This is a genomic window from Geminocystis sp. CENA526, from assembly GCF_050753365.1.
GTDB lineage: Bacteria > Cyanobacteriota > Cyanobacteriia > Cyanobacteriales > Cyanobacteriaceae > Geminocystis.
In genome coordinates this window covers 1-57,671 of record NZ_JBLZFY010000008.1, presented here as the reverse complement: position 1 = coordinate 57,671, position 57,671 = coordinate 1, and the positions used below count along the sequence as shown (strand labels likewise).

58 protein-coding genes and 1 pseudogene (1 of these 59 running past the window's edge) are annotated in these 57,671 nt (G+C 34.1%); 30 read left to right on the top strand and 29 right to left on the bottom strand.

Annotated features, from left to right (window positions below; all coding sequences use genetic code 11):
- The 8 genes from ACN4EE_RS04250 to ACN4EE_RS04215 form a co-directional block, all read left to right on the top strand.
- Window positions 1-602: the 3' portion of a COP23 domain-containing protein gene (locus ACN4EE_RS04250; protein WP_431705155.1), read on the top strand. 391 nt of this gene lie to the left of the window's left edge; 602 of the gene's 993 nt are visible here — the last part of the coding sequence; its start codon lies off the left edge, out of view; its stop codon occupies window positions 600-602.
- A gap of 210 nt (window positions 603-812) precedes the next feature.
- Window positions 813-1,745, top strand: a complete 933-nt coding sequence (locus ACN4EE_RS04245; RefSeq protein WP_431705154.1) for a GumC domain-containing protein — start codon at window positions 813-815, stop codon at window positions 1,743-1,745.
- Between the two features lie 258 nt (window positions 1,746-2,003).
- The gene (locus ACN4EE_RS04240) at window positions 2,004-2,912 is read left to right on the top strand and encodes an apolipoprotein acyltransferase (RefSeq protein ID WP_431705153.1); all 909 of its coding nucleotides are present in this window, start codon (window positions 2,004-2,006) and stop codon (window positions 2,910-2,912) included.
- A gap of 97 nt (window positions 2,913-3,009) precedes the next feature.
- Window positions 3,010-3,264 carry a hypothetical protein gene (locus tag ACN4EE_RS04235; protein ID WP_431705152.1) on the top strand — a complete coding sequence of 85 codons (255 nt, stop codon included), beginning with the start codon at window positions 3,010-3,012 and terminating at the stop codon, window positions 3,262-3,264.
- Window positions 3,265-3,299: 35 nt separating this feature from the next.
- On the top strand, window positions 3,300-4,202 hold the full coding sequence (locus ACN4EE_RS04230) for a hypothetical protein (protein WP_431705151.1): 903 nt from the start codon (window positions 3,300-3,302) through the stop codon (window positions 4,200-4,202).
- Window positions 4,203-4,372: 170 nt separating this feature from the next.
- Entirely contained in the window at window positions 4,373-6,016 is a 1,644-nt protein-coding gene (locus ACN4EE_RS04225; RefSeq protein WP_431705150.1) for a coiled-coil domain-containing protein, read from the top strand.
- Window positions 6,017-6,030: 14 nt separating this feature from the next.
- On the top strand, window positions 6,031-6,957 hold the full coding sequence (locus tag ACN4EE_RS04220) for a hypothetical protein (protein WP_431705149.1): 927 nt from the start codon (window positions 6,031-6,033) through the stop codon (window positions 6,955-6,957).
- A gap of 28 nt (window positions 6,958-6,985) precedes the next feature.
- The gene (locus ACN4EE_RS04215; RefSeq protein WP_431705148.1) at window positions 6,986-7,885 is read left to right on the top strand and encodes a hypothetical protein; all 900 of its coding nucleotides are present in this window, start codon (window positions 6,986-6,988) and stop codon (window positions 7,883-7,885) included.
- Between the two features lie 577 nt (window positions 7,886-8,462).
- Here the strand turns inward: ACN4EE_RS04215 and rplT are convergent.
- On the bottom strand, window positions 8,463-8,813 hold the full coding sequence (rplT, locus tag ACN4EE_RS04210; protein ID WP_431705147.1) for a 50S ribosomal protein L20: 351 nt from the start codon (window positions 8,811-8,813) through the stop codon (window positions 8,463-8,465).
- A gap of 106 nt (window positions 8,814-8,919) precedes the next feature.
- Window positions 8,920-9,120 carry a 50S ribosomal protein L35 gene (gene rpmI / locus ACN4EE_RS04205; RefSeq protein ID WP_431705180.1) on the bottom strand — a complete coding sequence of 67 codons (201 nt, stop codon included), beginning with the start codon at window positions 9,118-9,120 and terminating at the stop codon, window positions 8,920-8,922.
- A 223-nt stretch (window positions 9,121-9,343) separates the two neighbouring features.
- Between rpmI and lepB the strand changes: the two genes are divergently transcribed.
- Both lepB and adhE read left to right on the top strand, forming a co-directional pair.
- The gene (gene lepB / locus ACN4EE_RS04200; RefSeq protein WP_431705146.1) at window positions 9,344-9,934 is read left to right on the top strand and encodes a signal peptidase I; all 591 of its coding nucleotides are present in this window, start codon (window positions 9,344-9,346) and stop codon (window positions 9,932-9,934) included.
- 115 nt (window positions 9,935-10,049) lie between these two features.
- On the top strand, window positions 10,050-12,683 hold the full coding sequence (gene adhE, locus ACN4EE_RS04195; protein ID WP_431705179.1) for a bifunctional acetaldehyde-CoA/alcohol dehydrogenase: 2,634 nt from the start codon (window positions 10,050-10,052) through the stop codon (window positions 12,681-12,683).
- A 44-nt stretch (window positions 12,684-12,727) separates the two neighbouring features.
- Here adhE and ACN4EE_RS04190 read toward each other — a convergent pair whose 3' ends face one another.
- The gene (locus tag ACN4EE_RS04190; protein ID WP_431705145.1) at window positions 12,728-13,273 is read right to left on the bottom strand and encodes an NUDIX hydrolase; all 546 of its coding nucleotides are present in this window, start codon (window positions 13,271-13,273) and stop codon (window positions 12,728-12,730) included.
- Window positions 13,274-13,425: 152 nt separating this feature from the next.
- Between ACN4EE_RS04190 and ACN4EE_RS04185 the strand changes: the two genes are divergently transcribed.
- Together ACN4EE_RS04185 and ACN4EE_RS04180 are read left to right on the top strand one after the other, a co-directional pair.
- Entirely contained in the window at window positions 13,426-13,923 is a 498-nt protein-coding gene (locus ACN4EE_RS04185) for an HNH endonuclease (protein ID WP_431705178.1), read from the top strand.
- Window positions 13,924-14,027: 104 nt separating this feature from the next.
- Window positions 14,028-14,864 (top strand): alpha/beta fold hydrolase, encoded by an 837-nt coding sequence (locus ACN4EE_RS04180; protein WP_431705144.1) that lies wholly within the window; start codon window positions 14,028-14,030, stop codon window positions 14,862-14,864.
- A gap of 6 nt (window positions 14,865-14,870) precedes the next feature.
- Here ACN4EE_RS04180 and ACN4EE_RS04175 read toward each other — a convergent pair whose 3' ends face one another.
- The 3 genes from ACN4EE_RS04175 to ACN4EE_RS04165 form a co-directional block, all read right to left on the bottom strand.
- Window positions 14,871-15,290 (bottom strand): hypothetical protein, encoded by a 420-nt coding sequence (locus ACN4EE_RS04175; protein WP_431705143.1) that lies wholly within the window; start codon window positions 15,288-15,290, stop codon window positions 14,871-14,873.
- Window positions 15,291-15,468: 178 nt separating this feature from the next.
- Entirely contained in the window at window positions 15,469-16,023 is a 555-nt protein-coding gene (locus ACN4EE_RS04170; RefSeq protein ID WP_431705142.1) for a DUF922 domain-containing Zn-dependent protease, read from the bottom strand.
- 190 nt (window positions 16,024-16,213) lie between these two features.
- The gene (locus tag ACN4EE_RS04165; RefSeq protein ID WP_431705141.1) at window positions 16,214-16,726 is read right to left on the bottom strand and encodes a pentapeptide repeat-containing protein; all 513 of its coding nucleotides are present in this window, start codon (window positions 16,724-16,726) and stop codon (window positions 16,214-16,216) included.
- 24 nt (window positions 16,727-16,750) lie between these two features.
- Between ACN4EE_RS04165 and ACN4EE_RS04160 the strand changes: the two genes are divergently transcribed.
- On the top strand, window positions 16,751-18,259 hold the full coding sequence (locus ACN4EE_RS04160) for a bifunctional pantoate--beta-alanine ligase/(d)CMP kinase (protein WP_431705140.1): 1,509 nt from the start codon (window positions 16,751-16,753) through the stop codon (window positions 18,257-18,259).
- Window positions 18,260-18,334: 75 nt separating this feature from the next.
- Here the strand turns inward: ACN4EE_RS04160 and ACN4EE_RS04155 are convergent, their stop codons facing one another.
- Complete coding sequence (locus tag ACN4EE_RS04155; RefSeq protein ID WP_431705139.1) at window positions 18,335-19,186, bottom strand: YaaW family protein; 852 nt, start codon at window positions 19,184-19,186, stop codon at window positions 18,335-18,337.
- Window positions 19,187-19,389: 203 nt separating this feature from the next.
- On the opposite strand from ACN4EE_RS04155, the gene ACN4EE_RS04150 reads away from it, so the two are divergent.
- Window positions 19,390-20,082, top strand: a complete 693-nt coding sequence (locus tag ACN4EE_RS04150; RefSeq protein WP_431705138.1) for a GDSL-type esterase/lipase family protein — start codon at window positions 19,390-19,392, stop codon at window positions 20,080-20,082.
- Window positions 20,083-20,220: 138 nt separating this feature from the next.
- Here ACN4EE_RS04150 and ACN4EE_RS04145 read toward each other — a convergent pair whose 3' ends face one another.
- Both ACN4EE_RS04145 and ACN4EE_RS04140 read right to left on the bottom strand, forming a co-directional pair.
- Complete coding sequence (locus tag ACN4EE_RS04145) at window positions 20,221-21,564, bottom strand: (Fe-S)-binding protein (RefSeq protein ID WP_431705137.1); 1,344 nt, start codon at window positions 21,562-21,564, stop codon at window positions 20,221-20,223.
- A 199-nt stretch (window positions 21,565-21,763) separates the two neighbouring features.
- A pseudogene (locus ACN4EE_RS04140) lies at window positions 21,764-22,117 on the bottom strand (IS630 family transposase); the annotation flags it as partial.
- Window positions 22,118-22,521: 404 nt separating this feature from the next.
- On the opposite strand from ACN4EE_RS04140, the gene ACN4EE_RS04135 reads away from it, so the two are divergent.
- Complete coding sequence (locus ACN4EE_RS04135) at window positions 22,522-22,740, top strand: hypothetical protein (protein ID WP_431705136.1); 219 nt, start codon at window positions 22,522-22,524, stop codon at window positions 22,738-22,740.
- A gap of 33 nt (window positions 22,741-22,773) precedes the next feature.
- On the opposite strand, the gene ACN4EE_RS04130 is transcribed toward ACN4EE_RS04135, so the two are convergent.
- From ACN4EE_RS04130 to ACN4EE_RS04105, 6 genes are all read right to left on the bottom strand, one after another.
- Complete coding sequence (locus tag ACN4EE_RS04130) at window positions 22,774-23,148, bottom strand: type II toxin-antitoxin system VapC family toxin (protein WP_431705135.1); 375 nt, start codon at window positions 23,146-23,148, stop codon at window positions 22,774-22,776.
- A 3-nt stretch (window positions 23,149-23,151) separates the two neighbouring features.
- Window positions 23,152-23,412, bottom strand: coding sequence for a hypothetical protein (locus ACN4EE_RS04125; protein ID WP_431705134.1), 261 nt, complete (start codon window positions 23,410-23,412; stop codon window positions 23,152-23,154).
- 218 nt (window positions 23,413-23,630) lie between these two features.
- Window positions 23,631-24,176 (bottom strand): hypothetical protein, encoded by a 546-nt coding sequence (locus ACN4EE_RS04120; protein WP_431705133.1) that lies wholly within the window; start codon window positions 24,174-24,176, stop codon window positions 23,631-23,633.
- Window positions 24,125-24,904, bottom strand: coding sequence for a hypothetical protein (locus tag ACN4EE_RS04115; protein ID WP_431705132.1), 780 nt, complete (start codon window positions 24,902-24,904; stop codon window positions 24,125-24,127). Before ACN4EE_RS04115 ends, ACN4EE_RS04120 begins: the two co-directional genes overlap by 52 nt.
- 9 nt (window positions 24,905-24,913) lie before the next feature.
- Window positions 24,914-25,885 (bottom strand): TRAFAC clade GTPase domain-containing protein, encoded by a 972-nt coding sequence (locus tag ACN4EE_RS04110; protein ID WP_431705131.1) that lies wholly within the window; start codon window positions 25,883-25,885, stop codon window positions 24,914-24,916.
- A gap of 252 nt (window positions 25,886-26,137) precedes the next feature.
- Window positions 26,138-28,315 carry a dynamin family protein gene (locus ACN4EE_RS04105; protein ID WP_431705130.1) on the bottom strand — a complete coding sequence of 726 codons (2,178 nt, stop codon included), beginning with the start codon at window positions 28,313-28,315 and terminating at the stop codon, window positions 26,138-26,140.
- 355 nt (window positions 28,316-28,670) lie between these two features.
- Here ACN4EE_RS04105 and ACN4EE_RS04100 point away from each other — a divergent pair, with 355 nt between their 5' ends.
- Together ACN4EE_RS04100 and ACN4EE_RS04095 are read left to right on the top strand one after the other, a co-directional pair.
- On the top strand, window positions 28,671-28,859 hold the full coding sequence (locus ACN4EE_RS04100; RefSeq protein ID WP_431705129.1) for a DUF6888 family protein: 189 nt from the start codon (window positions 28,671-28,673) through the stop codon (window positions 28,857-28,859).
- Window positions 28,852-29,046: a DUF6887 family protein gene (locus ACN4EE_RS04095; protein WP_431705128.1), complete on the top strand. Its 195-nt coding sequence runs from the start codon at window positions 28,852-28,854 to the stop codon at window positions 29,044-29,046. Before ACN4EE_RS04100 ends, ACN4EE_RS04095 begins: the two co-directional genes overlap by 8 nt.
- A gap of 98 nt (window positions 29,047-29,144) precedes the next feature.
- On the opposite strand, the gene ACN4EE_RS04090 is transcribed toward ACN4EE_RS04095, so the two are convergent.
- Entirely contained in the window at window positions 29,145-30,242 is a 1,098-nt protein-coding gene (locus ACN4EE_RS04090; protein WP_431705127.1) for a peptidylprolyl isomerase, read from the bottom strand.
- A gap of 180 nt (window positions 30,243-30,422) precedes the next feature.
- Here ACN4EE_RS04090 and ACN4EE_RS04085 point away from each other — a divergent pair, with 180 nt between their 5' ends.
- Together ACN4EE_RS04085 and ACN4EE_RS04080 are read left to right on the top strand one after the other, a co-directional pair.
- On the top strand, window positions 30,423-30,641 hold the full coding sequence (locus ACN4EE_RS04085; RefSeq protein WP_431705126.1) for a 2-oxoisovalerate dehydrogenase: 219 nt from the start codon (window positions 30,423-30,425) through the stop codon (window positions 30,639-30,641).
- Window positions 30,638-30,880, top strand: a complete 243-nt coding sequence (locus tag ACN4EE_RS04080; protein ID WP_431705125.1) for a type II toxin-antitoxin system HicA family toxin — start codon at window positions 30,638-30,640, stop codon at window positions 30,878-30,880. The genes ACN4EE_RS04085 and ACN4EE_RS04080 overlap by 4 nt, the downstream gene beginning before the upstream one ends.
- Window positions 30,881-31,286: 406 nt before the next feature.
- On the opposite strand, the gene ACN4EE_RS04075 is transcribed toward ACN4EE_RS04080, so the two are convergent.
- The 3 genes from ACN4EE_RS04075 to ACN4EE_RS04065 all read right to left on the bottom strand — a co-directional run bounded on the left by ACN4EE_RS04075 (window position 31,287) and on the right by ACN4EE_RS04065 (window position 33,369).
- Window positions 31,287-32,465 carry a hypothetical protein gene (locus ACN4EE_RS04075; RefSeq protein WP_431705124.1) on the bottom strand — a complete coding sequence of 393 codons (1,179 nt, stop codon included), beginning with the start codon at window positions 32,463-32,465 and terminating at the stop codon, window positions 31,287-31,289.
- Window positions 32,466-32,572: 107 nt separating this feature from the next.
- On the bottom strand, window positions 32,573-33,034 hold the full coding sequence (locus ACN4EE_RS04070; RefSeq protein ID WP_431705123.1) for a type II toxin-antitoxin system YhaV family toxin: 462 nt from the start codon (window positions 33,032-33,034) through the stop codon (window positions 32,573-32,575).
- 2 nt (window positions 33,035-33,036) lie between these two features.
- Complete coding sequence (locus tag ACN4EE_RS04065) at window positions 33,037-33,369, bottom strand: type II toxin-antitoxin system PrlF family antitoxin (RefSeq protein ID WP_431705122.1); 333 nt, start codon at window positions 33,367-33,369, stop codon at window positions 33,037-33,039.
- A gap of 189 nt (window positions 33,370-33,558) precedes the next feature.
- Here ACN4EE_RS04065 and ACN4EE_RS04060 point away from each other — a divergent pair, with 189 nt between their 5' ends.
- Window positions 33,559-34,020, top strand: a complete 462-nt coding sequence (locus ACN4EE_RS04060) for a DUF29 domain-containing protein (protein WP_431705121.1) — start codon at window positions 33,559-33,561, stop codon at window positions 34,018-34,020.
- A 142-nt stretch (window positions 34,021-34,162) separates the two neighbouring features.
- Here ACN4EE_RS04060 and ACN4EE_RS04055 read toward each other — a convergent pair whose 3' ends face one another.
- The gene (locus tag ACN4EE_RS04055; RefSeq protein WP_431705120.1) at window positions 34,163-34,627 is read right to left on the bottom strand and encodes a DUF29 domain-containing protein; all 465 of its coding nucleotides are present in this window, start codon (window positions 34,625-34,627) and stop codon (window positions 34,163-34,165) included.
- A 154-nt stretch (window positions 34,628-34,781) separates the two neighbouring features.
- Between ACN4EE_RS04055 and ACN4EE_RS04050 the strand changes: the two genes are divergently transcribed.
- The 7 genes from ACN4EE_RS04050 to ACN4EE_RS04020 all read left to right on the top strand — a co-directional run bounded on the left by ACN4EE_RS04050 (window position 34,782) and on the right by ACN4EE_RS04020 (window position 42,257).
- Window positions 34,782-36,236 carry a TldD/PmbA family protein gene (locus ACN4EE_RS04050; protein ID WP_431705119.1) on the top strand — a complete coding sequence of 485 codons (1,455 nt, stop codon included), beginning with the start codon at window positions 34,782-34,784 and terminating at the stop codon, window positions 36,234-36,236.
- A gap of 497 nt (window positions 36,237-36,733) precedes the next feature.
- On the top strand, window positions 36,734-37,825 hold the full coding sequence (locus ACN4EE_RS04045) for an RNA polymerase sigma factor, RpoD/SigA family (protein WP_431705118.1): 1,092 nt from the start codon (window positions 36,734-36,736) through the stop codon (window positions 37,823-37,825).
- Window positions 37,826-37,902: 77 nt separating this feature from the next.
- On the top strand, window positions 37,903-38,514 hold the full coding sequence (cobO, locus tag ACN4EE_RS04040) for a cob(I)yrinic acid a,c-diamide adenosyltransferase (protein ID WP_431705117.1): 612 nt from the start codon (window positions 37,903-37,905) through the stop codon (window positions 38,512-38,514).
- A 4-nt stretch (window positions 38,515-38,518) separates the two neighbouring features.
- Entirely contained in the window at window positions 38,519-38,980 is a 462-nt protein-coding gene (locus tag ACN4EE_RS04035; RefSeq protein WP_431705116.1) for a GNAT family N-acetyltransferase, read from the top strand.
- Window positions 38,981-39,175: 195 nt separating this feature from the next.
- Window positions 39,176-39,871 (top strand): ATP-dependent Clp endopeptidase proteolytic subunit ClpP, encoded by a 696-nt coding sequence (gene clpP, locus ACN4EE_RS04030; RefSeq protein ID WP_431705115.1) that lies wholly within the window; start codon window positions 39,176-39,178, stop codon window positions 39,869-39,871.
- Window positions 39,872-39,898: 27 nt separating this feature from the next.
- A complete protein-coding gene (gene clpX, locus ACN4EE_RS04025) occupies window positions 39,899-41,239 on the top strand; it encodes an ATP-dependent protease ATP-binding subunit ClpX (RefSeq protein ID WP_431705114.1) in 1,341 nt (446 codons plus the stop codon).
- 175 nt (window positions 41,240-41,414) lie between these two features.
- A complete protein-coding gene (locus tag ACN4EE_RS04020; protein WP_431705113.1) occupies window positions 41,415-42,257 on the top strand; it encodes a cell division protein FtsQ/DivIB in 843 nt (280 codons plus the stop codon).
- A gap of 599 nt (window positions 42,258-42,856) precedes the next feature.
- Here ACN4EE_RS04020 and smc read toward each other — a convergent pair.
- Window positions 42,857-46,594 (bottom strand): chromosome segregation protein SMC, encoded by a 3,738-nt coding sequence (smc, locus tag ACN4EE_RS04015; protein ID WP_431705112.1) that lies wholly within the window; start codon window positions 46,592-46,594, stop codon window positions 42,857-42,859.
- A 1,005-nt stretch (window positions 46,595-47,599) separates the two neighbouring features.
- Between smc and ACN4EE_RS04010 the strand changes: the two genes are divergently transcribed.
- On the top strand, window positions 47,600-47,836 hold the full coding sequence (locus ACN4EE_RS04010) for a hypothetical protein (protein WP_431705111.1): 237 nt from the start codon (window positions 47,600-47,602) through the stop codon (window positions 47,834-47,836).
- Between the two features lie 11 nt (window positions 47,837-47,847).
- Here ACN4EE_RS04010 and ACN4EE_RS04005 read toward each other — a convergent pair whose 3' ends face one another.
- From ACN4EE_RS04005 to fabI, 4 genes are all read right to left on the bottom strand, one after another.
- Window positions 47,848-49,065 (bottom strand): ABC transporter permease, encoded by a 1,218-nt coding sequence (locus ACN4EE_RS04005; protein WP_431705110.1) that lies wholly within the window; start codon window positions 49,063-49,065, stop codon window positions 47,848-47,850.
- Between the two features lie 76 nt (window positions 49,066-49,141).
- A complete protein-coding gene (gene rodA / locus ACN4EE_RS04000; RefSeq protein WP_431705109.1) occupies window positions 49,142-50,395 on the bottom strand; it encodes a rod shape-determining protein RodA in 1,254 nt (417 codons plus the stop codon).
- 243 nt (window positions 50,396-50,638) lie between these two features.
- A complete protein-coding gene (locus ACN4EE_RS03995; RefSeq protein ID WP_431705108.1) occupies window positions 50,639-50,806 on the bottom strand; it encodes an NblA/ycf18 family protein in 168 nt (55 codons plus the stop codon).
- A 251-nt stretch (window positions 50,807-51,057) separates the two neighbouring features.
- Window positions 51,058-51,843, bottom strand: coding sequence for an enoyl-ACP reductase FabI (fabI, locus tag ACN4EE_RS03990; RefSeq protein ID WP_431705107.1), 786 nt, complete (start codon window positions 51,841-51,843; stop codon window positions 51,058-51,060).
- Between the two features lie 156 nt (window positions 51,844-51,999).
- Between fabI and ntcA the strand changes: the two genes are divergently transcribed.
- Complete coding sequence (gene ntcA / locus ACN4EE_RS03985) at window positions 52,000-52,677, top strand: global nitrogen regulator NtcA (protein ID WP_431705106.1); 678 nt, start codon at window positions 52,000-52,002, stop codon at window positions 52,675-52,677.
- Between the two features lie 195 nt (window positions 52,678-52,872).
- Here ntcA and ACN4EE_RS03980 read toward each other — a convergent pair whose 3' ends face one another.
- From ACN4EE_RS03980 to ACN4EE_RS03965, 4 genes are all read right to left on the bottom strand, one after another.
- Complete coding sequence (locus tag ACN4EE_RS03980; protein ID WP_431705105.1) at window positions 52,873-53,988, bottom strand: ABC transporter permease; 1,116 nt, start codon at window positions 53,986-53,988, stop codon at window positions 52,873-52,875.
- A 66-nt stretch (window positions 53,989-54,054) separates the two neighbouring features.
- Window positions 54,055-54,366: a slr1957 family protein gene (locus ACN4EE_RS03975; protein WP_431705104.1), complete on the bottom strand. Its 312-nt coding sequence runs from the start codon at window positions 54,364-54,366 to the stop codon at window positions 54,055-54,057.
- A gap of 202 nt (window positions 54,367-54,568) precedes the next feature.
- Window positions 54,569-55,318, bottom strand: a complete 750-nt coding sequence (locus ACN4EE_RS03970; RefSeq protein WP_431705103.1) for a phycobilisome rod-core linker polypeptide — start codon at window positions 55,316-55,318, stop codon at window positions 54,569-54,571.
- 247 nt (window positions 55,319-55,565) lie between these two features.
- The gene (locus tag ACN4EE_RS03965) at window positions 55,566-55,853 is read right to left on the bottom strand and encodes a GIDE domain-containing protein (protein ID WP_431705177.1); all 288 of its coding nucleotides are present in this window, start codon (window positions 55,851-55,853) and stop codon (window positions 55,566-55,568) included.
- A 181-nt stretch (window positions 55,854-56,034) separates the two neighbouring features.
- On the opposite strand from ACN4EE_RS03965, the gene ACN4EE_RS03960 reads away from it, so the two are divergent.
- Window positions 56,035-57,462, top strand: coding sequence for a cytochrome ubiquinol oxidase subunit I (locus tag ACN4EE_RS03960; protein WP_431705176.1), 1,428 nt, complete (start codon window positions 56,035-56,037; stop codon window positions 57,460-57,462).
- The last annotated feature ends 209 nt before the right edge of the window (window positions 57,463-57,671 follow it).

The following is a 57,671-nucleotide window of genomic DNA, read 5'->3' as shown; positions in this document are numbered from 1 at the left end:
CTTTCGGTAACTTGATGGCTTCGATCGAAACTCTAACATCATCTTTAGCAGAAAGCAACAACACCGCCGAAGAATTTTTCAGTACCTTTACTGATGAAGTCTTAGGATTACAAGATAATTTAACCTCCGCCCAAGAAGAAACGGAAGATAAGTTAGAAGAAACTGCCACCAATGTAGGGGAAACTCAAAAAAGTGAGTTAGATTCTTTACTGAGTGAGTTTAGCGGTAATTTGACAGGAGAGCAATTAACGGAATTAACCTCTCAATTAGACGATTTAACCAGTGGTTTTGAAGATTTGCTTTCTTCTTTCAGTGACGAAAACATGGATTTAGCAGATCAACTTAAGGAGCGTTTAGACGAAATTCTGGAGAATTCGATCGAATATTCGGGAGAAACCATGAAAGACGAACTAACAGAGGCTTTTCAAGATGCGATGGAAAACGCCGTATCTGCCTTAGCCCAAGAAATGGTAGAAAATATCACCATGACAACCATAGGTACTTCTGTTACAGGCTCAATCAGTCCTATTTTACCCGTTATTGTTGCTGCCAAAGTAACATTAGGTTCGATTAATGCAGTATTGTCAGCTTTTGATTTCTAAATGATGCTATGCCATTGCAAGGTAATAAAACAATCTTCCTTATCAGTCATTGCGAGGAAACAAAGCAATCTCCTTTATCAGTCATTGCGAGGAAACAAAGCAATTTTCTTTATCAGTCATTGCGAGGCACGAAGCAATCTCGATCAAACTTGATTTTTACCACCAATAAGCAAATCTCAAAAAATTTATAACAAATAAGGAGTTTTAAACATGAGTGAATTAAGCGACAGTCTGAATATGCTATCTCAGTTAATTATCCAATTTCCTGAAAGATTAGACAATTTAATTACTTTAGCCGAAGAAGTAGAAGCCGAAGCTAACGAATTAGTGGCTAACGTGGAGGAAAAACAAACCCAAGTAGCTGACATTATGAGCGAAATTCAAGAAGCATTAACCGCTATGAAAGATGAAATCGCCGAAAATGAAAGTAACACCGATGCTGAAGTAGTTAACTTTGAAAATAGTGCCAATGAATTAACCGCCTTCTTACAAGAAGCTCAACAGCAGATGATTGAAGAAGTTCAAAGCGCGATGGAAAAAATGAATGAATTTAAAACCCAAATCGATGAAGGAAAAACCGAAACCGAAAGCACCGAAGAAGCTACTCAAAACACCCTCACAGAAGCTCAAAATGCCATTAAAGCTAGTCAAGAAGAATTAGCCTCCGCTATGGAAAGCACTCTTAATGTAATGGAAGCCTTACGAGACAAACTCGAAGATGTTAACAGTCGCATGGAACAAGAAATGCAGAATTTCACCGAGCAGGTAAATCAAGGGCAAGAAACCGTTACCAGTGACATTCAAACTATGGCACAAGAATTTGCTTCCGTCAGTGAGAATTTTAGTAGTGTTTTGGCTTCCACTAGCGAAACTATGTCAGGGGGCGTTGAAGGGTTGATGGATAAAGCCCAAAGTGAAATTGAACAACAGTTACAAGAATTAATTGCCTCCGCCATTGGTAAAGTTACCGATTCTCTCGATGACATGGTACAAAAAATCACCGACGCTGAAGGCGAATCTTCAACCATAAGAGAAATTGTTGGGGATTTAATCGATGAATTAGAAGGCTTTATCGATCCCATCGAAGAAGGTATCGATGGTGTCAAATCTGCCGCTAGTAAATTTGGTATTTCTTTCGGGTAATAGGTTTGTGCTTTGTCATTGCGAGAAACAAACCAATCTCTCTTATCTGTCATTGCGAGGCACGAAGCAATCTCTCTTATCTGTTATTGCGAGGTAACGAAACAATCTCTCTTATCTGTCATTGCGAGGTAACGAAGCAATCTCTCTTATCTGTCATTGCGAGGTAACGAAGCAATCTCTTATTTCGGAGATATGAGGATCGAAAGGCTAAAGCCTACAAACTATTAAATATAACATTGATCAAAAGGAGTTAAAAACATGGCTGTAGATTTAGAGCAAAGTATTGGCGAAACCGTCAATCAATTACAAGAATTATTAAATCGTGCAGATTCTGCGGAAGAAAATCTAACCCAAGCAAGGGAAAAATTAGCTACTGTAGGGGAAGAATTTGATAGTAACTGGGAAGAATTATCGGCACGCGCTCAAGCATTATTAGAGAAAATTTCCACGGCAAGGGAAGAATTAAGCACTCAAACCGATAGCCTCAAGGAAGGATTAACTAATTTACAAAGTAACGTACAGTCTGCCCAAGAACAAGCCTCTCAAGGAGTAGAAAACACTAAAACCGAAATTAACGCCTTAAAAGAAGATAGTGAGGCAAAATCTTCGGAATTAGAAGAAGTGTTTAACACTATCAAAGACACTCTCGAAACTTTACAAAGCAAAGTGGAGGAAATACAAGAAGATTTAGAAAGCACTGTTAGCGAATCTCAAGGTAAACTGGAAAATGATTTCCAAAGTGCTATCAATGAAAATCAATCAGAAGTGGAAGGAAAAACAGCAGAAGTAGAACAACAGATAGCAGAAGATGCTATTTCTCGTTTAAATGACATGATTTCGGCATTTTCTACTCAAATTGAAGAATTAACGAATAATGTTAGTACTCAAGCCCAAGAACAAGCAAATAATACCCAAGAATCTGCTAATTCTACTTTAGAAGAATTTACCAGTAGTGCGGAGGGTATTTTCGGAGATTTACTTTCCACCGCCGAAAATATAGAAAGTACTTTGAGTACCATTAGCGAGGCTGTTTCTACTCTAGGCTCAACCGTTGACACTACCACAGATACCTTAACAACAGCAATGGATACGACAAATATTGGTTTAAAGAGTGCGATCGGCATTTTTGACGAAGTGAAGGAATTGTTAAGTAAAGTGGGAGTGTAAAAAGTAAAAAGTAAGAAGTAATAAGTAATAAGTAATAAGTAAGAATTAAGAAGTTATAAAAAAGATCAAATTGCAGATAAATTTAAGCAATTTTGTCATGAGTACCATAACAGAAAATGATTTAAAAGAAGTTAAAGAGTTAATTACACAATTAAATAATCGAATGATTACTCAAAATGGGCAAGTCAACGAGAAATTAAACGATATGAAAGTGGATATTGCGACTTTAAAAGAAGGGCAAAGTGGAATTAACAAAAGACTCGATAGTATTGATACTCGTTTAAATACTCTCATTGCTGTTATGTTTACTAGCTTACTGGGAATAATTGCAAAACTTATTTTTGTTAAATAGCTATTAGTTTAAAAAAATAAATATTAACTAGATTTATGAGTCTTACTTTAAATGAATTAATCGATCGATTTCAAGAGAGAATAGAACTATTAGGAGGTCAAACTAACGCTTCTACTGGTTCATTTTCTATGGTTAATAAAGCCATCGATTCCTTACACAATAATATCGATAATATTAATACAAATACCCTTAATATTACCAATAATTTAGGTCAAAAATTACTAGATTTAAGTAATAGATTAAAAGAGGAAAAAAACTCGGCTGAAGAAACTTTAAACAACCTCAAAAATCAAACGGATTTAATCGATCGAACTACCGATGATTTGATTACTGAATATCAAACTAAAAATCAAGAGTTTAGAGATACTATTGCCAATATCGATCGAAATATTGATACTGCTGTAAATCAATTATTGAACAATATTAATCAATGGTCAACAAAAATTGAAACCTTAGATAACGATTTAGTTAACTATCAAGAAGAAATGATTAGAGATTTAGATGATTTTCAAACTAAAACTAATAATTGGAGACGCAATTTTCGACAACAGCAAACTAATTTAACCGATAATTTTAATGAAATTGAACAGTTATTAAATAATCAAATTAATAGTTTAAAAAATGATAATAAACAGTTGATAAATCAGACTATTAACTATCAAAAACAAGTAGAAAAAGAGGTAAAACAGTATGATAATAGATTTGATGAAGAAATTAAAAACAACTTAAATGAAGAAGTCATAAATAATATTATTACTCAATTAGAGGAAAGCAAAACTTTGATTCAAACTATTAACGATAACCTCAATAATGTAGGAGAAAATCTAGTTAAAAACATTGTGAATAATCAAGATAAATTAAGAGAAAATAATCAATGTTTAACCCAAATAAATGAGCGGTACGATCGAAGTTGTGATATTGTGAGTTCGATCGAATAGATGATGAGTATTCTACAATAGTTGTGAAACTAAACTATTAATAATTAATTCTTAATATTTTTTTCAGTTTTTTTAGCATATATTTTCCTATAATTTTATATATAATTGTTAGATATTATATAAGAGTAATTTTAAATTACTATAAACTTTAACCTAGCACCTTTTTTATTATGGATATTTCAGAAAAAGCCAAAAAAGTAGTCGCCTCCTCCGTCGCAGGTTTAGGAGTCTTAGGTAGTTTAATTGGTATGGGTTTTAAAAGTGGAGTACAAGCTGAGGATACCCTGTCAAATCTCACTCAAGAATTACAGGGAAATAGTGTAGATTTACTAGCTTTAGCCCAAGAATTGGAAGGAGAAGAAGCCTCCCAATTACAAAGCATGGGGGAATATATTGGCAGTTTAGCATCAAAAATGGAGCAAGGAGAAATCCCTACAGAATCAGAAATTCAGGAAGCACAAGGGAAATTAGACGAATTAAGTGGTGGTGATAGTAATTCTTCCTCTGCTTCTGGGGGTAGCGATGCCAGTGAAAAAGGAGATGGAGATGGTGAGAAAGGAGGAGAAAAGGGAGAAAACGCTTCTCAACAGGCAGGGGGTGAAGAAAATAAAACCCCATCGGAGGGAGGGGATAAATCTTCTCAAGATTCAGTTTCTACAGGAGGAGGGGATAAAGCAAAAGGAGGAGATAAAGAGAAACAACCCGAAAGTAAAGGAGGAGGAGGTAAAGAAGGGGGAGGAGGAAAAAAAGGCAACTCAGGCAAGGGCGATTCGGCAAAAGGGGAAGAAAAAAGTGGTGTCAAAGAAATGGCGGAGGATGTGGATAGTGCTCAAAATCAGATTGAGGAAATAAGTGCCAAGTTAGATGAATTAGGAAAATTGTTAGATGGTTTAACAGAAGATTCGGAAAAAGAAGCGAATGAGTTAGATGATAGCGGTAAACAGTTAGATGATTTATTGGAAAGTTTGACAAAAAAATTAACGGAAAATCAAACGGATATAAATTCTCAGGAAGAAAATACTTTACAGCAATTCACTGATTTTCAAAATACCTTAACAGAATTGATGAAAAATCTCTCAGAAATTCAAGAAACTTCCACTAATAACACTACGGAAATTACTAATAAAATTGATTCTAACCAACAATCTTTAAAAAATGATTTTGACAGAATTGATGCTATCATTCAACAAATTATTAAGGGGGAATATTTACAACAAAATAATAATAGTGATGATGAGGAAGTTATTGATACTCCTGAAAAATTAACCCAAGTTATCGATAAAATTGAAAATTCTCTTACTTCTTTTCAAGAATTGATAGATACCATGAATAATGAAGTAGTTAATCAGGAGGAAGAAACGGAAGAAAAGGTAACTACTATTATGGATATTTTTAATGATAGTCGATCGAACCTAGAAGAAAAATTTACCGAATTGAGTACAGAAATTAGGGAAATTCAACCGCAGGAAATGGAATCTAGTGTAACAACTTTTCAGGAAAATATCGAAGAAGAAAGCACTCAATTTATTCAGAAAAATATTAGTTTAATTAATGATTTTCAAGAGTCTAGTGAGGCATCCTTAAATAGTTTCCAAAATACCATAGAAAGTAATGCTCAAAATGATATAGAAAATGAAATGAATAACCTCTCAGATAATTTGTTAAAATTTTTATTTCAACACTTAGATAATTATGAGCAAATTGAGCAAATATCCAATAACTTAGAGGAGTTAATTACCCTAAGTGAAGACTTATCTTCTGCCAGTGAAATTGCCGAAGAAATGAATCAACAATTAGATAATATCACCGTTTAAATAAGGAGAAAATTATGTCCACTGAGGCTTTAATTGCAGGATTAGAATATATCAGTCAAGTTAGAAAACAACTCCCCGATGAATTGGCTATCATGACAGAAAAACTTACTCTCATTAAACAACAAATTGCTGGTTCGATCGAACAAAATAAACTCAAACAATTAGAAATGGTGGCATCATTATTAAATATTCAAGAAAAGTTAAAAGCCTTACCAAAAACCATAATTCAACAACAAAGTTTATTGCAAAATAAAATGATTTCCATAGCTAGTAAACTGAAAAAACTAGATAAAATTATTGATACCCAAGAAGCAGAAATGTTGCCGATATTAGAAGGAGTTAATAACTACTTTCAGCGATTTGAAAATCAACTAGAAACCATCAAAAACCAACATCTACAATTATTAACAGATAGTATGGGCATTTTTAATGAATTATGGCACACGGTGGAAGATAATTATAATAAAATGGAAGTTAGTTGGTTAGAAATGGAACAAGAAACGGATATTTTAACTCAAAAATTAACCCGTCTTGAACAAACCAGTCAATCTCATTTTAGCATCACTGAAAATAATTTAGAGGAAATGCAAAACACCTTAGAAAATTATGTGCAAAATAATATTATTAATGCTTTAAATAATGTGGAGGAAAATTTAAAACAAGAAATAGAAAATAGTTTAGAAAATATTGAAGATAAAATTAAAGAATTTAGCGAGGAAACCGAAGATAAAATAGCACAAATGGGAGAGTTAATCAAAGAAACTATTGGGGATGTTATGGAATCGATACAAGAATCTTTAGCTATAGAAGATAATAGTCAAGAAATAGATGATTACCATAGTAAATTCGTGAATATATCAGAAAATTTAACGGGTTTAATGCCATCTATTAGACAACTAATTTGCGATTTAGAAGAAGCAAAAGAGTCATTAAATATTTAACTTTATTTAACTTTAAGGAGAAAAAATCATGAGTACATTAATTGATATAGTCAGCAATGTTTATCAAGAGTTTTTAGATTTTGAAACAGAAAAAAAAGACACCTATGAGAGAATAGACGACTTAGAAGATTTTTTGGAAGAAAGTAATCAATTAACCGAAGAAAGTTATGGTAGTTTAATGGATATATCAGAAACTTTAGCCGAAGAAATTGATAATATTTCCGAGAATTTTGTAGAAGAAATCTCCTCCATGTTAGAAGAATTAGACAGTTTAGGAGAACACATTGATCAATTTATCACAGAAACAGAAACCCTCGCTCAAGAAAGAAAACAAGAGGTAATTGATTTAGTGGACAAAATGGGTAATCATAGTCAAACAGTTAATGATTCGATCGAACAGTTATCAGGTATAGTAAAGCATTTTAACGATACTGTCACAGAAATAAAACCCCCCTTAGAATCTAATCTTAATAAAGTAACAGGATTCATCAAAGATGTGATGATTAGGGGTATTAAAAACTATCAAAATATTGTAGAAGATAGTGAGGAAAAATTATTACAATTACTAGAAGAAAATATTAATAATAGCCTTGAAGAAGAAACAGAAAATTTACAAAATTCCTTTGACAATATAGGTAATGATATAGAAAATATTGATAGTATTTATAAAGAAAACCTAGACAATATCACCGAATATTTAGTTAATTTTTATGACGATAAAGGCAATAATTTACAAGATAAATATCAGGAAATATTTGCTTTAATTGAAGATGAATTAATAGAAATATTGAGAAATAAAGAACAAGAAATTAATGAGGAAAATAGCAACTTTAAGGAAATTATAGAAACTGCATTAACTCAATATTCAGATATTAATGATAACGCAGAATCTTTGATTGAAATTTTTGAAAGATTAATTAAAGATTAAGGTTCTTCTACTTTCAGTATGATAAATTATTTATTGACATAGGGCAAAGGGCAATAGTCAATTGGCAATGGAAGTTATCAAAATAATAAATGATAAAATTTGCAATTTTATTTAACTATAACGCTTATTCTATAAAGTTTATAGCTTTTATTTTCTGTTAATTTTGCATAGCTACTGTAGAAGAACCAAGATAATTAGGGTTTGCTAAATAAATCAAAAGGTTATTAAAATCAATGGTTTAGGCACATTATATTCACAAAAAAGTGCGAATTTTTGGCAATTTTTACTCAAAAACAGGGCATTTCAAATCTGATTATTCACAATACACCTGTATATTTGTTGAAGATATAACGCTTCAACACCTTGATTTTTCATTCTTTAACCTGACACCTGATGCCTGTGATACCCACTCTCATCAAAATACTTTTTGTGCATCCCTAGTTTGTTTTAACGACTCGTTGAAAGTAGCTTAATTGGTGGGCAATGCCCACCCTACCATCTAATACTTGAGAGAGTTCGATCGAAAATTCTCTATAGTGTGTAGTAACCACTTTAGCCGTTATTGGGAGATGTGATGTTAACCTTGAAGTGCTAACTCAACTACTTTTTGGAATGCTTCTGCATCTTGGATTGCTAATTGTGCCAACATTTTACGATTCAAAGCGATATTAGCTTTATCTAATTTGTTAATTAATTGACTATAGCTAACTCCATGAAGTCTAGCGGCGGCATTAATACGGGTAATCCATAAACGGCGAAAATCTCTTTTTTTCTTACGTCTGTCTCTGTAAGCATTGCGTAAAGCCTTCATAACCTGTTGGTTAGCGGTACGAAATAGCTTAGAATGAGAGCCACGAAAGCCTTTAGCCAACTTTAAAATTTTCTTACGTCTTTTACGGGCGACGTTACCTCTTTTTACTCTAGTCATTTTTTTTACAGTTTAATATTTAAGGTAATTTAGAATTATGTTTAAGTAGGGAAATAAAATAAAACATCATCCGTGACAATTTACTCGATGATATGATGATTAATCCCTAAGCGTAAGGTAACATTAAGCGAACTTCTTTTTCGTTACTCTCATCAACCAAAGCCATATTACTTAAACGTCGTCTTTGTTTTGCTGTTTTATGCTCTAATAAGTGGTTTTTATTAGCTTTACGACGCATAATCTTTTTCCCGCTTCCAGTGATGCGAAAACGTTTAGCCGCAGATTTTTTAGTTTTTAATTTAGGCATAGATTTATCTAAAATAGACACAATTTACTATTATACGATGAAAAATACCCTTATGACCACTCAATCTTTTTAACATAAATGGAGAAAGAAGTCCCACGCTGTAAACACTAAAATTATACCAAGTTTCAGAGTGGTTGGTAATTTCTACCCGCATAACAGAAGACGAATATGGGTAGTTCACGCTAAACTAGATAGTCAGCATATTAACATCCAAAAAACCCCTATGAGTGAAAAACAAAAACACCAAAACATTGCTAGTCACGAAGAAAATCCTTGGTTAGAAATTGTGAAAACTGTTGCTATGGCTGCTGTTTTATCTTTTGGTATTCGTACTTTTATCGCTGAAGCTCGATACATTCCTTCTTCTTCTATGGAACCAACACTACAAATTAACGATCGTTTGCTCATTGAAAAAATGACTTATCGTTTTCGAGAACCTAAAAGAGGAGATATAGTTGTATTTAACGCTACGGAAGCCCTCCAAAGAGAACATTTTAACGAGGCTTTTATTAAAAGAATTATTGGTTTACCCGGAGACGAAGTGATAGTAAGAAATGGCAAGGTACAGGTTAATGGAAAAGTTTTGAGAGAGGCTTATATTTCAGAAGCACCAAAATATGATTATGGACCTGTTATTGTACCTCAAGGGGAGTATTTAGTTTTGGGAGATAATCGCAATAATAGCTATGATTCCCATTATTGGGGCTTTGTGCCACGGGATAGATTTATTGGTCGTGCCTCTGTACGTTTTTGGCCCCCCGAAAGAATGGGATTGATTGATGAAAAACCAGTTTATGCTGATTCGATCGAATGATAACAACAAATACCTTCATCAAAATACTTTTTTAGCAACTTCTATCAAATTATCTATAATTAGGGTATCAACATCAAATTTAGGTAAAAAACAGGAGATTTTTCAGATGCAAATGATGGAATCTACCAATGGCTTGGCAAGTTTAGAGCAATTAATTGCTAATGTTAAACAAGCTCAAAAAAAATATGCAAATTTTACTCAAGAACAAGTCGATCGAATTTTCAAAAGAGCGGCTTTAGCGGCAAACTCAGCCCGAATCCCCTTAGCTAAAATGGCTTGTGAAGAAACGGGCATGGGAATTGTTGAAGATAAAGTTATTAAAAATCACTTTGCTTCTGAGATTATTTATAACAAATATCGAGACGAAAAAACCTGCGGAGTCATCGAAAAAGATGAATGTTATGGTATTGAAAAAATCGCTGAACCTTTAGGAGTAATAGCTGGAATTATTCCCACTACAAACCCCACTTCTACCGCAGTTTTTAAAACCCTTTTAGCCCTCAAAACTCGCAACGCTATTATTCTCTCTCCTCACCCTAGGGCAAAAAAATGTACGATCGAAGCCGCTAGAATTGTTAGGGATGCTGCCATCGCCGCAGGCGCACCAGAAGATATTATTGGCTGGATTGATGAGCCGACATTACAAGCCTCTCAGGCATTGATGCAACACCCAGATATTAAGCTGATTCTTGCCACAGGAGGACCGGGCATGGTAAAAGCCGCCTATTCCTCTGGTCATCCCTCTTTAGGGGTTGGGGCTGGAAATACCCCTGCCGTGATCGAGAAAAGCGCGCATATCAAAATGGCTGTATCTTCGATTATGCTCAGTAAAACCTTTGATAATGGCATGATTTGTGCCTCTGAACAGTCGATTATCGTTGAAAATGCCATTTATGACGAGTTTAGGCAGGAATTTGAGCTTAGGGGAGCTTACTTCCTCCAAGGAGAAGAAATCGATCGATTGAGGAATATTTTACTCAAAGATGGTAGAATAAATGCTGATATAGTAGGACAATCTGTGCAAAAAATCGCTCAACTAGCGAATATTACCATTCCTGCGGATAGCAAAGTATTAATAGGAGAGGTAGAAAAAATCGGTTATGATGAGCCTTTTGCCTATGAAAAATTATCTCCCATTTTAGCAATGTATCGAGCGGATAACTTTGAAGATGGGACGGAAAAAGCAGCTCAATTAGTAGAATTTGGCGGAAAAGGGCATACATCCTCTATTTATATTAGTCCTGATAAGCACAAAGAAATTGCCTATTTTGAGAGTAAAATGGAAACCGCTAGGGTGTTGGTAAATACTCCCTCCTCCGTAGGTGCGATCGGGGATTTGTATAACTTCCGTCTTGATCCGTCCTTAACTCTTGGTTGTGGTAGTTGGGGCGGTAACTCCATCAGTGGTAACGTGGGAGTACAACATTTACTCAACATTAAGACTATCACCGAACGGCGAGAAAATATGCTTTGGTTTCGTGTACCGCCGAAGGTTTACTTCAAATACGGTAGCTTACCCGTTGCTTTAGGGGATTTAGCAGGAAAAGAAAAGGCTTTCATCGTCACCGATAAACCCCTCTATGAGTTAGGCATGACGAAGAAAATAGAGAGCGTTTTAGAGCAAATGGGCATAAAATACAACATTTTTTACGATGTTGAGCCTGATCCCTGTCTTGCCACCGTTAATCGTGGCTTAGCTTCTTTAAACAACTTCAATCCTGATGTTATCATCGCATTGGGGGGAGGCTCACCGATGGATGCAGCAAAAGTTATGTGGTTAATGTACGAACATCCAGACATCGAATTTGAGGGCATCGCCACCCGTTTTATGGATATTCGCAAACGGGTATATGATTTACCTGAATTGGGCAAAAAAGCGATTATGGTAGCCATTCCTACCACATCAGGTACAGGCTCAGAAGTAACCCCTTTTGCTGTCGTCACCGATGAAAAAACGGGCATGAAATACCCCCTCGCTGATTACGCCTTAACCCCTAATATTGCGATCGTTGATCCCGAATTGGTGTTAAATATGCCCAAGAGTTTAACCGCATTTGGAGGCATTGACGCTTTAACCCACGCTTTAGAGGCTTATGTGTCTATCTATTCCACCGAGTTTACCAGTGGTTTGGCATTAAAAGCCATCGGACTTTTGTTTAAATATCTACCCAGTGCCTATCATAATGGAGCGAAAGACCTTAAAGCAAGGGAAAAAGTCCACTACGGAGCAACTATTGCAGGAATGGCTTTTGCTAATTCCTTCTTAGGAATCTGTCACTCTTTGGCACATAAATTAGGTTCAAGTTTCCATGTACCTCACGGATTGGCTAATGCCTTGATGATTTCCCACGTTATTCGTTATAATGCCACGGATGCACCCTTTAAACAGGCGATTTTCCCTCAATATAAGTATCCTAACGCTAAATTCCGTTATGCCCAAATTGCCGATTATTTACAGTTAGGGGGTATCACCGATGATGAGAAGGTAGAGAAACTCGTGGAAGCGGTGGAAAACCTGAAAAAAGAGTTAAACATTCCCCTTACTATTAGGGAAGTATTGTCGATCGAAGATCAAGAGTTTTATGATGAAATAGAAAGTTTAGCAGAAGAAGCCTTCGATGATCAATGTACTGGTACAAATCCCCGTTATCCTTTAATTAAAGACATGAAGGAATTGTATATCATGGCGTATCGTGGCTTTAACCTCGAATCCCAATTTTATCATCAACCAGTGGTGGAGACAGTATAAAGGAAGAATCCCCCGTTGCACCGCAAGGTTAACGGGGAGAATTGTTAAAGAAAAGAACGAGCTAAAAAATAGCTAGTAATCGTTTTAGCATCAATTTCATGACTATTAAAGGCTAATGTTTCAAATTCATCTGGAGTCATTAAAACCACTTCAATATCTTCATCTTCATCCTGACTAGGTGGATTAGGTAATTTCTCTAAATCTTGAGCTAAAAAAGCATAGATATATTCATCGGAATAACCGGGGGCGAGGGGAAATTTACCCAAATTACGCCATTTTTTAGCACTATAGCCCGTTTCTTCTTCAATTTCTCGTTTAATCGTGGTTTCTGGACTTTCACCCTTTTCAACTGTACCTGCTGGAAATTCTAATAATCTACCCTCAAGGGCGAAGCGATATTGACGCACTAAAACCAATTTTCCCTCCTTCGTCACTGGCACGGCTAAAGCACCTCCGGGATGACGGATACATTCCCATTCTCCTTGAGCGCCATTGGGCAATTTTAATTTGTTCACTTCAAACTGAAATTTTCTTCCCTGAAAAAATAAACGACGAACTAAAACTTGAGGTAATTCTTGATTATTAAGCATAATTGAGTAATTTAAAAAAATTTTTACCTGTCCACTAATCCTCTATTTTACATTGTGAACTACCCACGCTCGTCTGATTATGTTAAATTCCATAACTCATTTTTGATAATTTGTGTTAGTATCAGCAATAAATGATTGAAAGTAATACTTTTATGGGTAAGGTTTTAGTCTTAAATGCGTCCTACGAACCGCTAAATATTACTAACTGGAAACGGGCGGTTATTCTCTTAATCAAAGGTAAAGCAGAACAATTAGAATATCATAATACTTTCATTTCTCAAACTTTTCCCCTTCCTTCGGTGATTAGGTTAAGGCATTATGTTAAAGTACCCTATAAAGATATTCCTTTGACTAGACGTAACGTTTTTGAACGAGACAAAAATACCTGTCAATATTGTAATTATAGGGGAGATCAACTTACTTTAGATCATGTTATACCTCGATCGAGAGGAGGAGGGGACACTTGGGAAAATTTAGTGGCAGCCTGTGTTCGATGCAATATAAAGAAAGGAAATCGTACCCCAAAAGAAGCCCAAATGCCGTTAAATCAACAACCAAGAAAACCTTACAGTAGTCTTCATTTCGAGATTGCTAAGTCTGTTAAAGATAATGTTAATCACGAATGGAGAAAATATGTCATCGGAATTTAATTAGGGGGTGCTGAAAAAGGCTTTTGATAAAGGGAAGTAATAGGTAATAGGTAAATCGATGAAGATAAGATTAGGAGAGAATTGACTTAAACATTAACAAAACAATGGCAACTCGTAAGACATTTATTAACCCTGATAACATCGAGATTTCTTACTTAGAATGGAATCAAGGTCAAATCCCATTATTATTATTACACGGCATGGCGGATCATGGTTTAGTTTGGGGTAAATTGGGGAATTATTTACAGGAAAATTATCATATTATTGCCCCAGATTTGCGAGGACATGGTAATAGTAGTAAACCAGAAAAAGGCTATTTTACTGAAGATATAATTAATGATTTAGAGGCTTTAATTAATCATTTAGGATGGACAAAATTTCATATTTTAGCTCATTCTTGGAGTGCTAAATTCGTGCCTATTTGGGTTACACAAAAATCTGATTATTTTCTCAGTATGACTTTAGTTGATCCTTTTTATATTAACAAGTTACCTAATTGGATGAAAATTACTTTTCCGTTGCTTTATCAAGTGTTGCCTTTTTTGAAAATGACAGGAGATTTTCCTAGTTATGAATTTGCTCAAAATTTAGCTAAAACTTTAAAACAATATCAAGGCTGGAGTGATTTTCAACAAGAGGTATTTAACTATAGTATTCAACAAAATGATAACGGTATTTGGTCAAGTAAATTTGCGATTCAAGCTAGGGATGAAATTTTTACTGATGTCATGTTAAAAGCTGGATTAACTCAAAAATTAAACATTCCTACCCTATTTATTCAACCAGAAAAAGGGCTAAATCGATCGAACTTTCAAATTCAACCTTTTAAAGATTATTTACCTAATTTAACCATTAAGAAAGTACCAAGCAATCATTGGGCTTTTTTAGTTGAACCTGAACCATTTAACAAAGTAATTAAAGAATTTTTAGCCCAAAATTAATAGTAATTAAGGAAAAATTAATTTATCTTCTTTTGTGTACCAATCACAAGGGCAAATCCCCGAAATAAGAGAATCATTAACATCAACTTTTAAAACATGAATAGGATTATTTGCACAGGGTTGTCCACATTCCAGATTAAAATTTGTCATCCATGCTTTCATAGTAGAATCGTCAATTTTTTCGGCTGAAAATATATATTCTCCTTGAGGAATTTTCATCATAAATCTGGCATCATCTTCCTCTGTTTTGATACAAAATCTTTGTCGTGAATTGAGGTTAACGGCACATACTAACATGGCTGGTAAATAATCAGAAGGATACATTAATTTTCCCTGTACGGTAGATAATTCTTGAGCATTTATACCACTATTAAAAGGTAATGATAAGATTAAACTAATTAGGCTAATTTTTGTTAATTTTTGCATTTTTATTCTATTGTTAGAAATATAAAAGTTTTAGAGATTATTCCACAAACTCAGAATCACATAATTATTGCATTAGCTAATAAATACTATATATTTATAACTTAAACATTTATAAAAAGAGATTGCTTCGTGCCTCGCAATGACAAAATACTGTTATCATTTCCGAAATCCCAATATTTTAAGGAAAAACAGCACCTTGTGTCGCTCCATGATTAGTGATTCTATCATATTCTTTTTCCTGTTCGATCGATCGTTTAATCACATTATTAGCGATAATATTAGCATCTTTTTCTAACTGTGGACAGGAGTTTCTTTTTCCCATATTCAGAATCGATTTTTCAATATTAAGGGCAGAATTTACTCCAAAATTTTTATGACCTTCTTCATGATAAATTAAGGCTTTATAATATCTATCCCATTTTTGTTTAACCGCCGAAGATAAGGAAGCATAAGTAATTAATTTTGGTAAGGTATATTTTACATCAACGGTGGTTTTTACCGAAGTAATTTGGCAATAACGGGGATACTGATACCAGTTAAAATTCCATTTTACATTCCATGAAGTATAAGCATGATATTTTTTTCCTTGATAAATAATTGGACTATCATTATAAAGACTCTGGGCAATTTCTGGAACAGTTTTTCCTCTGACATTATAATAATTAGTGCTAATATTAATGGCAGGTTTAGCGAAGGCAATTAAGTTTAGAATAATTGTTAAAAATACTGTCATTAAAACCAGTGATAACAAAGAAATATATGGCTTATTCACGAATTTCTATAGTTCCAAAAAATATATTAAAATATGACATTTACTTGGAGCCCATTATTTTTATAGACAATAATCTCAGATTTGTATTATGGTGTTAAATTAAATCAAATTTCGAGAATGAAAACGCCCTGCTTAACAAGTAAACTTGAATTCATTGGGCTTCTGGACATCCTAAACTGTCTCTGGTGGCAACTCCTGTAACAGAATTTACTCCTGTCGCTCTTTTGCACATCAGATTGACTTGATAACGATCGAGTACAGCTCCCGAAAAATCTGCACCTTCTATGTTAGTATCATAAAATCGGGTACGAGTAGCTATGGCATCCACAAAAAGAGCATCTCGTAAGTCAGATAAGTCAAAAGTAACACGATCGATTAAAGCTCCCGTAAAGTTAACTCCCCGTAAATCAGCATTAAGTAAAACTCCCTCCGTCATAATGCTATTAGTCAAATTAGAGTCACGGAAAGAGACATTACGCATATTAGAAGCCGCAAACACCGAACCTGTCAAGTCTCGCTCTGAAAAATCTTGCCCTTCTAATTCGGCATAGGTAAAATTCAGTATTTCCGCATTTACAGGCAAAGGAGTAAAAATCACAAAAATAATGGCTAAAAAAATGATAAAAATGAGAGTGAATAGACGAGAAAAAAAAGTCAATATCATATAGCGTCTTGGGAAAAAACTTCTATGTTAATTGTAACCAGTATCAGCGAATTGCTCAAAGTTCGATCGAAAATTTCATCTAATATTAAGATTGGTTTTGTGCCAACTATGGGAGCATTACATCAAGGGCATGAAAGTTTAATCACCCAAGCCGTCACTGAAAATGATTATGTGATAGTGAGTATTTTCGTTAATCCGTTACAATTCGGAGAGAATGAAGATTTAGACAAATATCCCCGACAATTAGACAAAGATAAGGACATTTGCGAGAAATTAGGAGTTAACCTTTTATTTACTCCCTCTCCCGATGACATTATTAATCAAGAAACTACTTTAGTTGTGCCTCCTGTATCTATGACGGCGGTAATGTGTGGAAAATATCGAAAAGGACATTTTGAGGGTGTAGCCACCATTGTCACGAAATTATTTAACTTAGTTAAGCCAAATATCGCCTATTTTGGGCAAAAAGACGCACAACAGGTAGCCATCATCGAAAAAATGGTACATGATCTCCATATTTCCGTCAAAATCAAATCTTGTGCTATTATTCGAGAAGCATCAGGATTAGCTTTAAGTTCTCGTAATCAATATTTAAGCCCTACAGAAAAAGAAGAAGCTACTTTATTATTCAAGAGTTTGAACTTCGCACAAAAGATGTTTTTAGACGGAGAAAAAAACACAGAAAATTTAATTAAAATTATTGAACATCAATTTAAAAATCATCCCCATTTAACTCTACAATACGCTGAAATAGTCGATCGAAAAACTTTACAACCCTTGACAAATATCACCGATACTGCTTTAATGTCGATCGCAGTATTTTGTGGTGAAACCCGCCTCATAGACAACCTAATTTTAAGCGTGAAAAAACCAATTATAGCCCTAGATGGACCTGCTGGAGCAGGAAAATCCACCGTTAGCCGTCGTTTAGCCCAAGAATTAGGCTTGATTTACCTTGATACTGGGGCGATGTATCGAGCAATTACTTGGCTAGTCATGGAAAATAACATTAATATCAGCGATGAAAAAGAAGTTGAAAAATTAGTCAACACCGCCGAATTAGAGCTATTACCCAGTGACGACTTAAATATTCCCGTGACGGTGAAAATCAATAACCAAGATGTCACCAGAGAAATTCGTACTTCTGCCGTTACTGCCAATGTCTCGACAGTTGCCTCTCAAAAAGCCGTTCGAGAAAAAATGGTAACATTGCAACAGGAATACGGTAAACAGGGAGGAATTGTGGCAGAAGGTAGAGATATTGGCACAAATGTTTTCCCTGAAGCGGAATTTAAAATTTTCTTAACAGCAACTCCTTTAGCAAGGGCAAAAAGAAGGTTAATTGACTTAGAAAATCAAGGAGAAAATAACATTAATTTAGAACAATTAGTGACGGATATTGAGCAAAGAGATTATCTTGATAGTACCCGTGACATTGCTCCTTTAAAAAAAGCAGAAAATTCGATCGAAATCATCACCGATAACCTAACTATAGATGAGGTAATTAACAAGATTAAAAGCTACATAAATTAATGAAGAATGAAGAATGAAGAATTAAAAAAGCTACATAAATTAGAAAACTATTACCTATTCCCTATTACTTATTGGTTAACAGGGAATTTCTTGCCATTCATAACCACGAGTAAGACGAATTTGGGCTAAAGTAAAAATAACGGGTATAATTCTTGTATAGTTAGTTGCGATCGATCTCCACCCTAAATCAGCTAAGAAACATCCCCATAATACAGGACCTAAAAAAGCAAAAATTCCCCTAACAGCAGTATATCTAGCGGTACTCATTACCATACCTCGTTTAGCCATTTGTAACGCAAAATGATTTTGTAATTGAGTTGCCGTAGCAATGCCACCTTTAATAATACTGGTTTTCGCTACCTGATAAGTGGCAAAATGTAAAGCAAATTGTTGGGCTATTTTTTGCAATAACCAAGGTTTAACGATCGAACTCACTGCCACTAAACTCCCTCCTTGTAGTAAAATTTTTAAGGGATCATGTTGTAGATTTAACGGTAAAGCCTCTGGGATTGTACTATCTGCTAAAGACTTGATTACTTTATGCTTGAGGGATTTTTGTTCTTCTGACGGCAGTTTACGCCATGCTTGTTGTAATAAATTTAAAAAGATTTCGCTTTCAATTTCGATCGTACTCATTTGTTGAGAGTAAGCGATTTTCAGATAACGACACACCTGTATTAATACATCACGATAACCTACTTCTTGAGTTTGACCACGAAGTACAGTTATACCATCGGCGGCTAAGAAACGAAAACGCTTTTCTACCATATCTAGCCAAGTATGCCAATCATAGCTTTGAACGTCTAAAGGTTCGGGAGTTTTTAAGTAATCTAAAGGGTTTAATCGACGAGAAAAAAGAATTTTCGTGACTTGTTGCAATTCATCCTCTGTAGCTAATTCTAATACGCTTCTTAATTCATCTACCATTGGAATTTTTCTCACACCATGAAACTAATTCTATTATTATAGAGATTTTTTCAAAAATGAATCTGCTTTTATTGATTGTAAGATAAATTTGCCGTAAACTTAAGACAAAATCGATCGATTTAATCTACTTAACAAATAAAACTCTTTTTCCTTACCATAGCCGGTATTATTTATTTTCTGACTGAGTATAACTTTCGGCAATAATGCAAATAGCGAAAAATATTAATCCCCATCATTCTAGTCATTCTCAACCGTTACGGGTAATTGCCATCGGTGATAGTTTAGTTTATGGTTATGGAGATACTCAGGGAGGCGGTTGGGTGGAAAGATTACGCCGTCTTTGGATGAATGGTCAAGAAGATCATGTATTGTATAACTTAGGTATTAGGGGCGATCGAACCAGTCAAGTTAATGCTAGATTAGCACAAGAATTTAGTTATCGTGGGGAGTTAAGAAACAAATATCCCGATTTAATCATTTTATCTGTAGGAGTGAACGATTCCCCCCGTTTAGGTCATATTCAAGGGCGTAATTTGACTAATTATGATCAGTTTAACCTAGATATAAACAACCTGCTCGATCGAGCCTTAGAATTATCTCCCGTGTTATTTGTGGGAATGACACCCGTAGATGAGAAAAAAATGCCCTTTTTAGACTGTTTTTATTATAATCTTAGAGATCAATATCACTATAAAGAAGTCACAAAAATAGCCTGTGAAACTCGAAAAATTCCCTATCTCGATGTCTTTGACTTATGGATGAGTCGGGGAGAACATTGGCGAGAATCTCAAATGTCAGAAGATGGGCTACATCCAAATGTAAAAGGTTATGAAACATTATTTCAGGAAGTAATTAACTGGCAACCCATTTATGAATTATACTCAGCAAAGCAATAAAATAGTATTTACGAGCTAATAATTGGGGGTGCTGAAAAAGTATTTTGATGAGGGTAGGTATCAGGTATCAGGTTAAATAATGAAAAATCAAGGTTTTGAAGCGTTATCTCTTCAACAAATACACAGGTGTATAACGACTCAAACGTTAGTTAATTTTTCTCCCCTAATAGCATAATCTAAAAGTTCGATCGGATGAATAACTTTAACCTCTTTACCCTGTAATTGTAAATGTTTTGCAATTTGAAGAGAACATCCGGGGTTAGGAGAAGCAATAATTTGCGCCCCAGTATTCAATAAATTATGAACTTTTTGCTCCCCTAATTCATTAGCAACATCAGGCTGTAATAAGTTATAAACCCCAGCACTGCCACAACATAAGGCATTATCTAAAGGCTCTTTTAACTCTAAATTAGGTATCCTTTGTAATAGTTGACGAGGTTGTAAGCTAATTTTTTGCCCATGCAACAAATGACAAGCATCCTGATAAACAACCTTAATTTTATCGTCAGAAATAGGAGATAAATCACAATTTAAGTCAATTTTTGCTAAAAATTCTTGAATATCCCTTACTTTACTGACAAAATCCTTTGCTTTATCTATATATTGCGGATCATCGGCTAAAATATGATGATATTCTTTTAAAGTATGTCCACAACCAGCCGCATTGATAATAATATAATCCACATCGGTATCAGCAAAACTGTCAATCATTTGACGGGCAAGACTTTGAGCTTGATTTTCTTGCCCTTGATGGGCAGGTAACGCCGCACAACACCCCTGAGTTTTAGGTATCACCACCTCACAGCCATTAGCGGTTAAAACCCTTACGGTAGCCTCATTTACCGAATCAAAAAACAATCTTTGTACACATCCCAAAACTACTCCCACTCGATACCTTTTTTCTCCCTTTGCGGGAATAGTGTAAGAATATTTTTTCTTGAGAGATTTTAAATTAATACGAGGCAAAATCGATTCCATAGAAGCGATGCGAGGAAAATATTTGAGTATCCCTGTTTTTCTGACGAGGGTTTGTAAACCCGATACCTGATATAACCATAACAAAGGCAAGAATATGCTTAATCTTTCAGGGTAGGGAAAGATGTTGAAAATAATAGTGCGGAGGAATTTTTCCCAAAGGTTACGGGGTTGATTTCTTTCTACTTGAGGGCGCACGGCGGAGATTAATTGATCATATTGTACACCCGAAGGGCAAGTACTGACACAGGCTAAACACCCTAAACAACTGTCAAAATGTTGAGCAGTGGTATCATCTAAACTAGCTTCTCCTTTGTTAATAGCATCCATCAGATAAATTCTCCCCCTTGGGGAGTCCATTTCTTTGCCGATGATTCGATAACTAGGGCAAGTTGATAAACAGAATCCACAATGTACACATTGATCAACTAAAGATTGAGGGGGTGGATTTTTAAAATCAAAGCCTTTGATATTTTCTTCGGACAAGTTTAATTCTGATGTTGTCATGCTCTTAATTAATTTATTTATGTCTATAGAAACGATAGATTTTTGAATGAAAATTGATAATATATAATGCAAGATATAGAAAGAATAATAGTTTAAACATTATTTACTATGACTTTATTTTACACAAAAAATGTAAGTTTAGACTTAAAAATGAAGAATTGAGAATGAATAATTAAGAACTATAGCAATCAGGAATGAGTCATGAGAAACAATCATACATTGATAGTTTAGGAAAACTGAATATATGTTCTTTAATTGTCGATTCAAATAACCACTTTACTATTTTGAAAGTTTTGCAAATATTCCAGTATTTTCTTAACATTTCTTTTCCCTGTAACCAGACATCTTCTATGGGATTTTGTTCTGGTGCATTTGGCGCTAATTTTATACATTTTACCAACCATTCTTCTTCTTTCTTACCCTCATTTATTTCTCCTAAATACTCCTTTAATTCTTTACTTATATGATACTTCGCCCCACCCCAAATTATTGCTATTTGACTATCTTTATTTTTTGATATTAAGTATTTTATAAACTTAATTGTATTTTCTGTTTAAAAGAGAAAAAATAGAAGGTTTATTTCGTCATTAGCTTAAAGAAATTATACTCGAAATCTTGATGAAATCATAGCAGATATGCACACACAAGCAAAAACTAATGGCTTGACGGAAGAAATTTTACAAGAGATCATTGATAATGAATAATTGTAACTACCTACGGAACTTTAGAAGTCGCAACTCATTTTTAAATGTTGACAGTTAAAACAAAATATGAAGTTTTCTAGTTTTTTTGTCTCTAAGTAGGGAAAACCACATCTTGATTTACTTCGATCGAGTGTGACATGATAACCAGTAGGTTGGGTTGAGGTAACGAAACCCAACAAAGCATCAAATTTCTGATAAAAAGAAGATAACATTATAATCCGTAGCAAAAAGATGCTTTTCTTCACCAGAAACTATGATGTTATCGAATCTTCAAGTCAAACCTTTTATTTCCATTCCGATTTTACTGATTTTTTCTACATTTAATATCTCTCTCCCCGTGTTGAGTCAAAATATATCTACCCCGTCTCAAACACAGATAGAGTCAAAAAATGATGTGAATTTTAGTCAACATTTTGACAAATTAGGAATAGAAGGTTCAATTATAATCTATGACTCGCAACTCGATCGCTAAAAGGGGAGCTGCTCGATCGAAACCTTGACTCAATTACATTTCAAAACTATCAAAAGGATTAAGTAATTTTAATTGAGTAATCCAACTAAAATCATCAACATTTCTGGTGACAATAGTTAAATCATAAGTCAGTGCTGTACCAGCAATAATTGCATCTCCCAAAGACATTCGTTTAATTTGTTTTAGTCTTACTGCTTGATCAATTACAGCTTGAGAAATGGGCAAAATTTGAGAAGCATTAAAAAATTCCTCAAAATAGGTTTTATCTTCGTCAGTTAGTTGATGATAACCCAATACCTCAACATAAGAAAGAGCGGATATATAAGGGCAATTTTTTGCAATAAATTCTCTTAAAAATTCATTCTCAATTTGTGCCGCATAAATAATAATATTGCTATCCAGTAACATATTTTAATCACGCTCAGGAATATAACGATCGAGGCGGTTTTCTTGTTGCCATTTTTGCGGATTAACATTAGCAAAATTATTATTCTGAGAAATTTTAGTTAAGGCTTCTGCCATTTTTTGACCATTAGATTGACTTTTATTGATTGTAATTTCTTCCAATAAAGTAACATTCACTTTTACAGAAGCATCAAATTCTACGGGAGGAGTCTCATCAACCCATTGAATAGAATTGTTTTTCAAAATACCGTTAAAAGTTTTTAACATATTCTTACTTTAACCTGATTAATATAGTTAACTGATGAACAATGAAAAACAGTCATCAAACTATTATAATTTATGAAATCGAAAAACGATCAAACCTCAACTCCTCAGAAAGAATCGATCGATTTTGAATGAATAAAAACTTAGGTAATATCTCATAAATCGCCAAGAAATAAATTTCATGGCTTATAGCGAAAGTCTGCTAAAGCGACTGATTTTTATCAGGAGTTCGATCGACTTAAAAATGTTTTTACCTCCTCTATTAAGTTTTCATATTCCCTCCATAATGGATCATCTTCTTTGTTATTTAAAATAAATTCAGCTAACAACAAAATATCTTCTTGTTGATTTTCATTTAGTTTAATAAAACTTTGAATCATTTGTTCATGTTCCTTTGTATTAAATTGTTTGATCTTCGGTATTAAATCAATAACAAATGGCGGAATAATGTTGTTGTTTTTATTAGTATAAGAATAATTTAATAAAAGAAATAATCTACTTTTTTGTTCAGTTACATTTTTAATTATGTCTAATTTTTCAACAGTAAAATTAATAAATAAAATAAACTCTACTAGAAAAAATAAATGATAATTCTCAATATCTTTATCCTCAGATTTTAATTTTTGTTGTGTCCCAGTTAATCTTACTATTTTTCCTGTATATTGTAATAATTTTTGTGTCTCAATTAATATTTCTGTCTTTTTTTTATGAGTTGTTAACTTTTTAAATAAAGACACGGCGGATGCCAGTTTATCATCGTTTGACACGTTTCTTCCTTTTGTATTTGACTCTGAGAGGGGTTTTCCTGATTTTGCTTTTTGACTAGAGTTATCGTTACTATTACCACTAATAGAATTAAGAATACGGCTATAATAATCAAGGAATTGTTGGACTTGTTCAACTTTTTTATATTTGTTTCTCCCCAATTTAGTTGAGGAATAGCAATTAATTCTTTATAGTTTTCAATTTCTGTGGAAGGATTTTGCTTTTCAAAATCAGTTTTATCTTTTAATCCTAATAAATATTCTTTTAATGTTAAGTCATTAAATTTATCTTTATCAATAATAAAACCATTTTTTTCGTTAAATTTGATATGGTTATCAATCTGTTTTTCAAAAGCTCCCCAATTATATTTTACATAATTATAAATCCCTTGGACTAAGTCTTTATCTGTGTCAATAATCACGATAAAATTTCTAACTCCTCTACCATAAATTTTAGTTCTTTCAATAGCTTTTAATTCAGTAACAAGTAAAATATATTTAGCATTATAATCTTTTAAAAATAAAACAGAACGTTCTTTTTGTTCAAAACAATCGGTAAATGGTATTATGTTTTGAGATTCCGCTTCTTTTGCTTTTTCTATTTTTACCTTCGTACTGAAAAAATTAGGGGGGTCTTTTTTTGGTTGCTTATCTTCTCCCTCTCCTTCAATTTTTCGCCAATGAAAATCTTGATCAGAAGCAATACCACAACTTTGAATGTAAATGTCCATGATTTTCTCCTAATTAATATCTAGTAATTTTTTGCCTTGTACCACTTCAAAACCATCACTATCTTTACAATCTTTAGCAAAGTCTCTAATGGCTTGTTTAAGGTATTCATCCCATTTAAACCAGTCTCGAAAAAATCCCCATAATCTGTTATTGAGATGCAATGCTAACAAAAATCTTAGTAAATATTTTAACGGTTGTTCGTTATCTTTTGGGCTATATTCTGCATCTGGATTTTGTTTTTTAAATCTAAAAAGTGGAGTATTTTGACGGACATCAATATAAGAAAAGAAAATATTACCCACCGTTTGAACGGGAGTAATGACTACTGCTACTTTATCCGCTAAGGCTTCTGATTGAAATAAATCCAATAAAACTTTATATTCTTGTTTGATTTTATTGGTCAATTCTTGTCGTGATTTTTCATCCTGAACATAACTTTCGCATTTTATGGGTGCGAGAATTACTAATCGAGGAGATTTTAAATCTGCATAACATTTATTAAAACGATTAATTATTTGTAATGGATGATTTTGTTTATGATGCCATTTTCCTTTTGCCGCCATTAAAGCAGGAGTATCAATGGCGATGAGAATAGCTACTGATTCTTTTATTTTGTTCATGACATATTTATCCTTTTGTTCACCTATATCCTCAGTATTCCATACCCCCGGATAGTCCCAAAAATTTAATTTAATTTCGGATTTTTTCCCTTTTTGACCAACTTCAAAAATAAATGGCTTAATTTCCTTGGGATCAACTCCAATAAATTCAGTTGGTTTTATACCTTCATTGCTAGAATCAGCATTTAAACTTTTTAAGTCAGCAAGGGTTTTTCCTAAAAGAGATGCTGTTCTTGTATCCGTGTTAATTTTAATGGTCGTTTTTTCAATTTCTTCTTGATATTCGTGATACATGGAAGTGAGTAGGCTTGTCTTACCAACATATCTCGCTCCTAGCATGGTGATATTAAATTCACGCATAATTATTTTCTGTGATTTGATTATTTGATTAAGGTTGGTTGAAAAAGTTGATAGATCAATAATCGCTTTAGCAGATTTAAGCTATTAGCCTTGTCAATTTATTGCAAGGCGGTTTAATGTTAACTTTGTTAGTCTGCTGAGTGGTTAATGATATAAATTTACGAATCTTTAATTACTCATAAAGATTGCTTCGTACCTCGCAATGACACAATTACGACTTACTCAGTTATAAGTAACGATCGAAACGTGATATTACTGGATAAATTTAAGGTTGTCTGATTGATTGACCTTGCTTAATTCTTCAATCATATTAAGCCATTCTTGCTGTAATTTAGAATAGTTTTTGATTTTTTGGAAATCTTCCCAAATATCCCCCCGATAAATGTATAAAAATGTACTCCATTCATCCCTAGCATTTTGTACCCGAAGGATTCTGTCTAAAAATTCTTCGACAATAGCAAAGGCAGCTTGAGAAGGCTCACAAAGTAAAGACTCTAATGCTTCTTCGCATTTATAAACTGCTTCGGCATGGGCAGTAGTAAGGCATTTTAAAACTTGTTCGGGGTTAGAAGTTTTGGATAATTTTAAGGTGTTTGGTTGATCTGGTGTTAAGATGTCGAGATTTTCTCTGATACGATGTTGTACAAAACCTCGATAAGATAATTCAAAGTCTAGTAACATTTGAAATCCAAATTTAATTTGATTTTCTTCGTTAGGTAATAATTCATCGGGAATTTTTTCCATTATTTCTTGGATAAATTCAATGCCTTTTTTATCGCTTAAACCTTTTAAACGCCCCTGATTAATTAACACTTCTGCTACTTGATTTTTAACTTCATCTAAATAGAGTTTTAAGCCTTTGTCTAAGGAGAGGAAATGGCGAGATAAATAAGCTCTTGTTTGATTTAAGTATAAATCATAGGCACTGTTATAAGACTTAAATTCATTGGCTTTTTCTTCTATGTCTTCAAGGCTTGGTAATCCTTTATCTTGTCGGGCAAGTTCGATCGTACGTTGTACCTCTTTAGTAAATTCTACGGCTTCTTTATCCCGATTCTCATTTAATTGTTTTAAAAGTTTTTCTAAAGTGCTGGTTAAATTAGTCCATAATAAAGAAAAGTTTTTATTAAATTTCCCGATGTCGGCAGAATCATGAACTACTTTATTTAAGATATTTTTAGCTTTGTCTAATTCCCTATTTAAAGATTGATGAATTTTATCAATTTCATTTTGACAAGATTGTGCATACATGAAATCTAATTTAATAATATTATTGTCAAGATAGTTTAAAACTTCTTCCAAAACTAGATTAACTTCTTCGGTTTTTGTACAGTTAATAACTAGAGATTTTTGAAACATATTTTTTCGATCGATCTCTATTTTTAACGCCTCACATTGTTTGCTATTACCGTGTTCATGATCTATTTTATTTAATACCATAAATGACCATAGTTCGATCGATAATTCCTTTAAAGCAGACTTAGCAGTACCATAAAGCAATAGATCATTTTTCTCTAATTGAGAGTTATCAACTGGTTTTTTAATAAAAATAACTGCGTCAATATCTTCCCCTACAGTTTTAACCATGATGTCGGGATCATTTAGTTTTGTATCGCCGATGCCGGGGGTATCGATTAAAACGATTTTACCGAGATCACTTTTTGGAAATGAGCAAATAATTTCTACTTTTTTAACAGGTAAATAATTATAATATTTTACTTTTCCATCACTACTAATCTGAGAGACAAATTCCCTAATTTTTTCTTTATCTATTCCATAAGGATTTGAATTTATTTGAAACCATTTTTGATAATCTTCAAAATGATCATGATAGTCTTTTAAATGTTGATAAGTCGCTTTATTAACTTCTGATTTGTCTAATAATTCAGGTAAAATACTTTGAGCAAATTCATAAATATTATCTGGTTTTGGTGCTAAGTTGAGAGTGTCATAATAGGGTAAAATCACCTCATTGAATAACTCTTGGGGAGAATAAAACCACACTAAACCAGAGGTTGTAATATTTTCTTTATGACAAATAGCACTTTGCACTCCTGTACAAAAACCCATATTACTATCTGGAATTTCTTCGGTACTTAATCCTGTCAAACTTTGCAGAAATCTGCTTTTTCCTTGTCTTGCCATACCTACGACACCAATATTCAGGGTGGCTCGATCGAAACGGGTTTTTAATTTACTTAAATTAGGTAAAATAGCGTTAATTTGTTCTTTTGTGTCTGTAAAATCAATGTAACTGAGATTTTGTCGAATGGCAGAATCCTCAATTTCCTTCGCCAGTTTCTCTTTGAAGGTTTCTAAGGTTTTGATACGACTGGTTAAGGTATATAAATTATTGGTGACATTGGTGATTTTTTCGACAAGGGGTTTTCTTTGTTGGATGATGTGTTCAATTCTTTCACTTCGAGACATAATAATTACCTAGTATAAATGTTTTAAGGTTCGATCGAGTTTTTCTCCATCTATATAATTATCAGGGAGACTTCCCAAATTTATGCAACTTTTTTCGATAAATTTTAAGGTAGAGTTTCAAAAATTCAGTATTGAAAAAACTAAAGATTTTAGAGATTGCTTCGTGCCTCGCAATGACATAACATGAAAATATTAGAGGTTCGATCGAGCTTAGTAACAAAAAGCAAACAAACTTAGTCATAGAATTTGCTAAACTAAGATGATATATCCGAATATTTTTGGGACAAGTTCGTAACTTCTAATAGATTAAATTCTGATAACATGAAAAAACTTTGAATGATAAATTAACGAATTAATGCCAACGAAACAACAAGCAACGGCTTCAGTGTATGTTTGTCAATCCCTATCTGATATGTTGCAACCGATCCATTTATTTAGATATGATAAAATACATAAACAGATATATATTTTGGCTGGTATCAACGAAAGTATTGAAATAATTATCTTTGAAACAGGAAACTGGGAGTTTTATCAAGATGAATAAACCTGATTTTACGACAATGACACGGAAAGAGTTAAAAACTTATATTCGACAACATCCTACAGATGATGAAGCTATCAGAGAATTATTTATAAATCGTCGTATGGATAATGCCAAAACCTATCCTTATCCCTATGATATGACTAAAGAAGAAATAGATAGCATTTTCTATTCTCAAAATCTGAATTAGTACGATCGATCTTTAAAAATTAACACTTATGCTCAGTGCAAGGAATTAAAAATGAAACACTATAAACTATTCACTATTCACTACAAAGGATACAACTTTTAATTAGTTTTGAGGTTTTCTTGTCCTTCGATAACTTTCATAGAAATAATTTTATCTTCTGCGGTGAGTTTATCTAAAACATCTGCACCTTCGGTAACATAACCAAAAACGGCAAATCTTCCATCCATGAGGTTATAACCGGGGGGAGTAACTTCGGTGTCAAATTTGAAGAAGAAAAATTGTGATGAACCACCATTGGGATCGCTTGTAGGACGAGCTAAAGCTACTGCACCATAAGCGTTAAAAGGTAACACTGGTTGAGCTAAATACATCCCTAAATCTTCGGTAGTAAAGCCATAAATAGGCTCAGATTCTCCTTTCACTAAAATTTCTAAAGGTATTCCTCTGTATTGTTTTGTGTTAGGATCGATAAAGCCTTCTGCTTCACCGATGGGATCACCTGTTTGCAGTACATAAAAATCTTCGGCACGGATAAAGGGTAAACCGTCATAGAATTTTCGATCGACTAAATCGACAAAATTGCCACCAGTCACGGGCGCACTATAACCATCGACAACAATCAATAAATCACCTTGGGTAGTTTTTACTTCTACTTTAGCACGACCTAATAATTGAGGAAGGTTAGAGTATTCTTCGGGTACGGTGAAGGGAAAACCCATTACCATATCTTCTTCTAAAAGGGTGATATTGTCTAAAATGGCACTGCGAAGGGTATAAATTTTTTCTCTATCTTCTCTTTCGATTAACTCTTGTATTTTAGCGACATCTTCGGTGATGGATGCGACTAATTCTGTGGCTTTGGGTTGTAACGATTCTGGAAGACTGGCAATAATATCGTTTTGATGTAATTTCAGTACAAATCCTGCATTTTTAACTTTTTTTGCCACTGAAGCCCATCTTTTTGTCCTTAAATCTTTCCCTATTTTTTCAATATCTCCCTGAATCTCACGGATATATTTATTATCAATGGGAAGGGCATAACGTAAAATGGCTTCTGGGTCTGTTATGGCATCCCCTTGCGCTAAAATGGCGTGGGCATTTTGCATACCATAAGGATTGAATACGATCGAGATGATAAAAATAGAAATGGTGGTAATAGCAAGTTTTACTATAGATTTCCACTTAGTAAGTTTCATGATTAAATAATTTTTTTAAGAATCCTTCACATTCAATTATTTCACAAATAGGGATAGATTGATTTTTGATTGGTGTTATCATTAAGGTTCGATCGTACTCAAAGTTAATGGAAACATTATTAAATCCTCATTCCTTAAGTCACTATTAATCATAATTTAGTAAAGAAAAAATATCATATTATGAAACCTATAAAAGAAATTATTTTTTTAGTAGAAGAAGCCATAGAAGGTGGTTATACTGCCCAAGCATTAGGGGAATCAATTTTCACAGAAGCTGAAACTCTTGAACAATTAAAAATAGAAATTAAAGACGCTGTTAATTGTCATTTTATCGATGAAAAAATGCGTCCTCAAATAATTCGTTTACATATTGTTAGAGATGAGGTAATAGCATCGTGAAAATCCCCAGAGATTTATCAAGTGCAGACTTAATTAAAGCTCTCAAAAAATTAGGATATAAAATTAGTCATCAAACGGGGAGTCATATCCGTTTAACTACAGAAGAAAATGGAGAACATCATCTAACAATACCTGCTCATAATCCTTTAAAAATAGGAACATTAAATTCTATCTTAAGAGATGTTGGAAATCACTTTAATTTAACTAAAAATGAATTAACTAATATACTTTTTCCTTGATATAGTTTTAGACAAAATAAACATTATATTACTAAAATAAAATTTTAACGGTACTTTAGACTAAATGAAAAATTACACTACCGGTAGTGTATCTAAACGATAAATTTTGGCTAAAAAACACTACCTATAACATTAGTCTAAAGTAGAATTTTGAATTTTAGGCTAAAAAACTAATGAAAAAATACAAATTAAAGAAAAATTAATAACTATTTAGATAAATTACTTACCTCTAATTTAGAGGTAATAACGAGTTATGTTTAGAAAATATATCAAGGCGAATTTACTCAATATCAATCAAGAAAACAACTGTCAGAATTAGGGAAAAAACTAATAGTAATTAGATAAGTAATTGATATAACTCTTGTTTTAAAAATTAAGGTTGAAATCTACTGATTATTGATAGTTTTCAAGATTCTGATTTTTCATCTTGTACAATAATTTCTTCCGTTGTAACTTCTTCCGTAATGATGTCTTCTGAAGTTTCCTCTGGAGTAGCTTGAGTATCTTCAACTTTTGTGGTTTCTGAGGTTTTCACTTTTTCAGCTTCTGGAGTCACTACCTCGATTGTGTCATCTTCGGAAATAACTTCTTCCGTCATGGTTTCTTCTAAGGTGGTGTCTTCCACCATCACTTCTTCTTCGGGAATGACTTCTTCTTCTGTTTCTGTGATGGGATAATTCCTCATGGTAATAGCTTGAGCTTTGGCTAAACTAATTTTATTGGTAACTAATTTAGCTAAGGTGTCTTTAACTTTCGGTTGAAAATCAATCACTCTAACGGTACTATTAAAAGAGTTTTTGACTACATTACCATTTTCATCAATAAATTCTAACTTAACCCAGTTTTGCCCTTTGTTAAAACCTGTTAAATAAATGGGTTGCCATGTATCTAATAAAAAGGATTCGCCGTTAATTGTTACTCGAATACGCCAATCTTTGATGTCATCATCGGGGTTTTCTTGTGCCGCTAAATGAAGGGGAGTATTGGTTAAATAAAAGTCTAACATAATTGGTTCGGCAGAATAGACTCCTTGGGGGCGACTGTAGGTAAGTAAGGGGAGGTTTTCATCAGGGTTGTTATCTTCTGTGGGGGTGAATACATGAAAGGTAGTTTGCGCGTAAGCACCTTCGTTTTTAAAACTTTCATGCCAAGGACGAGAAGCAAAAACTCTGATAGTATGAGTACCGGGTGATAAGTCTTTTAATTCGATCGAATCTGCTGTATTATAGATAGCCTGATAGGGTTGATCATCCACAAAAAAGTGTAAATTGGGTCCCATGTTCAATTCTTCATTTTTAAATATGTCTAATCCCTTCACTTCTAAAGTAACCGCTACATTATTAGTATTTAAAACTTCATTATTATTAGGACTGAGAATTTTAACTTGGGGTTGAGTTTGGGCAAAATTTTCATTTAGTTGTTGAATAAGTAAAGGTGGTGCGACTTCTGCTATATTTTCAACATTAGGAATGGGGGGTTTGGAGTCGCTGTTAAATGCCTGTACACTTTCGATCGAATCGTTACAACCAACTAAAATAAAACTAAATAGAATTATAGTTAGCCATGATAATAGCTTATTTTTCATAAAACTTTCTTTACTAAATTTATTATATTGAAACTTACTTTATTATAATTAGGGTTTGCTGAAAAAGTATTCTCATCAGAAGAGGAGAGAAAAGTCAGGATAACTGATTATTCAGATTGAACTTCGATTAATAATTGCTCCCAACTATCAGGAGGATTACCGTTGTGCAACATTTTTCTAAAAACTTCATAAGCATCAGTCTCACTACCATAAACTCGTTTTGATTGCTCATCATTTACCCACACATAAACAATAATTTTACTTTCCTGATGAAATCTAAAAAATAAACGGTATTGTTGAAAAAATTTGGCTCTAAACCAATGTCGATACTCTTTTCCTAATGTATTTCCTTGACGGTATTCTTTACGATTCGGCTCTTGAGGTATTATTTCAAAGGCTAACTTATTAATAGCCGCTAATAATTTTGTTGCTTTTTTTTCTTGATATGATTGGGGGTATTTTTGCTTTAATTTTTCTACTTTAAGTGTTAGTTTTTTCAGTTGATTTAAGAATAAGGAATGAGCATAAATTTTCCACCCGTTAATAATTAATGGTTGTGACTTTAACAATTTTATTCTTCCTCATCTTCTAATGATGTTTCTAAATCAACAGCGACATGATTTACAAGAGATTTTAAATGATTAACCTCTGTGGAAGTCATTGCCTTTATTTGTTGAGGATTCTTATTTATATCCTGCTCTAAAAAGTCGAGAAATTGTCCTAAAATGGGATCTAATTCTTCTTGATTATTTTGACAACGAGTGATAATTACACTTCCATCCTCTTGAATTTGATAACTAATTTTATTACCCTTTTCTAACCCTAAAGTTTGACGCACTACATAAGGGATTGTGGTTTGATACCGTTGGGTTAAAGTAGATTCAGCTTTTATTAATTTTGACATAGCTATTTTTTAGACTTTTTCTTTATGGTAATGCAATCCCATTGTTTTGACAAGATTCAAAAAATAGTTCTATGATTATCAAACTTTGTCATGTATCCTATCTATCATTCTGATATAAATGTAAAAATATTGTGATAAAATAATAACTATTTAAAACATGATTAAAATTAGCTAATAATAATTGAAGAAATGGTAACAGAATTAAAACAAAAACAGAAAAGTTTATACGATACTGACTATCATCTTTGGATATTAGACACTATTGAAAAGTTAGAAAAAAAAGACTTAGATTCTTTAGATTGGGAAAATTTAATTGAGGAGGTATCGAGTTTGGGTAGAAGGGATCAAAAAAAAATAGAAAGTCTTTTAACTAGATTACTAGAACATCTACTCAAATTGCAATACTGGGATTCTGAAAAAGAAAGAAATGAAAATCATTGGAAAGGAGAAATCATTAATTTTCGTATTCAAATCCGAAGGGAATTAAAAAGTAGTCCTAGTCTTAAACGTTATTTAATAGAAATTTGTGAAGAATGTTATGATGATGCTAAAAAAATTGTTAGTAATAAATCTAGCTTACCTTTAAATACTTTTCCGAAAAAATTAATACTATCTTTTGAGCAAATTCTTGATGAAAATTGGCTACCTTAAAACTTTTTTATCAAAAAATTAATTATTTTTTATAGTAATTGTGATAACCAAAAATCTGGTGGTGTTAGGGTTGAATATTATTCAAACCCTAGGAATTTAATCAAGTAGTGAAAATTATAATGTCACAGCCAAGATGCCTGTTTTACGAAAAAAGCCAATTTTCATCTAATATTTGTTCGAGAGATATAAGGGGTTTTTCAGGAAAAATATTAAGAGGAAGTTGAGAATGTTTAGAAGCTAATTTACAACCTTTTTGGTAACAATCAAAAAATTTATTATTGAGATAATTATTTAAACTAGGACTATCTTCTAATTCTCTGATAATTTGTTGTTGAAAATTAAGAATTTCTCTTTCCCAATGTCCTTTATTTCTCTCTTTTTCTGATTGCCAATACTGTAAAATTAGTAGGTGTTCAATTAATTTTATTAATAAACTTTCTAGTTTCCTTTTATCCCTTTTACTCAAGTCTAAAACCTCCTCAATTAAATTTTCCCAATCAACAGAGTTAAAATTTCTATTTTCTAGTTGCTTAACCGTTTCTAATACCCAAAGATTATAGTCAGTATCGTATAAATTTGTTTGATTTTTGATTAATTCAGCTACCATTACGATTACCTCCGATTATTTTGTTCCCTTATTATAAATTATTAGATTTCCAGTAAAAAATATTAATATAGTTTTGTAGTGAAGGCTTTAGCCTTTATCTATTAATAATTTGTCAAGGGCATAACTTCTAATATAATAATTTTTGTAAAAAACTATGACATTTAACTTAGAAAAAACCTTAAATAATCTCAATACTTCTGCCGAATGGGTAGGCTTAAGACAAGTGAGCGAAACCACTACCACTAAAGTTTTTCGAGATGGCAAACCTCAAAGTAATGGACGAAAATCCACTAATGGGGTAATGGTAGAAGTGATGGTGAATGGACAATTAGGCTATTGTGCTACTAATAGATTAGATCAGGATAGTATTCAATCTGCGATCGAAATCGCTGAAAAACAGGCAAAAAAAGCCTCTGATTGGGGTATTTTCCGTTTTAATCCCAGTATTCGTCCTCCTACGAAGGGAAACTATCGATCACTTAACAGTGGCGCTGCTCGATCGAACTCAAAAGATGATAAAGTATTCAATCATCAGGAATTGAATGATTTGTTGATCGAAACTTGTCATCGATTAAAAGTCTCGGATAAAATCGTCAAAGCCACTGCTTTTGCTCAAATTAGCGACATTAAACATCATTTTGTCAGTAGTAATGGTGCTAATATTGAACAGGAATTTTCCCTTGTTTCTACCGATTACGAAGCTACAGCGCAAGAGGGAAATATAGTCCAAAAACGCACGGATAATGGCATGATGGCGAGATGCTATCAAGGAGGAATAGAAATCTTAAATCCCATGGTAACGTTCGATCGAGCGCAACAAATAGGAGAACAAGCGGTAGAATTGTTATACGCCGAAGAATGTCCTGATATAGTCACCACTTTAGTTTTAGCACCAGATCAGATGATGCTACAAATCCATGAAAGCATCGGGCATCCTTTAGAAATCGATCGAATTCTGGGGGATGAGCGCAACTATGCAGGAAGTAGCTTCGTTAAATTGTCGGATTTTGGCACATTAGCCTATGGTTCATCTTTAATGAATATCACCTTTGATCCCACTGTGCAAGGGGAATTAGCTAGTTATGGTTTTGATGATGCAGGATTGAAGGCACAAAAAGAGTATCTCATCAAAGACGGCATTTTATTGAGAGGATTAGGGAGTTTAGAAAGTCAGGCTAGAGCAAATGTACTAGGAGTTGCCAATTTTCGATCGAGTTCATGGAATAGAGCGCCCATCGATCGCATGGCTAATTTAAACTTAGAATCGGGACATAGTAGCTTTAATGAGATCATAAGTTCGATCGAGCATGGTGTCTATATGCAGTCTAATCGATCGTGGTCGATCGACGACTATCGTAACAAATTTCAATTTGGTTGTGAATATGCGCAGTTAATCGAAAATGGCAAACTAACAAAAACGCTACGCAACCCTAATTATCGAGGCGTTACCCAACACTTTTGGCATAACTTAGCCTTCGTAGGAGACGATTCCACTAGAGAATTTTATGGTACACCCTATTGCGGTAAAGGTGAACCTAACCAGTCTATCAGAGTTGGTCATGCTTCTCCCGTGTGTGCTTTCAACAATATTCAAGTTTTTGGTGCATAAGGGCTTCTCTCGACATTTAAGCTAAAAATTATCATCAATTGATTTTTTAGTTGGTTCGTAGTAAGGGCTTCAGCCCTTAAAATCTTAATTAATGGAGAAGTCTAATGCAAACTAGCTTATTATTGACTACACTGAAACCTAGTATAGACAAATGATCCCCGTTTTTTATTCCTAATAATCTGTTAAATTTTATGAATTACGATTAAGAAATAGGTTATTTTTCGATTATTTTTTTATATGAGATGGAGGCATTAAATATCAAATGATCCCCATTTAATCATATTCATTCATTCTCAAATCTTAAGAAAATATATAAATATTTCCTAATTTATCGTCAAAAAGCCTAATTATTAGCTACATTATAAATTAGAGATTTGTTATAGTTACTTTTAAGATATTTTTGGTATTAAATATCACAAAACTTCTTAAGCAAAGGTGATTTATTAAACACCATACCTATAACAAGTTGAAAATGTGGCAAAAAGAGGAGTTATCAAATGAATCAGTTAAACAGTCAACTCGACTATGGTAATGGCTTGATGGAGGCTGACATTGACGAAGAATTAAATCAAGTTATTGCACAATTTTCTGTTAGCGAGGAGGAAAAAGGCAAAAAAACCAGAGGCAATAAATCTAAAGTCGAAGATTCTGTCGGTGCTTTTTTTAAAGAAATGGCTCGTTATCCTTTACTTACCCCTGAAGAAGAAATGGATTTAGCCTATGCAGTTCAATTTTTAAGTGTTTGCGAAGAAAAACAACAAGAATTACATCGTTCCTTACAACGAACTCCTACTAAAATGGAATTAGCTCAAGTTATGGGCTTAGAAAATGAGAGACAATTAGATAATCGTCTCTATAAAGGTAAAGTCGCTAAACGCAAAATGATTCGATCGAACTTACGATTGGTAGTATCGATCGCCAAACGTTACTTAAATCGTGGAGTACCATTTTTAGACTTAATTCAAGAAGGCGCTATTGGTTTAAATCGTGCCGCCGAAAAATTTGATCCCGATAAAGGCTATAAATTCTCTACTTACGCCTATTGGTGGATTCGCCAAGCAATTACTCGCACCATTGCCAATGATTCTCGCACCATTCGCCTTCCCATTCACATTGTTGAAAAACTCAATAAACTCAAAAAAACTCAACGAATTTTAAAACAAAATTTACAAAGACAACCGACGGAAACAGAAATAGCTGACGAAATGGGCATCACTCGTCAAGCCTTGGGGCAATTATTGCAATTAAAACGCCAATCTCTTTCTCTTAATCATCGTGTCGGGAAAGGTGAAGATACCGAGTTAATGGAGTTACTCGAAGACAGTAATCTGCTTTTGCCTGAAGAAAAAATGAATGAAACAATGATGCACCAAGAAATTGTTTCTGTATTAAGTGATGTATTGAGTGAAAGAGAAAAAGAAGTAATTGTATTACGTTATGGTTTAGCCAGTACAAAAGCTCATACCCTTGAAGAAGTAGGCAAAATTTTTGAATTATCACGGGAAAGAGTGAGACAAATTCAAACTAAAGCCATGCGTAAGCTCAGAAGACCACAAGTTGCAAGACGCTTAAAAGGATGGTTAAATTAGAAGAATGAAGAATTAAGAATGAAGAATTAAGAATGAATAACAATTAATTTTTCCTTACTTTTTACTTAATTCCCTTTATGAATACTCAATTAAGCGATACGGATTATAAACTCAAAATGCAACGCCGAAAGGAAATTCAAGAGCAACGTTTGGCGAATATGACAGACGAAAAAGGCTTAATAATTGTTCATACTGGTAATGGTAAGGGTAAAACAACCGCAGGTTTGGGTATGGTAATTCGATCGTTAGGTCACGGTTACAAAGTGGCGATCGTACAATTCATTAAAGGTGCGTGGCAACCTGCTGAAAAAGAAGTCCTCGCAAAATGGGAAAACCAATTAGAATTTTATGCTATGGGGGAAGGCTTTACATGGGAAACCCAAGATAGAGAAAGAGATATTCTCATGGCACATAAAGCATGGCAAAAAGCGAAAGATTTTATTCTTAATCCAGAGTATAAATTAGTGTTATTAGATGAGATTAATATTGCTTTAAAATTAGACTATTTAAACTTAAGTGAAGTGTTAGAAATTATTGAGCAAAAACCTGAAGATACCCACGTTATTTTAACAGGTAGAGGAGCTAAACAAGAACTGATCGATCGAGCTGATTTAGTAACAGAAATGAAGTTGATTAAACATCCTTTTAAAGAACAAGGAATTAAAGCTCAAGCTGGTATAGAATTTTAACTTTATGATAGAGAATAACCTTAATATTCGTCTTGCCACCATTGACGATGTAGAAACAGTATTTCAGTTAATTCAAGCCTTAGCAGACTATGAAAAATTATCCCATGAAGTAACAGGCAATATCGAAAATTTAGAGAAACACTTGTTTGGAAATCCTACCTATGCAGAGGCAATTATTGCCGAATTAGATGATAAATCTGTGGGTTTTGCTCTATTTTTTACTAATTATTCCACCTTTTTAACTAAGCCCGGTATTTATTTAGAAGACTTGTTTGTTTTACCCGAATATCGCCGTCAAGGTATCGGCAAAGCCTTGTTAAATTATCTGATTAATTTAGCGAAAAAAAGAGATTTTGGGAGGGTAGAATGGAGTGTTTTAAACTGGAATCAATCAGCCATTGATTTTTACGAAAATATGGGGGCAAAAGTCCTTCCTGATTGGCATATTTGTCGAGTTATTATTTAGTAATTAATGCCCAAAAAACCTTAATATACAAGATAGTTTTAAGTTTTAGATTACATTAAAAATTGATAATTATTTACTATTCACTATTCACTATTTACTATTCACTATGCTATACTTAAAAGAATATTAATTTATTTAATATCAAAATCGGGTTTATAATTAATTGCTAAAACAGCTATGGAGCAATCATCTTTTATGAGTATCAACAATAGTTATCCATTCTCCTTGCACTCTATTCGACAAGAAAATATTATTAATAATGCTGTACCGATGGTGGTAGAGTCGTCGGGAATGGGCGAAAAAGTTTTTGATATTTATTCTCGATTATTAAGAGAAAGAATTATTTTTTTAGGCACGGCTATTGATGATAAATTAGCAGACTCGATCGTAGCCCAACTATTATACCTAGAAGCTGAAGACCCTAATAAAGATATTTATATCTATATCAACTCCCCCGGTGGTTCGGTCTATGCTGGAATGGCAATTTATGACACAATGCAACACATTCAACCCGATGTCTCCACTATTTGCTTCGGTATCGCCGCTAGTATGGGGGCTTTTTTATTGTCTGGAGGCACGAAAGGCAAACGCATGGGACTTCCTAACTCCCGTATTATGATACACCAGCCCCTCGGTGGTGCGCAAGGTCAAGCCACAGAAATTGACATTCAAGCTAAAGAAATCCTATATATTAAACAAAAATTAAATCAACTCCTTGCTGATCATACAGGACAACCCTTCGATCGAATCTCCGAAGATACCGAAAGAGATTTTTATATGTCATCCACAGAGGCACAAGAATACGGACTGATAGATCAAGTTATTATCCGAGACGGCATTAGTCTCCCCCTTAGTCGCAAATCGATCGATGTCAGCGAACTTTTCTCCTAAATTACCCTATTATCAATCATCAATAACATGGCTAAATACGACTCTCATCTAAAATGCTCTTTTTGCGGTAAATCTCAAGAACAAGTGCGTAAATTAATCGCTGGTCCGGGGGTTTACATTTGTGATGAGTGTGTAGAACTCTGTAACGAAATTTTGGAAGAAGAATTAATGCCCGTTAACGCCCCTTCTTCTAAAGCAAAAAATAATTCTCGTCCGAATACAAAAAACAGTTCTAACACACGCAAACCTTTATCTTTCCATAAACTACCCAAACCCATCGAAATTAAACAGCAACTCGATGAATACGTCATTGGACAAGATGAAGCGAAAAAGGTGCTTTCCGTAGCTGTCTATAATCATTATAAACGCCTCACGGTATCTGAACTCGATCGAACCCACCATAACGAGGAAAACACTGTAGAAATTCAAAAATCTAATATTCTCTTGATTGGACCGACGGGATCGGGTAAAACATTATTAGCGCAAACCCTCGCCAAAATTCTGGATGTACCCTTTGCCATAGCTGATGCTACCACCCTCACAGAGGCAGGATATGTCGGTGAAGACGTGGAAAACATCCTCTTAAGACTATTACAAGTAGCCAATTTAGACCTAGAAGAAGCACAACGGGGTATTATTTACATAGACGAAATCGATAAAATCGCTCGTAAAAGTGAAAATCCTTCCATTACCAGAGATGTGTCAGGGGAAGGAGTACAACAAGCATTACTGAAAATGTTAGAAGGTACAGTGGCAAATGTACCCCCCCAAGGAGGCAGAAAACATCCTTATCAGGACTGCATTACGATCGATACCAGTAACATTCTCTTTATCTGCGGAGGAGCGTTTGTTGGTTTAGATAAAATTATCGAACAGAATAAAGAAAAGAAAGTATTAGGTTTTGAAATTCCTACCGATACTTCCACCAAAGAACAAAGAGTATCCGATGCCGCCCGAAACTTACAGCCCGATGATTTAGTTCGTTTTGGCTTAATTCCCGAATTTGCAGGACGTTTACCCGTAGTAGCAGTGTTAGACTCCCTCAATGAAGAAACTTTTATCGAAATTCTGACTCAACCCCGTAACGCCTTAGTCAAACAATATCAAAAACTAATCGGTATGGATAACGTTACCCTAGAATTTGAGCCTGATGCTATCCGTGCGATTGCTCAAGAAGCCTACAGACGTAAAACTGGAGCAAGGGCATTAAGAGGCATAGTCGAAGAAATCATGCTAGATGTGATGTACGAATTACCATCCCGTCAAGACGTGGCAAATTGTGTAATCACCAAAGAAATGGTAGAAAAACGTAGTACCGCAGAATTGTTGCTACATCCTTCTTCCTTACCCAAAAAAGAATCAGCATAGGTAATAAGTGGAGTTTGTAGTAATGGCTTCAGCCGTTGATGATTCAACCTTTTAATGTCAATATAAACTTATATAAAAGAAGAGTTAAAACCCTGACTACAAACTAAAAATTTTTGTTATATTTTAGCTATTGTCTTTGGCTTCTTCCCCATTCTCAATTGTAACGACTAAACTGATGACAGCAAAAACCTCCGTTTCTACTACCAAATTAAAAAATCGCCGTGACGAATTAAAAAATCAACGGCGATGGAGGAGTTTTGTTTCGGTAACTCGGACTCTATTAATTATGTCTTTGACAGGGGGGGTATTTTGGTTTTTAACCCTGCCAGAATGGGTAATTCAAGATGTCCAACAAATCAACATCGAAGGAAATGAATTACTTACCGATGACGAGATTCGTGGTTTAATACCCCTTCAATATCCCCAATCCCTATTACAGCTATCCACCAAAGATTTAACCGAAGCCCTACAAAAAAAAGTTCCCTTAGCCAACATTGTCATCAGGAGAGAATTATTACCGCCGAATTTGACGATTCGAGTCACAGAGAAAAAACCAGTAGCGGTTGCTTTTGCCATGCAAGTTGATCCCAAAACAAAAAAAATGGCATTACAACAGGTAGGGTATATTGATATAGATGGGATTTTTGTTTCTAATGAACTCTATCAAAATTTAGCACAACAACCAGAGTTAAAACCTACTTTAAGAATGATTGGCACTCCTCAAACATATCTAGCTTATTGGCAAGATTTTTATAATTTGTTAAGTCAATCCGCCGTCAAAATTACTCAGGTAAATTGGCAAAATCCCACTAATATTATTTTAACCACTGAATTAGGAACAGTATATTTAGGTGCTTATACCTCAAGATTTCCTCAACAATTAATGGTATTAGAAAAGCTAAAAAGTATCACTAGCAAAATCCCTAGGGAAAGAATTATTTATATTGATTTAACTGTTCCAGAAATGCCCTCTATCAAGGAGAAAAAACCTCCTAAAGAAGATGACAAAAAAAATTAATTTCTGTCTCTGTTGAATTTCGATCGATCCCTATAATAATCTCAGAAGGTATCAGGTAAGCAGGGCTGTTTCATTTTCAAATTTTTGTTTAAGAGAAAGTAATGAGTAAAGAGTAATAAGTAATGAGTTTTGATAATTTACTATCATAAATTGATTATTTCAAGATTTATTATTATTACCTGAAATCTGGAAGCAAAAAAAATCCCTAATACCCCTAATACCCCAACATTTTTTAGCAACTTACTTTGAAACAGCCCTGCCTATAAATAAGGTTTGCTGAATAAATCAAAAGGTTATTAAAATCAATGGTTTAGGCACACTATATTCACAAAAAAGTGTGAATTTTTGGCAATTTTTACTCAAAAACAGAGCATTTCAAATCTGATTATTCACAATACATATGTGTACTTGTTGAAGAGATAACGCTTCAAAATCTTGATTTTTCATTCTTTAACCTGACACCTGATACCTGATGCCTGATACCTACCCTCATCAAAATACTTTTTGTGCACCTCCTACTTATCTGTTACCTTTTGCCTTTTGCCTCTTGCCTTTCAACGACAATTTTTGTATCTCATCAAAACGAGAATTGCTATAGCTTATTCACTCTGTTTAAGTTTAATACCCAATACCTGAGTATAAGCCCCCTTCGCCTGAGTCACTCCGATCGTACGTTGGGCGGCTTCAATCATTGGTCTTCTTAAACTAACTACGATAAATTGAGCGGATTTTGCTTGTTGTTGAATCATTTTTGATAGTTTTTCTACATTAGCACCATCTAAAAACATATCCACCTCATCGAAGGCATAAAAAGGCGAAGGGCGGTATCTTTGTAAAGCAAAAATAAAGCTAAGGGCGGTTAAAGATTTTTCACCTCCTGACATAGAGCTTAATCTTTGTACGGGTTTTCCTTTGGGATGGGCAACTAAGGTTAAACCACCATTGAAAGGGTTATTTTCATCTTCTAATTTTAAGTAACCATCCCCCTCAGAAAGAGTAGCAAAAATCGTTTTAAAGTTTTCATTAACTGCTGTAAAAGACTCTTTAAAAGCTCTTAATCTTAAGGTTGTAAAATTCTCTACTCGTAATAATAATTCGGTTCTTTCTCCTTCTAAAGTTGCTAATTTTTGAGATAATTCCTCTAGTCTTTCCTGATTTTTTTCATACTGTTCTAAAGCTAACATATTAACAGGTTCAAGGGCTTCTAATTTCTTTTCTCCCTTACGAATTTCTTGTTTAATTTGCTCTAGGTGATCTTGCAAACTATCGAAGGTAATTTTATTATTAATATCACCACTTTCGGCATTATTAACTAACCAAGGAATTTCGGGTAAAGGATTGGGTAACTCTTGGCTTATCTCCTCTATTTGTAAGGTTAGCTCATTTAATTTAGTTTGCCCTTCTTGATGTTGTAAAACTATTTTTTCGATCGACCATTTTAGTTGTTGTTGTTCATTTTCTAACTGTTTAACTAGACTTTCCTGTTTATTTCTTTCCTGTTTAATACTCTCTAATTTTTGAGCTAATTCTTGGAACAGATTTTCATATTTAGTGATTTCCAGCTCGATCGAACTCAAGTCTTGAGTAAGGGTAATTTTTTCTTGTTGAATCTCATTTTGTTGAGTAGATAAAGAAGTGATATTATTTTGTGCTTCCGTAATTTTTTCCTGCAAATCTTGATGATTATTGACTAATTTATCTAAATTTTGTTGACTCTTATTTAACATCGATTGCTTATCTTCTAATAACAACTCCTGTTGACTAATAATCTGTTGTAAATTTTGCCATTCCTGATTATCATAGCTAGATTCTAACTCTTTTAATTCCTCTTGTTTTTGGTTTAATTGAGTCTGTAATAAAGGCAAATTTTGTTCAATATTTGTTAACTCTTGTTTGCCCTTAACTAATTCCTGATAGTTATTAGCATTACTACCAATAATTTTCTCTTTATCTTGTTCTAAACGATTAATTTCCTGTTGACATTGTTCTAAAAGAAGCAATTTTTTCTGTCTATTTTGTCTCTCTTGATTTAATTCTTCAGACCACCCCTTGACTAAGTGCCTTTTTTCTGATATTTTATTTGTACACTGGATAATTATGTCTTCAATTTCACTTATCCGCCGTCTTAACTCTCCAAAGTCCTTACTTTCCGTAGCCGATACCCTACCAAATTTCAGGCTCGATCGAGATGACACACTACCTCCCGTCATTGCTCCACTAGATTCCAACAACTCACCATCTAAAGTGACGATGCGTCCTTGCCCCATTAACTTCCGTGCTGAGTCCAAATCTTCAAACACGATCGTATTGCCAAAAACGTAAGCAAAAATCCCTTGATATTGAGAGTCAAACTTCACCAAATTAACCGCTAAATCAATAAAACCCCTAGCTTGAGACACCTCCCTAGGAATATGCAGACGGGGTGACTGTATTTTATTCAAAGGCAAAAAAGTTGCCCTTCCAGCCTTCTGTTGCTTGAGTAATTTAATCCCCAAGGAGGCAATGGTGTCATCTTCCACCACGATAAACCCTAAGCGACTTCCAGCCGAAATTTCCAACGCTAATTGATAACGAGATTCTACCTCCCCCAACTGCGCCACTAAACCACATACCCCCGGCAAGTCAGAATTTAAGATAATCTTACTAGCATAAGTACCTTGTGCCTCCTGTTGCGCTTGTTTAGTTGCCTCCAGTTTATCTAACTCCCGTTGTTTCTCCCTTTGCTCAATTTGTAAACGATGGATGGTATCTTCATTTAAGGCAATTTCTGCGTCAACTTTTGCAAGTTTCTCCGTTAATACTTGTATGTTCGATCCAGAGTCCCCTATTTCTTTTTCTAAAGTGGGTACTTGTTCAAGTTTTTTATTAATATCTTGCTCATACTTTGCTAATTGCTCATTTTCATTTTTTATCGTTGCCTGTAACTTATTACATCTTTCGGTTAACAAAGCCTGTTGAGTTAACTGAGGATTTAACTGTTTTTGAATAGTCGTAATTTCTTGATTTAATGCCGTTTGTTGAGCAACCCATGCTTGAGACTTAGAGGCAATTTGTTTCGCTTCCTCTTTATAAGTATCTAATTCATTTTTGATAGCAGTTTTTTCTGTTTCTAAATGAGGGAGAAGGTTAGTTTCTAATTGCTCAATTTCTGTGGTTAAACTTGTTAACTGTCGTTGATAACTATTAACTTTTTGCTCAATTTCCTTCTGTTTAGAAATCAAGTCATTATCTAACTTAGTCAACTCCTGTTGTCGTTTTAAAAGTTGTTCTCGTTTTGCCTTATCACTAGCTAACTTAGAAGCAACATTAATTTGTTCTTCTTCTCCCAAGGCTTTTACCTCCTCATTGAATGCCTTTAATTGCTCATTAGCGGTAATAATTTTACTGTCAATTTTATTCAAATTTTCTGTCTTTTGAGTTTGTTTAGTTTCTAAGTCTAATAATGTCTTTTTAATCTCCTCTTTTTGTTGTTGTAAATAACGCCAATTAATCACGATTTCCCATTGTTTTTTCTCGTGAATTTGTGCCTTCAGTTTTTGATATTTACTCGCCTTCTCAGAATCCTGTTTCAACTTGGCACTATTTTCTGTTAACTCGTCTTGGATAATATGACATTTCTCCTCCCTCTCCTTCACCGCCTCCAGAGTCGTCTTCGTTTGCTCAATTTTTCGATCGAACTCTGCAACACCAGCTAATTCATCAATAATTTCTCGTCTTTCCTTAGCATTCATCGTAATAATGCGAGTCACATCTCCTTGCAAAACCACGTTATAACCTTCGGGATAAATGCGCAGACGATTTAATTGTTCATGGAGTTCATTAGCAGTACAAGGACTATCATTAAGATAAAAAGTGGAGGCATAACTACCGCCTTTAGTGACTCTTAAACGTCTAGTTACTTTTAACTCAGAGAGAGATTCTAAGTTAATTTTTGGTTGATTTTTAGACTTATCATTTTCAACAGTATTTTCTTCTTCTTTATCATCATAAAAATTATCATTATCTGAATAATTAAAACTACTATTTAACTCATTATTATCATCAGATATATTATTATTTAAAATTTCTAAATTTTCTAAATCAAAAGTAACAGATACAATCGTTTCCATAACCTTTCCAATATTATTTTGACTATTATTAATCAAATCTGGTAGTCTTTCTGCCCTCATTCCCTTTGAACTTGCTAAACCTAAACAGAATAATAAAGCATCCAAAATATTAGATTTTCCTGAGCCATTTGGTCCAGAAATTACCGTAAAACCGGGTAAAAAAGGCACAGCATTATTACCACCAAAAGACTTGAAACGAGATAACTCTACACGCTTAACAAATACCATAGAATAATTAGGAATTAGGAATGAGAAATGAGGAATGAGATATTAGAAATTAGACAAAAATGAAAGTTGAAAATAGATATAAATTGAGAATACTTTTAACGTTTTTTATGTTTGATTATCACTTTATCAGTGTTTAATCGTCATTTTTTTTGTGACTTAAGAATTGAATGTTAATTTTTGTTTAAGATATTTTATCTTATCATTATTCTTCATATTGTCATTGCGAGGATACGAAGCAATCTCTTAATGTTCTATTTCAGGTTATGATGTCTAACTACTAAGAATAATAGAGTTAAAGTCTGACATCAGAAAAAAGATACAGGGGTTTTCCATTCACTATTAATAATAATTATCAATTAATAATGATGATAAAGTTCGATCGAGCTTGTTATAGAAAGGATTAGATTTATTTTGTTGATACTATTAGCAATTAGGAAAGGGTAGTTACAGGAGAAAAACAAGGAATTGAAAGGGATTGCCTATTAATTGTGATGATAAGGAAGAAATGATAGAGTGATGTTGAATGTTGGTATCAAAAAAATAGACGAGGGTTTCGTCTTCGCTATCAATAATAATTATTAAATAATAATTGTGATAAAGTTCGATCGAGCTTGTTATAGAAAGGATTAGATTTATTTTGTTGATACTATTAGCAATTAGGAAAGGGTAGTTACAGGAGAAAAACAAGGAATTGAAAAGGATTACCTATTAATTGTGATGACAAGGGAGAAATAATAGAGTGATGTTGAATGTTGGTATGAGAAAAAATAGAAGGGGTTTCGCCCTCACTATTGATAATAATTATTAAATAATCATGGTGACAAAGTTCGATCGAGCCTATTATATATAGGTTATAAAGGATTAAATTTACTATTATTGATATTATTCGCAATTAAAAAGTGTTTGTTATTTTTTAAACCTGACAATTAAAAATACTTTCATTATACTTTGAGACAACTAATATTATAATAGCTTAATAATTATTTAACATTTTGGTGTGAGACAATGGTAAACATAATATTCATCGAAGCTCGTGGTGGTTTAACTACGAGTGAAACTCTTTTGCAGGTAATTAATCAGAATCCTCAAGGATTAACTCTTAAGCAATTAAGCAATACTATCAACCGCCCTGTCAGCATGATTAATATTTGTCTAAAACAATTAAGCAGTAAAAAACAGGTCATAATACGATTAAGAGGAATGCAGAAATTGATTTACCCCCACAATTTTTGCTCTCAATGATGTGTATTAAACTAGGCACTTCTTAAGGCGACAATGGGATCGAGTTTGGCGGCTTGTTGCGCTGGAACTACACCAAAAAACAAGCCAATACCTCCCGATACTCCCACGGCTAAAAGAATAGTAGTAGTGGAAACAGTAGTGGGTAAAGGTGACATCAGTGCGATCGAACTTAAAACCCCAATACCTAACATCGTGCCAAATATTCCTCCCGTAGCTGAAATAATAATAGCTTCGATTAAAAATTGAGAGAGTATATTACCCTCTGTTGCCCCTATGGCTTTTCTTAAACCAATTTCTTGGGTTCTTTCACTGACAGAGACTAACATAATATTCATTACCCCAATTCCTCCGACTAACAGAGAAATCCCTGCAATCGCACCTAACATAATAGTCAGTCCACTGGTGACAGTACCCACAATATTTAAAATATCCTTTTGGGTTTCCACTCGAAAATCATCTTCCCTGACTATTTTATGTCTCAAACGCAGTAAATTTTCAATCTGGAATCGGGCGGCGAATATATCTTGAGGGCTTCTGGCGGTGACAGAAATAAAACTCAACTCTAAACCGTAGTTAGAGGTTTTGCCCACAATTTGATTAGCCATAGTAGTGAGGGGGATGTATAAACTTTCATCCTGATTCGTGCCTAAAAACGAGCCTTTGGACTCCATAATGCCGATTACTTCAAAAGAAACGTTTTTGATTCTTAAACGCTTTCCTATGGGATTTTCCCCTAGAAAAAAATCTTCGACAATTTGTGAGCCTAAAACTACAACTCTATTATTGCGTCTCACATCTAAATCGGTGATAAATCTTCCTTGGGCAACATCAAAACTACGCACTGTTAAAAATTCGGGGGTTGTACCAATAATGGAGACGTTATTATTGCGATTACCATAGGTTACTAAAAGACGAGAGTTGATTTGAGGGGCTACTTCTGTAACGGTAGGTACTTGGGTGGCGATCGCCTCTGCATCTGATAACACAAGGGTTTTAGGAGTATCAAAAGTGGTACGGCGAGATTCTCGACTGCCAGGTACAACAAACAGTACATTAGCACCTAAAGACTCGAATTGTTCTTCTGCTAATTGTTGCGCAGCTTGACCTATTCCGATCATCGAAATAACGGAAGCGTTACCTATAATAATCCCTAACATGGTTAAGCTACTACGCATTTTATTTGCTAGTAGGGTTGTAATAGCCATTTTGATACTATCGGTAATTTTCATAAGTAGGGGTTGCTGAAAAAGTATTTTGGTGAGGGTAGGGAATAGGGAATAGGGAATAGGGAATAGAGAATGTGGGTTAAAAAATTCGATCGAAAGACAGAAAACGACGAGGTTTGGCTTTCTTGACTATTCTAGCGTTTGCGACTGCTTCCACTAAACCAAAGGCAATAAAGTTAGTTAATAAAGATGATCTACCATAACTAAGAAAAGGTAAAGGTATCCCCGTAATCGGTGCTAATCCCATAGTCATACCTAAATTTACGATGGTTTGAAAGGCAATCATCGCTAATACCCCGATAGCTAATAATGAACCAAAATTGTCTCTCGATCGAACGGCAATAACTACCAAGCGCCAACAGATTAACCAATAGACTGCTATAACAAAAAGACTACCAACTAAGCCAAATTGATCAGCAACGGCACTAAAGATAAAATCGGTATGTTGTTCGGGAACGAAGTTAAGATGAGTTTGAGTAGCCTCAAGAAAACCATTACCCCATATTCTACCAGAACCAATGGCAATTCTGGACTGTATTAAATGATAACCTCCACCGAGGGGATCTTTTTCTGGTTCTAAAAATAAAGTGATACGATCTTGTTGATAGGGTTGTAATAAATTCCATAAAATGCCCCCCATTTTTCCTGCACCATAATTGATGGTAAGGGTGACTAAAGCCCAAAGCGCCCTAATTTGTTGAGGAAAGGTAAACCATGCAATTAAAATCATGGCGGTAACGAAAATCAACCAAGCAGGTAATAATAAATTGAATAAAAATGCTGAGACGATGGGGGATAATATTAATAAAATCCAACCTAAGTTCATATTTGCCCAATAAAGCATCGTTAAGCTAACAGCACCAAATACAAGGGATGTGCCTAAATCGGGTTGAATTAAAGTCAATATCCAAGGTACAGATACCATTGCCATAACGGGGAGAAGGTTAATTAATTTTGAGCCGTCTCGATAATGTAATAGGGCGGATAGACTGACGATAAAACCTACTTTAGCAAATTCGGAGGGTTGGAAGTGAAAACCGCCTAAATTAATCCATCTTTGCGCACCATTAACGGTATCTCCCGCAAAAATGACAACTACTAACAGTATATTGGTTATGGCGTAGGTTATCCAATGAAATCGTAATAGTATTTCGTAGGGAAAATAGGATAAACCCATTAAAATAATAAAACCCACCACTGTCATAATTAGCTGTTGTTGCCAATCAGATATTTGCTCATAGCTTTGGGTACTATAAATAATTAAAGAACCAAAGGAGCTTAATCCCACTATTAAGCAGATTAAAAACCAATCTAAATTTCTGGTATTATTCACGTTCGATCGAGATCATTAAAACTTCATTGTTGATAGTCTAGCTTAATAATTGTCCTTTCGTGGTTAGATTAGTTCGATCGAGCTTAAACATTTTAGACATAATGTAGCGACAATAAAAAAATTCAGTAAAAGACGTTGTTGAGATAAAAAATAAAAGACATAGAATTTAGATAACAGTTAACAAAGAATCTCATTGCCGAGAAATACAATGATTATCAAATTTACAACAACGTCTAGGGAATTTTACACATTTTTGAATAATTGTTTCATTAAGTTATCTTTCACCATCATCTGACGAAATACCTCAATTAAATATTCTTGGGCTTGTTCTTGACTTAACTTTTTAACTTGATCTTTGAGAACTTCCAACTTAAATTGTTGTTCCAAACTCAGTTTAGTAGGTGTTTCCATTAGTTTTACTCCTCAATTAATTCATTAGATATAAATAACCTAACATAAGGATATTAAAACCGCAACTTTGTCAAGCAATCTGTCTAAATTGTTACTTTTTTTAACATTTTTAAAAAGTACGGTTGTCTCAAAGTACTTCAGATAGGTTTAAACCCAATATTTATTAGAAATCAGAAATCTATATAAAAATCTTCATTCTTCATTCTTCATTCTTCATTCTTCATTCTTCATTCTTCATTCTTCATTCCTAATTACCCTTGAGTCATGCCCATTATTTCGTAACCTGCATCAACATAAATAATTTGTCCAGTAATACCACTAGCTAAATCACTGCACAAAAAGGCGGCGGTGTTGCCTACTTCGATTTGAGTTACGGTACGTTTTAAGGGGGCAACGGCTTCCACATGGTGAATCATGTCTAAAATACCCCCAACGGCTGAAGATGCAAGGGTGCGGATGGGACCCGCCGAAATAGCATTTACCCTTACATTTTGACTACCTAATTCGGAGGCTAAATAACGCACACTCATTTCTAAGGCTGATTTAGCAATACCCATAACGTTATAGTTGGGAATGACTTTTACTCCTCCTAAATAGCTTAAGGTGACAATACTTCCTCCCGATGCCATCATGGGTTTAGCTGATTGTACTAAACGAGTGAGAGAATAGGCACTAATATCGAGGGCTGTTTTAAAACCATCACGGGAAGTGTTGCTAAAATCTCCTGCTAAATCGTCTTTTTGAGCAAAGGCTAAACAATGGATTAAAATATCGATATGTCCCCATTTTTCTTTAATTTGGGCAAAGGTTTCATCTATTTGAGCATCATCTTGTACGTTACAGGGTAAAAAAACGCTAGGGTTTAAAGGGGCAACTAATTCTCCTACTTTTTTCTCAAATCTCCCTTTTTCATCGGGCAGGTAGGTGACACCAATATTTGCCCCTGCTTTATGTAGCTGTTGAGCAATACCCCATGCGATCGATTTATTATTAGCAATACCAGTTACAAGGGCATTTTTTCCTTTTAAATCTAACATATTCTTGATTTTTTCTTTAATTTTCTGTAATATCTGACAATAATTGATTAAACTAATTACGTTATAGATAGTTATCTAGTTTACAATTACTTATCTTCTTATAAAAAGTGTCCTTTATTCGATCGAACATTAAATATTATTAAGTAACTATCCCCTATGCAATCAATCTTAAATCAAGAACAACCTTTAGCCTCTGTATTTCGTCAAATTGGAGCTGGAATTTATACTCCTGTAGTGGAAAGATTTGAACGTGGTAAGACAATTTTTTTTCCCGGAGATCCAGCAGAAAGGGTATATTTTTTAATGAAGGGTGCTGTCAAATTGTCACGGGTGTATGAAGCAGGAGAGGAAATAACAGTAGCTTTATTGAGAGAAAATAGTGTTTTTGGGGTTTTGTCTTTGGTAACAGGGCAAAAGTCCGATCGATTCTATCATGCGGTGGCTTTCACTCCTGTAGAATTATTATCAGCCCCTATTGAGCATTTTCAACGAGCGTTAAGAGATAATCCTGAACTATCACGACTTATGTTACAAGGATTGTCTTCTCGAATTTTACAAACAGAATTAATGATTGAAACCCTTGCCCATCGTGACATGGCTTCTCGTTTAGTTAGTTTCCTGTTGATACTATGTCGAGATTTTGGGATTCCTAGCCTTAATGGTGTTACGATCGATCTCAAACTATCCCATCAGGCTATTGCCGAAGCCATTGGTTCAACACGGGTGACGGTAACAAGATTACTAGGAGAATTAAGACAAGACGGCTTGATTTCTATTACCAAGAAAAAAATTACAGTCCATAATCCAGTCGCATTAAGTCAACAATTTGCTTAAAAATTGAGTAATAAGTAGGGTTTGCTCAAAAAGTGTTTTAGTTAGGGGGTGCACAAAAAGTATTTTGATGAGGGTAAGTATCAGGTGTCAGGTGTCAGGTGTCAGGTTAAAGAATGAAAAATCAAGATTTTGAATCTAATCATTAGCTTTAGACTATATTTATTATTACGATTTAGTTTCAAGAACCCTTAATTCTTAATTCCTAATGCTTTTGGGATCGAGTGCATCCCTTAATCCATCCCCTAATAAATTAAAAGATAGTACCGTTAAAATAATTAAAATAGCAGGAGGAAAAATTAGCCAAGGTTGTAAAACTAATACCGAAGCATTGGAGGCTAATGACAGTAAATTACCCCAACTGGGATCGGGTTGTTGAATGCCTAAACCAATCAAACTTAATACAGATTCTGCCACGATAAAACTAGGAATGGAAAGAGTGGCAGAAATGACTATATAAGTCGCTGTTTGCGGTAAAATATGCTTGATAATAATATAGAAAGAATTTGCCCCGATCGATCTAGCAGACTGCACAAATTCTTGTTCTTTGAGGGTTAAAACTTGCCCCCTAATAACTCTAGCTAAACCCGACCAACCGATAAAAGAAGTAATTAAAATAATTAACATAAATCTCTGCGCACTGCTCAAACTCGGCGGTAAAACGGCGGCTAATGCTACTAATAAATAAATACCCGGTATGGTCATCAAAACTTCCACCAGTCGCATTAAAATATTGTCTAAAATGCCTCCAAAATAACCTGCAATGCCTCCAATTATCATGCCGAGGGGAAAAGAAATTAAAATGCCAATTAAGCCAATAAAAAGGCTAATTCTTCCGCCAAATAATATTCTACTAAATTGATCTCTACCCTGTTCATCTGTGCCTAAAAGATTAATTTTTCCTTCTCCTAAAGTACCGAATAAACGTCTTTGCAGAGTAAAACCTGAGAAGATTTCTACCTCGTCAAAGGTGGGGGGTAAAGGTAATTTTATTTGTAAAAATTGATAGGGTTCACCCTTAACAAATAAACGAATGGGAGAAGGTTTTGTGTAGTCTATTTCTAAGGTTCGATCGCCCGTGTTTATATCGGTTCGTCCTTGAGTAGTAGGATATACATGAAGTCCGATAAATTGTTTATCTTGATTACGCCAATAAATAGTAGTTGGTGGCAATAAAGAACCATTTTCCTGAGCAGAATAGGGATTATAGGGGGCAATAAAATCCGCACCTAATACCATAGCATAAAAAAATACAAGAATGATAAACCCTGATTTTGCCAAAGGATTATTTTTTAGTTTTCGCCACCAATTCATGAAGAATGAAGAATTAAGAATGAAGAATTAAGAATGAAGAATTAAAAATTATGCACTATTCACTATTCACTCTACTTCAAAATGTCCCACCACGATCGAACAAAAAGCAAAAGCAAACACTAAAGGCATAGGACAATTGAGAAAATAAGTTAAAAGTATTGCCGTTAAAGTAATTATAATAGCACTTCCCAACCAAATTTTTTCCTGTGGAGAAAAGCCTTTTTCAGCTTTGATTTCAATTAAAGTTTCTTTAGGAATGGGCAAAGGTATAACCCCATGAGGAGGAAAAGCCCAATAATCACGGCGTTCTACAAACAGATCAGTCCAACCGTTTTTATTACACCATTCTTTAATCCAGTCGTCGGAAAAATGTTTCATTACCCTTTATGAAATTTGATTCTTACTTTTTCAGATTATCAAATGTTTTAAAAAGGGTTTTATTTTGTTTATTAAATTTAATATTTAAGAAATTTTTTTGAGTATAAATACTCAGATGGGAACTAGAAATTAGGAACAAGAAATCATCTCTTCCTAATTATTCATTCCTCAATTTCTGATCAACTATCAACTTTAAATCAACTTAACGGCGGTAAGGAACTTTATCTAAACTGATATTTCCTGCCGAAACACGGGGAGTGGGAGCTGGTTTAGCATTAATGCTACGAGCCATATTGAGGTATAAAGAAGGATCTCCTGCTTTTGCCTGTTTTTCTTGAGGTACGAAACGGCGTACTTGATTTTGCCAGATAATTTGAGGGAATCCGAGAACGCCACGATAGTAAGCATCGTAACGAGGAGAAGAAATATTAAAGGGTCTTTCTCCTAATTCCCGGGAAGGTAAATTACGACGGCGTTGGTAAGGTACGATGTCATAACCAAAGTTTTCTAAGTATTCATCGGAGTTTAATAACTCATCAATGAAGCCTTTAATCCCTTTATTTACTACCACGATCGACCAAGCAATTTTTTCTCTTTCGCTGTAAGGCTCACGACCCAATACTTTTTGAATACAGTGCTGTACAAAGCGATAGTTACTATTTTTATCGTAAAAACTACTTTTAAAAGTTTCGGATAATAATAAACCACGAATAAAATCACGCACGGTAATTTGTTTATTGCGTAATTGAGATTCTAAGGCGATTTCACGATCGGATTTGAAAGCATGGAAAAAGATTTGACGATAAGCCGCTTCGATCAATACATCCATATCAGATGGACTATAAAGACTTTCAGCATTATAAACTCTGGGTTGTTCGTCTCCGCCTACTTCAAAGCCTTCTACACGAGTGTTTTGAGAATTAGGGGCGTAATTTAAAAGAGGAATAGCCAATGTTAAGACCTCCGTATCTTAAGATTATCTTAAATGTTTTTTTCTACAATCATTAGCATAATCGACAAGGGTAACTTACCTTAAGAAACGTAAAGATTTGTTACACTCACCACTTGCTCAGGCAATAATGAGTAATGAGTAATGGGTAATGAGTAATGAGTAATGAGTAATGAGTAAAAAGCAACTGGCAAAGGTGATTAATTCTTAATTCTTAATTTTTAATTCTTCATTCTTAACTGATTCTGTGTTAAAAAATTGAGAGAATCATTAAAATTATTCCCAAAATACCACAGACGATCGAACCGATTAAAAAGTATTTCTGACTTTCTCCGTAACTATGTATTAAAGCCTCGTTAGTTTTAAGGGAAATCAAGAACATTTCCTTATTGTTAGCAGGTTTAATTATCTTTAAATCTCCTGTTTCATCGCTCACTTGCCCAATAATTAAAACTTCTTGTCCAACAGGTAAAATAGACTCTGTATAACGATAACCTAAAGTTCTTCGATCGTTCCTTAAACCACGATTATTTAAGATTGTCTAATTTTATCGGTACAGTCTGTTAACCCAGATAAAAATATATAAGCAATTAATTGTAGTGATTAAAAATAATCTTTGTTAACAAATCTCAACATAAAATTCAAAAAAAGACGATCGGTCAAAGAGAAAAAGTAACTAAAATAAAAAAGTTATTCGTAAAATGGACTCATCATCCCCTATGGATTTTCTTTCTGATACTCTAGTTTTATCTAGGATGCAGTTTGCCTTTACTGCAATTTTTCATATGTTATGGCCTGTTTTGACTACAGGTATGGCAATATATTTAGTTATCGTAGAAGGCTTATGGCTAAAAACCAAAAACCCTACTTACTATTATCATGCTCGATTTTGGGCAAAACTCTATGTACTAAATTTTGGTATCGGTGTCGCATCAGGCTCACCTATGGCATTTCAATTCGGCACAAACTGGGCGCCTTTTTCTGAATCCGTAGGAGATTTTTTTGGTAGTGTCTTAGGTTTTGAAGCCACTATGGCTTTTATGTTAGAGGCTGGATTTTTAGGCATTATGTTATTCGGTTGGGAAAGAGTGCCTCCAGTTATCCACTATATTGCCACTATATTAGTAGCAGTGGGTGCAAATCTTTCTACTTTCTGGATTCTCATTGCCAATTCTTGGATGCAAACTCCCGCAGGAGGAGAATTTATCGAGGGTAAATTTATCGTTAGCAATTATTTTGGGGCGATGGCGAATCCTTTTATGATTAAGAGTGTTTCCCATATGTTTTTAGCTACCCTCGAAACCTCTCTTTTTGTGATTGGCGGTATTAGTGCATGGTATCTTATCAATAAACGTCATACCGAATTTTTCTCAAAATCCCTCAAAATTGTTTTAGTGGTTGCCATTGCCATTACTCCTTTACAAATTTTTGTCGGGCATTTAAGTGCTGAACAAGTGTACCATTATCAACCAACAAAATTGGCGGCAATGGAAGCGCAATGGGAAACTATCCCCGCAGGAGAAACAGGGGATTGGAGTTTACTGGCTTTCCCTAATGAAAAAACAGAAAGCAATAATTGGGAAATCAAGATTCCTAACGCATTAGGTTACATTTTAGAATTTAAACCTCGTTTAAGTGCGCCCGTTTTAGGCTTAAAAGAATTTGCTCCCATCGATCGACCCAAAATGGTAGGATTGATTTACTATGCTTTTCGTTTAATGAGTGGTATTGCCTTTATTTTAGTGGGAGTAGTGATAGCTTCCGTCATCCAATGGTTAAGGGGAAAACTATCTTCAGAAAATATCAGTCAACAAAAATTACTGCTTTTATCGTGGATATGGAGTGCGCCTCTAGGCTATTTAGCCGTTGAATCTGGTTGGATAGTGCGGTGTGTCGGCAGACAACCTTGGACTGTTTACGGGCAAATTCGCACAGCAGACGCTGTTTCTAACCTTCCTGCTAGTAACGTCTTAACATCCCTATCAATTTTTTTAATTATCTACACTTTACTCTTTTTCTCAGCGTTATTCTTTGGTAGCCGTATCATCAAAAAAGGACCAAATTTTGACTTACCAATCCCCGGAGAAGAATTACCAGTAACCCTAAATCCTGCACAACATATTCCCGACAGTCGCCCAGTTAATTAGGCAAGAAGTAAGGAGTAAGGAGTAAGGGGTAAGGAGTAAGGAGTAATGAGTAAGGAGTAAGGAGTAAGGAGTAATGAGTAAGGAGTAAGGAGTAATGAGTAATGAGTAATGAGGAATAACGTAGGGGTTTAATATATTAAACCCACCTCCACCAACAAATATCGTTATTTCTTTTTCCTTTCCCTCCTCTCCCCCCTCTCCCCCTCTCC

What these genes read in the sequence shown, in the direction of transcription:
- ACN4EE_RS04005 (WP_431705110.1), bottom strand. Translation starts at nt 49,065, where the DNA reads ATGAAAATTACCGATAGTATCAAAATGGCTATTACAACCCTACTAGCA.
- ACN4EE_RS04155 (WP_431705139.1), bottom strand. Translation starts at nt 19,186, where the DNA reads ATGGTAGATGAATTAAGAAGCGTATTAGAATTAGCTACAGAGGATGAA.
- ACN4EE_RS03960 (WP_431705176.1), top strand. Translation starts at nt 56,035, where the DNA reads ATGGATTTTCTTTCTGATACTCTAGTTTTATCTAGGATGCAGTTTGCC.
- ACN4EE_RS04090 (WP_431705127.1), bottom strand. Translation starts at nt 30,242, where the DNA reads ATGAAACTTACTAAGTGGAAATCTATAGTAAAACTTGCTATTACCACC.
- adhE (WP_431705179.1), top strand. Translation starts at nt 10,050, where the DNA reads ATGGAATCTACCAATGGCTTGGCAAGTTTAGAGCAATTAATTGCTAAT.
- ACN4EE_RS04105 (WP_431705130.1), bottom strand. Translation starts at nt 28,315, where the DNA reads ATGTCTCGAAGTGAAAGAATTGAACACATCATCCAACAAAGAAAACCC.
- ACN4EE_RS04135 (WP_431705136.1), top strand. Translation starts at nt 22,522, where the DNA reads ATGATGTTATCGAATCTTCAAGTCAAACCTTTTATTTCCATTCCGATT.
- ACN4EE_RS03980 (WP_431705105.1), bottom strand. Translation starts at nt 53,988, where the DNA reads ATGAATTGGTGGCGAAAACTAAAAAATAATCCTTTGGCAAAATCAGGG.
- ACN4EE_RS04230 (WP_431705151.1), top strand. Translation starts at nt 3,300, where the DNA reads ATGAGTCTTACTTTAAATGAATTAATCGATCGATTTCAAGAGAGAATA.
- ACN4EE_RS04010 (WP_431705111.1), top strand. Translation starts at nt 47,600, where the DNA reads ATGGTAAACATAATATTCATCGAAGCTCGTGGTGGTTTAACTACGAGT.
- ACN4EE_RS04170 (WP_431705142.1), bottom strand. Translation starts at nt 16,023, where the DNA reads ATGACAGTATTTTTAACAATTATTCTAAACTTAATTGCCTTCGCTAAA.
- ACN4EE_RS04095 (WP_431705128.1), top strand. Translation starts at nt 28,852, where the DNA reads ATGAATAAACCTGATTTTACGACAATGACACGGAAAGAGTTAAAAACT.
- ACN4EE_RS04245 (WP_431705154.1), top strand. Translation starts at nt 813, where the DNA reads ATGAGTGAATTAAGCGACAGTCTGAATATGCTATCTCAGTTAATTATC.
- ACN4EE_RS04165 (WP_431705141.1), bottom strand. Translation starts at nt 16,726, where the DNA reads ATGATATTGACTTTTTTTTCTCGTCTATTCACTCTCATTTTTATCATT.
- ACN4EE_RS04115 (WP_431705132.1), bottom strand. Translation starts at nt 24,904, where the DNA reads ATGGACATTTACATTCAAAGTTGTGGTATTGCTTCTGATCAAGATTTT.
- ACN4EE_RS04125 (WP_431705134.1), bottom strand. Translation starts at nt 23,412, where the DNA reads ATGTTAAAAACTTTTAACGGTATTTTGAAAAACAATTCTATTCAATGG.
- ACN4EE_RS04050 (WP_431705119.1), top strand. Translation starts at nt 34,782, where the DNA reads ATGACATTTAACTTAGAAAAAACCTTAAATAATCTCAATACTTCTGCC.
- ACN4EE_RS04180 (WP_431705144.1), top strand. Translation starts at nt 14,028, where the DNA reads ATGGCAACTCGTAAGACATTTATTAACCCTGATAACATCGAGATTTCT.
- fabI (WP_431705107.1), bottom strand. Translation starts at nt 51,843, where the DNA reads ATGTTAGATTTAAAAGGAAAAAATGCCCTTGTAACTGGTATTGCTAAT.
- ACN4EE_RS04160 (WP_431705140.1), top strand. Translation starts at nt 16,751, where the DNA reads ATGTTAATTGTAACCAGTATCAGCGAATTGCTCAAAGTTCGATCGAAA.
- lepB (WP_431705146.1), top strand. Translation starts at nt 9,344, where the DNA reads ATGAGTGAAAAACAAAAACACCAAAACATTGCTAGTCACGAAGAAAAT.
- rplT (WP_431705147.1), bottom strand. Translation starts at nt 8,813, where the DNA reads ATGACTAGAGTAAAAAGAGGTAACGTCGCCCGTAAAAGACGTAAGAAA.
- ntcA (WP_431705106.1), top strand. Translation starts at nt 52,000, where the DNA reads ATGCAATCAATCTTAAATCAAGAACAACCTTTAGCCTCTGTATTTCGT.
- ACN4EE_RS04075 (WP_431705124.1), bottom strand. Translation starts at nt 32,465, where the DNA reads ATGAAAAATAAGCTATTATCATGGCTAACTATAATTCTATTTAGTTTT.
- ACN4EE_RS04235 (WP_431705152.1), top strand. Translation starts at nt 3,010, where the DNA reads ATGAGTACCATAACAGAAAATGATTTAAAAGAAGTTAAAGAGTTAATT.
- ACN4EE_RS04110 (WP_431705131.1), bottom strand. Translation starts at nt 25,885, where the DNA reads ATGCGTGAATTTAATATCACCATGCTAGGAGCGAGATATGTTGGTAAG.
- ACN4EE_RS04150 (WP_431705138.1), top strand. Translation starts at nt 19,390, where the DNA reads ATGCAAATAGCGAAAAATATTAATCCCCATCATTCTAGTCATTCTCAA.
- ACN4EE_RS04220 (WP_431705149.1), top strand. Translation starts at nt 6,031, where the DNA reads ATGTCCACTGAGGCTTTAATTGCAGGATTAGAATATATCAGTCAAGTT.
- ACN4EE_RS04215 (WP_431705148.1), top strand. Translation starts at nt 6,986, where the DNA reads ATGAGTACATTAATTGATATAGTCAGCAATGTTTATCAAGAGTTTTTA.
- ACN4EE_RS04100 (WP_431705129.1), top strand. Translation starts at nt 28,671, where the DNA reads ATGCCAACGAAACAACAAGCAACGGCTTCAGTGTATGTTTGTCAATCC.
- ACN4EE_RS04175 (WP_431705143.1), bottom strand. Translation starts at nt 15,290, where the DNA reads ATGCAAAAATTAACAAAAATTAGCCTAATTAGTTTAATCTTATCATTA.
- clpP (WP_431705115.1), top strand. Translation starts at nt 39,176, where the DNA reads ATGAGTATCAACAATAGTTATCCATTCTCCTTGCACTCTATTCGACAA.
- cobO (WP_431705117.1), top strand. Translation starts at nt 37,903, where the DNA reads ATGAATACTCAATTAAGCGATACGGATTATAAACTCAAAATGCAACGC.
- ACN4EE_RS04055 (WP_431705120.1), bottom strand. Translation starts at nt 34,627, where the DNA reads ATGGTAGCTGAATTAATCAAAAATCAAACAAATTTATACGATACTGAC.
- ACN4EE_RS04020 (WP_431705113.1), top strand. Translation starts at nt 41,415, where the DNA reads ATGACAGCAAAAACCTCCGTTTCTACTACCAAATTAAAAAATCGCCGT.
- ACN4EE_RS04185 (WP_431705178.1), top strand. Translation starts at nt 13,426, where the DNA reads ATGGGTAAGGTTTTAGTCTTAAATGCGTCCTACGAACCGCTAAATATT.
- ACN4EE_RS04060 (WP_431705121.1), top strand. Translation starts at nt 33,559, where the DNA reads ATGGTAACAGAATTAAAACAAAAACAGAAAAGTTTATACGATACTGAC.
- ACN4EE_RS04065 (WP_431705122.1), bottom strand. Translation starts at nt 33,369, where the DNA reads ATGTCAAAATTAATAAAAGCTGAATCTACTTTAACCCAACGGTATCAA.
- ACN4EE_RS03975 (WP_431705104.1), bottom strand. Translation starts at nt 54,366, where the DNA reads ATGAAACATTTTTCCGACGACTGGATTAAAGAATGGTGTAATAAAAAC.
- ACN4EE_RS04045 (WP_431705118.1), top strand. Translation starts at nt 36,734, where the DNA reads ATGAATCAGTTAAACAGTCAACTCGACTATGGTAATGGCTTGATGGAG.
- ACN4EE_RS04085 (WP_431705126.1), top strand. Translation starts at nt 30,423, where the DNA reads ATGAAACCTATAAAAGAAATTATTTTTTTAGTAGAAGAAGCCATAGAA.
- ACN4EE_RS04240 (WP_431705153.1), top strand. Translation starts at nt 2,004, where the DNA reads ATGGCTGTAGATTTAGAGCAAAGTATTGGCGAAACCGTCAATCAATTA.
- ACN4EE_RS04190 (WP_431705145.1), bottom strand. Translation starts at nt 13,273, where the DNA reads ATGCTTAATAATCAAGAATTACCTCAAGTTTTAGTTCGTCGTTTATTT.
- ACN4EE_RS04035 (WP_431705116.1), top strand. Translation starts at nt 38,519, where the DNA reads ATGATAGAGAATAACCTTAATATTCGTCTTGCCACCATTGACGATGTA.
- clpX (WP_431705114.1), top strand. Translation starts at nt 39,899, where the DNA reads ATGGCTAAATACGACTCTCATCTAAAATGCTCTTTTTGCGGTAAATCT.
- ACN4EE_RS04225 (WP_431705150.1), top strand. Translation starts at nt 4,373, where the DNA reads ATGGATATTTCAGAAAAAGCCAAAAAAGTAGTCGCCTCCTCCGTCGCA.
- rpmI (WP_431705180.1), bottom strand. Translation starts at nt 9,120, where the DNA reads ATGCCTAAATTAAAAACTAAAAAATCTGCGGCTAAACGTTTTCGCATC.
- smc (WP_431705112.1), bottom strand. Translation starts at nt 46,594, where the DNA reads ATGGTATTTGTTAAGCGTGTAGAGTTATCTCGTTTCAAGTCTTTTGGT.
- ACN4EE_RS04130 (WP_431705135.1), bottom strand. Translation starts at nt 23,148, where the DNA reads ATGTTACTGGATAGCAATATTATTATTTATGCGGCACAAATTGAGAAT.
- ACN4EE_RS04145 (WP_431705137.1), bottom strand. Translation starts at nt 21,564, where the DNA reads ATGACAACATCAGAATTAAACTTGTCCGAAGAAAATATCAAAGGCTTT.
- ACN4EE_RS03995 (WP_431705108.1), bottom strand. Translation starts at nt 50,806, where the DNA reads ATGGAAACACCTACTAAACTGAGTTTGGAACAACAATTTAAGTTGGAA.